Genomic DNA, 57,671 nt, shown 5'->3' with positions numbered 1-57,671 from the left:
TTTACCCGACCCCGAAAGACCGGTGATAACAACTAACTTATCTCTTGGAATGGTTACATTAATGTTTTTTAAATTGTGCGTGCGAGCGCCACGAATATCGATATCTTTGATTGACATAGATCTCTTCTTATGTGTGTTTTTCAAACAAAATGAATAGAAATTTAACTGTATATTATAACAGTAATAATCGATTAAATATACTACTATATAGGCAAATACACTATTTGATAATTTTTACACCAAAATATAAACTTCCCTAAGTTTTTTTGACAAAAATATCAACTGAAACACTTATTTCTAAATTAAAATAAAAAACGGTCATAAATGACCGTCTTTTACTGATATAAATTAATCGATTAATGTAGGAGTAGCATCAACAGGGATAATTGCACCACGATATTGTATCACCGTACCTGCAACTAAATGGCCTTGTGACGCTGACTGCGAAGGATTTCTTCCACTTAAACGCGCACCAAGATAGCCCGCACTAAACGAATCTCCCGCAGCGGTAGTATCAATCACTTTATCTTTTGGGATCTTATTCGCTGGAACGTCAAAACGACCTTCAGCTGAATCAATAATGCAACTATCGCTACCACGTTTAATAACAATTTCAGTCACACCAAACTTCCTCGTACGCTCAATAACTTGCTCATAAGGCAATTTACCCCATAACAAATCTTCGTCATCTAGCGTCAAAAATGCAATATCGGTAACGCTAAGAATATCGGCATAAACACTACGAGCCAAATCAAGGCTACGCCATAAACGTGGACGAAAGTTATTATCAAAAATAACTTTACCACCATTGGCCTTAACACGTTTTAAAAGATCTAATAATTTAAGAATACTTTCAGCATCCAAAATAGCAATACTAATACCACTCAAATACACATAATCACACTGTGCAATTTGCTGCGTTATTTTATCTGTTTCGGCTGTTTGCAACCAAAATTTAGCTGCAGCGTCATTACGCCAATAATAAAAAGAGCGCTCGCCCAGCTCGTCGGTCACAATAGAATAAAGACCAGGCATCTTATCTGACATTCTTTGCACTAAATCAGTTTGAATATTTTCTTTTTGCCAATTATCTAACATCTCTTGACTAAAAGGATCAGTGCCAAGCCCTGTCACATAATGAATCGAAAAATTATTGCCTTTTAATAAACGAGATAAATAAACAGATGTATTGAGCGTATCACCGCCAAAGCTACGCGTAGTCGAATCTTGTTTCATCGACAATTCAATCATACATTCGCCGATCACAGCGATATTTGTCGTCATATTATACCTATATCCTTAATCTAATTATAAATAATCCAGTGCTATTTTCACCACAACTTTGCGAACTGTTTCAATTTTATTACCAACAGAACAAAGCGGCTTATGTACCTCATTGGGTAAAAATACAATAAAATCATTTTGTTGTAATATTAACATGGTTTCTTCTTTTGGTGTTTCGACAAAAGCAATATCGTTTTCTGCCAATTTATTGTCTAACATTTTGGTATAGGGTGGTAACATGCTCACAGCCATTCCCTCTTGCCCTTCCAGAACAATCTGAACATCGATATATTTTTCATGATATTCCGGCTTAGCATCATAAATATGACGCGTTTGACTATCAGACACCATAAAGAACATCTTATCGCCATCAATATCATAACGCCCTATAGGCGTATTAATATTAACGTTGTCTTTAATATATTCAATAGATTGTTTTATTTTGGCAGGTAAATAAGGAACTAACCTTAAATGATTAATATTACCTAAAATCATACTAAAAGATCCTTAAAATATTGATGAAAATAAATACCGACAACTAAATTACTCACAACTAACATACCCCATGATAATCTAATTTAATTGATAAAGAGTATATACTTAAGTAATCTGTTTTTGTAGATCATTTGTTAATAAGTTTTTATTGGTATGTTACAATTTGGAGATCATTATAAAAAAGGTAAACAAATGAAGATTTTTATAATAAATTTAGAAAAAGAATCAAAAAAAAGAGAACACATCAAAAAAGAATGCGAGAAATTAAAACTAGACTTTGAAATTTACAATGCTATTGATGGCAATACTTTATCCGATTCATTTATTCAAAATACAGTCTACGATTATCCAAATAACCTTTTAACAAAGGGTGAAATAGGCTGTGCACTCAGTCACTTAAATATATACAAAAAAATTATTCAAAACAATTTACCTTATGCCTTAATTCTCGAAGACGATGCCGTATTAGATAGAAAATTACCCGATTTCTTAAATAGCTTTAAAGCTAAAAATACTAAAAAAGGTATTTTTTTGTTAACTGCCGATTTTCACTATCTTGTTAACAAAAAATTTAACTTAGATAGTTTTGAGGTTTTTGAAGTAACAAGAGCAGTGAGAGCCAATGGATATATCATCACTCATGATACCGCAAAAAAGTTAATTAAATTTTTATTTCCTATTCGCTATGAAGCTGATATGTTCAGAATAATGAAATTATGTACTGGTATCAAAATATATGCAACATTACCCAGTCTGATAACAACTAATGATAAGAATTTATTAAATTCATCAATACATACTGATAGAGCACCACTCATCAAGCAACGTTCTGAGTATAGAAAAAAGCTATTTAAAAAAGATAAGAAAAAAAGAATGATAGCATTATGGCTTAGAAAACAATTCATTAGTAGGTTTGAAAAAACAAAATACTATATAGATTAGACATTCGATCAATAAATCTATTTTAAAGAGCCTTGGCATAATTAAAAAAACAATATTTTCCCAAACTATTTTGGGGGTGAATATTAAATTTGGGAGAAAACCTAATTACTTAATAAATTATTCTCAACTGAATTTTTATCTGCAGCCCCCTATATTCACACCTTAGATATCACCACCCTCGACAGCTATCACTGTACCTAAGCCACTCCTGACTGGGGTTCTGTTCACAGTTCAAGCCATCTTTGCTAACAAAGAAAAGACACAAAAACACCACAAAAAACTTAAATAAAATCAATACCTTTCCTGACCAATTTTTTGTAAGTAAAAAATAGTAACTTAATGTGTTTTTTTATGTTTTGAAGAGAAGGAGATATACCACAATAAGCAATGCAACAAGTAGGCTTTATTTACTACAATAGAGCATAAAAAATAATAATGCCTAAAGTGATGCTAAGTAAAAATTAATTATAAAATTTAGTGACAGTATTAACTGCCACTTTTTACTGGTAAATATACAAAATTTAGGATAGGGATAGAATCATTTTTTATTTCCAAATATTTTCTTGGTTATCTAAATATTGTTTCCAATTAAAATATAACCGCTTTTCATTTTCCTCTTGAGTATGCTTAGAAGGATCATAATCATTAGATACAGGCATGTATCTCACGAAAGACTCTATTTCTTCAGGATAATCAAAATTTTCATAAATTGCTTCTACTTCACCTAATGGATCTTTAATGTCATTACGAATATTATATAATTGTAGTAACAAAATATATAACCATTTTGCGTTACTATAATTCTCTAAAGACCCAGCAATTTTATTCAATAAATCATCTAACTTAAAAATATTAGAGGAATTAACCATTGATAGTTCAAATACATCTTGATTACTACTACCATTAATAATCATATCATTTGCATAATTGATGACATCTTTCCAGCCAATAATATGATTCCGATATCCCCATGAAATATCTTTCCAATTTAGATAAATTTTATTTTTATTTAAATTAAAATTCATGATTATTTAACCTTCTGATTAGGTTTACCATTTATTTTACCACCTGAAATAAACCGTTGATGTGTAATATTTTGAGTTTTAGGATCTATAATATATTCAAATATACCACTTTTACCATTAAAAGAACCTTCTGTTTGTAATAAGGTTCGCTTAACACCATCACCGCCTGTTATTGTAAATACCTTACCTTTTTTAAGTTGTTCTTTGGTAATGAAGCTTGCTGCTCTATGCGATGGATCAGCTTTTAAGCTACTACCAGATCTATTATAAGCAATAATTTTATCAGCTACTCCAGATAAGGTTTTTAATTGGGCTACCTTTTGAACAACTTTTGAAGCAGCATTTCCCAACACAAATCCACCAGTAATTTCACTCCCAATTCTTCCTTGGGCATATCCAATCATATAACCCGCTGATTCAGGATCATGTTCTAAAGCATATTCATAAAGTTCTTGCCATTCAGTTGCCGAAACCTTTATATTATCATAAACTTTATCTAAATTCGTGACCACTTCATACATACCTACAGCTGTATCTATAGGATGTATAATAGTATCTATAATACCTGATACTGTATTAGCAGTTCCGTCTAAAACTCCGTCAAGCTGTCCTCTCCCTTCACCTTGAACATATGCACTGACTTTTTCACCATCTCCATCAAATAATTCTAGAAGCTGTAGTTGTTCATTGAGTCTTGTTTCATTCTCCCATGCTAGCATTGCTGCAGAATTATTCTCAACCGCATTTTTCCCCGCAGCAACGCCAGTATTGATATCTTGGATATCACCACCGGCAGCAGCTATCGCAAGGCCAGTCGCTAGTTGTGATAGGGCGCTGATTTTTTGTCTTTCTTCTTGGCTTAGGTCTTTGATGTCTTTATCAGGGTAAAGGATCCCCGCAATAACTTCAGTACCCCGCTCACCCATTGCTGCACCCATGCCACCCACAAGTGCAGAGTTGCCTTGCAGCTCAGCAACCACCGCACCGAGTATGGCATGGCTGACGGTGTTGGCAACGGTGTTTCCTTCGGTCTGTTGTTTGATAATTGTAGCAATTTTTGGTGCTAATGCCCCTGCGGCTGCCCCTGTCATATCACCACTGATTAAGCCGTTGATAAGGCTAACGGCCATATCGATGCCTTGACGGGTGCTACTGCCCATCGCCGACATCCCTTGGTTCATTGCTTCTTTGTAAGCTTCTTCGTAGATTTTTTGTTGTTCTTCTTCTGTTAGTCCCTTGTTTTTATTTTTTTCTTTTTCCTTTTCAACCGCTTTTTTCGCTTCTGATTCTGCTCGCATACGGTCTATATGGTTGAGCATCGTTAACGTTTCACCACCTATCTCACTCACTAACTGTGTTTGCTCGATGATGTCTTGCTCTTTCTCTTTGTTAAAGATATGGTTGAGCTCGTTATTGGCCTGCTCCGTATCCCGACTTAACTCGTTGATATCTTGTTTTTGTTCGTCTTTGTTGCGGATAATTATCGTCCCTTCCGATACCGCTGAATGCGTGGTCGAACGTTCACTTTCGCTTTTGTTGCGACTGGTTGGCATCGATGGCATACCGCTCGAGCTAACGCTTGCACTGCTGCTACTCACTTTGTAGTCCGCTTTGTTTTCAATATCACTAAAGCTGATTGTGCCCGTGTCTAGACGGTTTTGGCTCTTGTCTTCCGCTTCTGACGATATCACCGCCACGGCTAACACAAAAAACAACAACAAAAAATTTAAATAAAATCAACACCTTTCCTGACCAATTTTTTGTAAATAAAAATAGTGAGTTAATGTATTTTTTATGTTTTGAATAGAGGGATATATGCCACAATAAGAAATGCAACAAGTAGGATTTATTTACTACAATGGCGCATACAAATAATAATGGCTAAAATGTATGCTAAGCCAAAATTAGTAATTAAAAAATTAATTATCGAATTTAGTGACAGTATTAACTGTCACTTTTTTTAATAACGAATACAATAATATACGTTAGAATTGTCAGGTTAAGATACATTCCAAGCTCAAATCAACCACAGACAAAGCACCGGCGGCACAATCCAACAAGCGATTTTACACCGTGGGGTACGTACCACAATGTATGAAGCCAGCCCCATCCTCTTCCCAACACTCACTATTAAGGTTGGATAAAATAGGTTAATTCTTGTACTTGCTATTCAATACTTGTAACTTAAAAACAAACTTTCTACTGGTTAACTAGAAATTATTAATCTATAAAGTGGAAGTTATTTCATTGCTAATTACCTTAATCCACACTTCTCCAGACTCCATTATTAAAGTTTTTGATTCTATTTTCACGAGTGCGATATAAGAACCAAATAACTCTTCACCATCAAGCATATTTTTACATTCAAATTCCTTCACATTTTTACAATGAATTTTTCGTAAAGAATGCCCATCACAAGTACTCCATATGTCAAAAATCAGATCACATCCCAAATTACTAAACTCAATAGTTCCTAAACATATATCTTCATATTTCATAATTTATTCCATAAAATGCCCCGTAGAATATGATTGATCATCAGTTTGAGTTACTACAAATTATCACTGCTTGGATATTTAATAGAACATATTGAACTAGTTAAAGTCATATCTATCCATCCTTGCATCTTAAGATAATAATACCCTGTTTCAGGATTTTTTGAGATTTCAAGTTCACCTATATATGCAGGTAAAATATTATGTTCATCTATATTATTTTTATATTTTAGATCAATAATATTATTAATTAATATAGTACAAACTTCATCTCCATTATCCATGTTCAATATTTCCATAATAATAAAGTTTTTATCTAACTCTAAACTGAATAAAGATAGATTAATATCTATTAGCTTAAGAATGTAATCTTGCATTATTTATCCCTATTAATAAAATTGACCTGTAGAATGGTTTTGATCTTCTAAACGATTAAAATTATAATCAGTCCGTTCATTATATTTGCTTGTAATTGGCTGTCTACCGCCTCTGAATACCAGTAATCTTTATTGTCTTCATAATATTTATTAAAATCAATCCGTGCTTGCTCTTCCGCACTTAACTGATTATAGGCTTTCTCCGCTTCTTTTTTCGATAACGCTTCCTTGTTTTTATCTACCTCTTTTTGCGCCTGTAGGCGGTCATATTTGTTTATCACTCCTTTTGCCTGTTGAGCGATGTCTTTAACTAGCTCTACCGATTCTAATTTGTCTAGCTCTTTTTGTTTGTTAAATATCGGTTTGAGTGAGTTATTCGCATGCTCGGTATCTCGGCTTAGTTCGTTGATATCTTGTTTTTGGTCGTCTTTATTACGGATGATGAGTTGCCCATTTTCTACCGCTGAATGCGTTATGCTGGACTCTTTTCCACTGTTTTGATACGCCGTCGGGGCGCCCGGTCGCCGGTGCCTCCACTCACCGAGACATGGCTAACTTTAAAATCCGCTTTGTTTTTGATATCACTAAAGCTGATTGTGCCGGTATCAAGGCGGTTTTGGCTCTTGTCTTTCGCTTCTGAGACTATCACCGCCACGGCTAGCACAAAAAAACACCAAGAAAAACTTAAATAAAATCAATACCTTTTCTGACAGATTTTTTGTAAGTAAAAATAGCAACTTAATATGTTTTTCGTGTTTTGAATAGAGGGAGATATGGTGCATGAAAACAATGATTGATTACAAAAACGATAAAATGATAGAGGTGAGCACTATCTAATATTTTGGCGAAGTTCAGAATTTAGTCACAGAATTAACTACTATCTTTAAATAACAAATATACAAAATTTGGGAAATACCACTAGGCTGTTAATCGTATTACAGCAATAAAAAGTTACCTTATAATATTGATTAGGATAAATACCTAGAGACAATAAAAAGGAAACAGCTCAGATCAACTAAGATTTACTGCGATAGCAACGATTTTAATAAATGATTAATCAATGTGCCACTTTCGAAAATAAATTAATAATCACAACACCAAGCATGATAAATCCCATGCCAATTAATGCAGCTAGATCCAATGTTTGTTTTAAAAAAATCCATGCAATTAAACTTATTAACACAATTCCGATTCCAGACCAGATAGCATATGCAATACCAACAGGAATGGTTTTTAATGCTAACGAGAGCAGATAAAACGAAGCACTATAACCCAAAATAGTAATAATGGAATAAGTGATATTGGTAAACCCATCAGATAGTTTCAATGAAGAAGTTGCAATAACTTCACAAATAATTGCAAAAAAAAGTAATAAATATGAGTTCATATTAATGCCTATAATCGTCAAATAAAAAGCTGACTATCTAAAATTAAAGTTTTAGAGAAATCAATATCTAATTAACTGTTGAACGTTAATAGATAAAAACAATATTTTGTTGCCTTATTTTGATATCATTAATTATGATAGAAAGGTAAAGATAGATAGCTATTAACGCTTGAAAAGAAAGATCTTTAGATAGCTTAGGCTTCTATTTTAAAAATACTTATTGATTATCAATAAAATTAAAACAAAACCATATATCAAAACAGATCCGTTATTTCTATATAATAGTAATTATTATACCTAAAAATAAGGAACTTTGTAGTGCCTTTTTATTTTTAAAATGCGAGCCTGCACTTTTACTTCTAAAAACAAGATTAAATGACTTTTACCTGCTGTTTTTTTTATTTTATATGACTCCTTACATATTGATGTACCTATCCTTCTAGATAGAAAAATATCTAGTAGTTCTGTTGTCCTGATTAAATTATAGGTAATGCTTTCACTTCTAGTAATACTTTTATACCAATATAAGTTAATAGAATAAAAAACACCACTTAGTCGCTTTATTATACTTATCATCATAACTTATTACTTTTAAAAAAAATTTGAAAGATTACAACGATCAGTAAAGTTAATCATGATAGATAAAACCTATTATAATATAATATATTGATCTGTAAAACCGATCATAATATAATAATCAACCTCTTTAACTTAACCTTTACTTAAATTTAATAAATTTTTATGGAGACAAAATGGAACAACAAAAAAAAGCAACAAGTTATTTATCAATATCGTCAATGGTGTGCGGTATTATTTCAATAATACTTCCAATGGCTGGGTTTAACATAGTTGTCGGGATTATAGCAATAGTGCTGGGTGTAATAGGTAAAAATGATGTAATAAATAACCAAAAAGACGGCCTAGGGTTTGCTAAAGCAGGAATTATTTGCGGAATTATTGGTATTGCTATTTGGCTTTTATTTTTAATTATTGTTGGTAGTACATTGCTAACATTTATGCATTAATTAATAAATGTTATAAGGAATTAAGAATGAATAAATTACTTATTAGCATTGTGTTAGCCACAGGTTTTTTATTGTCTGGGTGTGGGGGTACAACTAAAGGAGGGCAGACAATTTTAAAAAACGAAACAAAAGAAACTATTAGAACGAAAATAAAAGAAGGAAAAACAACTCAAAATCAAATAAGAGATACATTTGGAGATCCATTAACAACATATTTTGATGGTGGTAAGGAAGTTTGGTCATATCATTATACTTATAGCAAACACGATCTTACATTAGCTGCTATTCCATATGTTTCAATTTTTTATAATAAAAGTGATTCTGATGCTCAATATAAACAATTAACAATTCTTTTTAATAATAATAGTACAAAAACAGTATATAGGTACTCTTTTTCAGACTCTAATTACAAAGTAAATCATACAACAGGAGTAGGACAATAAAATGAAAAAAATAATTAGTGTTATGTGTATTAGTGTTTTAAGTATAGTTTTGGTTGGTTGTGGTGATAAAAACACAATTACTTATGATTTAAAAACAGGTAAAGCAACAGCCAGCGGTTTTGATTCAAAAGCCCCTAATTTAAATGGTTTGGGTTATATGGGCATTATGAATGAGATTAGTAAAAATTGTAATCTCGATATTGCCACACTTGCTATGAATTTAAATATTGACGGTAAATACACAACAAAAGTTTGTAAAAACGGTATTACCTACAAATTAATTAATGCTAAGTAGAACGGGAATAAAACAATGAATAAAATTATTGGATTAAGTAGTATTACATTATTAAGTTTAGTTTTAATGGGCTGTGGAGATTCAAATACCGAGAAGTTTGAAGATTTTGCTAAAGATGCTGTAAAGGACAAAAAACAGCTAGTCGTATTTTATGATATCAAAAATAACAAGAATTATAATTATAGTTATTACCAATTTATTGGGGAAAGTACCTCTTCAAAAATCGATCAATTTTTAAGCTCGCCAATGATTAAAGATTGCTCAATCAGTAAAGAAAAAATGAATGAAGTAGCCCTATCTAATGATTCTATTACTTTTACTTGCGCGTATTCATATAAAGATGTATTAACAAATATGGACACACCACCAGATAAAAAAGTGAAAATAAAAATAGTAGGTGAAAAATCATCAGATAACCAAAGTATTCTTGACATGAACGATATAAATTTCTTATTAAACTTCAAGGATAACACAGTATATAACAAAAGTGTCGATGAAATAACAGGTAATGTTAAGAGCACTTTGATAGAAGGATTAAAACAAACATGTAAAATTTCTGATGACAAACAAGTATATGATGATTGCCTTTCCCCGCATTCAAGATTAAAAATAACAGGTTTATAAGTCTTTTATACAGAATTAGAGGGTTAGCCCTCTTTTTTTATAAGTTTTTTTAATCGATATTTTGTGAAGTTTTTATTTTGATTAGCGATTGGATAAACGTTAAAATTAAGGAATGGTGGGTTGTGAGGGGATCGAACCCGCGACCAATTGATTAAGAGTCAACTGCTCTACCGACTGAGCTAACAACCCACTGAAATATTAGTCTACATTGTATATAGGTTTAAGCAATAATGCAAATCACCAATCTCATTTTATTTAGTAAAATTTTGAGATAAACTTCAATATTGCTAGATTATTAAATAAGTCTATGTTTTACTATAGTGCGTTTTTTCAACATAATTAAATATTATATAATGAATTATAAATAAATTGGGAGAAAAGAAATGAAAATATCATCAGTTGCTATGCTTATCACAATGGGATTATCCAGCGCGGTAGCTTATGCACATACTGCAAATGAAATTATTGTTCGTGGTGGGCCAGTTTATGTTCACCCTCAAGATAAAAGTGATCATGTTAAAGTTGGCGGAGCCAAAAGTGATCTAAAAGCAAAAGCCGATAACGATACTCAACTTGGGTTAAATTTCCAATATATGGTGACGGATAATATTGGTGTCGAACTCTTAGCTGCAACACCTTTTAGCCACCAGGTTAAACTAGGTGGAGGCAATTCAACAGGGCTTGCTGGTGCTCATTTAGGTAAAATTAAACATCTACCACCAACATTAAGTGCTGTTTGGTATCCACTTGATTCACAATATGAGTTACAACCCTATGTTGGAATGGGTATCAACTATACCTTCTTTTTTGACGAAAAACTTAGTGGCGAAGCCAAAAAAGCGGGATTTCATGGTTTAGATCTCGATAGTTCTTGGGGCTGGGCTGCACAAGTCGGTGCTGATTATACTTTAAATGATAATTGGCTTTTGAATGCTCAAATACGTTATATCGATATTGAAACTAAAGCGACTACCCATTTAGGCAATACTAAAGTTACCGCTAATTATAAGCTTGACCCATGGGTTGCAATGATTGGTGTAGGTTATAAATTTTAAATGAGCAAACATAAAAAAACCTCTCAAACGAGAGGTTTTTTATTACAAAGATTAAAGATTTTTTATAGCGACATACTGCTCTTGCAGTTTGGCTTTATCATCAATATAACCTTGTTGTTTTTCTTTTTCTTTAGCAACTACTGCTGCTGGTGCTTTATCGACAAAGCTGGCATTAGACAGTTTATTTTCAATACGAGAAATTTCGCCATTGATGCGTTCAATTTCTTTTTCTAAACGCGCAAGTTCGTTTTCTTTATTGATTAATCCTGCCATTGGGATTAGCAACTCGGCGCCATCAACCAGTTTGGTAACCGACAATGGTCCTGTTTCACCATCATCAAGCAAAACAATTTCAGATAATCTTGCTAATGATTCGATAAAATTGATGTTATCAGCAATGATTCGATGCACTGTTGGTGAGCCTTTTCGAATTAATAACTGCAATGGTTTGCTTGGCGCAATATTCATTTCAGCACGAATGTTTCGTACGGCAATCACGACATCTTTTATCCAATTAATATCGGCTACTGCTTGATCATTTGAATGCTGTTCATCAAAAGCAGGCATTGGCTGTAACATAATGGTGTCAGCGCTTATATTCATTAAGCCTTTTACATTTTGCCAAATTGCTTCGGTTATAAATGGAATAATTGGATGTGCAAGGCGTAATAGAGCTTCTAATACCGTAATTAACGTATGGCGAGCTGCGCGTTGCTGTGATAGTTCGCCATTGGCTAAAATTGATTTGGTTAGCTCTAAATACCAATCACAGAATTGATTCCATGTAAACTCATATAAAATATTAGCTGCTAAATCAAAACGATAAGTATCAAATGCTTCTCGATAAGCTTTAATAGTTTGATTAAATTCGGCTAAAATCCATTTATCTGCTAAAGAATAATCTAAATCCCCACCTTTAAAGCCACAATCATGCCCTTCTGTATTCATCAACACATAACGGCTAGCATTCCAAAGTTTATTACAGAAATTACGATAACCTTCTAAACGTTTTAAATCCCAATTAATATCACGCCCTGTTGAGGCTAATGCTGCTAAAGTAAAGCGTAGTGCATCAGTCCCGTGCGCTTCAATACCATTAGGGAACTGTTTTTGAGTACGTTTAGCAATTTTTTCGGCTAATTGAGGCTGCATCATATTGCCAGTACGTTTTTCTAATAAAGCTGACAATGATATACCGTCAATCATATCTAAAGGATCAATAACGTTTCCTTTAGATTTAGACATTTTCTGTCCTTCTTCATCACGAATTAAACCTGTGACATACACCGTTTTAAAAGGAACTTGTGGTTTACCATGTTCATCTTTAATAAAGTGCATGGTCATCATGATCATTCTAGCTACCCAGAAGAAAATAATATCAAAACCAGTTACCAGCACATTAGTTGGATGGAATGTGGCTAAATCATCAGTATTATTCGGCCAACCTAACGTTGAAAATGTCCAAAGTGCAGATGAGAACCAAGTATCAAGCACATCGTCATCTTGTTTCAGTTCAATATCATTGGCAAGGTTATTTTCACGTCGCACTTCAGCTTCATCACGACCAACATAAACATTACCTTGTTTATCGTACCAAGCTGGAATACGATGTCCCCACCATAATTGACGTGAAATGCACCAATCTTGAATATCATTCATCCAAGAAAAATACATATTTTCATACTGTTTTGGTACAAATTGGATATCACCATTTTTTACTGCATCAATAGCAGGCTCGGCAAGCACTTTTGCACGCACATACCATTGATCGGTTAACATAGGTTCAATCACAACACCACCACGATCACCATATGGAACGGTCAAATCATGCGGTTCGATTTTTTCTAAAATACCCAATGACTCACATTCTGCAACAACAGCTTTACGCGCTGCAAAACGTTCTAGGTTCTGGAATTGAGCCGGAATGGTTGGTTCGTAAGCCGCACTTAGTTCACCATTAGTATCAAATACTTCAGCTTGCTGACGAATATCGCCATCAAACGTTAAAATGTTGATCATCGGTAATTGATGACGTCGCCCAACTTCGTAGTCATTAAAATCGTGTGCAGGAGTAATTTTTACGCACCCTGTTCCTTTGCTCATATCAGCATGTTCATCACCCACAATAGGAATACGGCGGTTAACAAATGGCAATATCACAAATTTACCAATCAGATCTTTATAGCGAGGATCTTCAGGATTCACCGCAACCCCTGTATCCCCAAATAAGGTTTCAGGACGAGTGGTTGCCACCACTAAGTAATCTTTGCCGTCGGCTGTTTTAGCACCATCAGCTAACGGATAACGTAAGTGCCACATTGAACCTTTAACTTCGCGGTTTTCAACTTCAAGATCCGAGATCGCTGTACGTAATTTAGGATCCCAATTGACTAAACGTTTACCACGATAGATAAGATTTTCTTGATATAATCGAACAAATACTTCTTTCACCGCATTTGATAGACCTTCATCCATAGTAAATCGTTCACGATCCCAATCAACTGAATCCCCTAAGCGACGCATTTGCTTAGTAATGCTACCGCCTGATTCGGCTTTCCATTGCCAAATTTTGTCAATAAAAGCATCACGCCCGTAATCATGGCATGTTTTATTTTCTTCTGCCGCAATTTTACGTTCAACCACCATTTGCGTTGCAATACCAGCGTGATCGGTTCCTGATTGCCAAAGGGTATTATTACCTTGCATGCGATGATAACGAATCAAAGCATCCATAATGGTTTGCTGAAAAGCATGGCCCATATGTAAACTACCTGTCACATTAGGTGGTGGAATGGCAATACAATAACTTGGTTGTGATTTATCACCACTGGGTTTAAAGTAACCGCTTTGTTCCCAATGCTTATAAATAGGTTGTTCAATTTCTTGTGGGTTATAAGTCGTGTTTTTCATAATTAATGCATCAATCCTGATTTAAGGCATAAAATGGTTGCTATTCTACAGTAAAATAGCCAAACAATAAATTAGCAGAACAATAAACTCATTGATTTAATCGAATTGTAAAAATTTTTATAATACGATGAATAGCACAAAAAAACCGCCTTATATTAAGCGGTTTTTTGATATCTATCATTGTAAATATAATTTGTAATTAGTGGTGTTGATAAATAAAATTATCAATTAATCGTGTTTTACCAATATAAACCGCTAGTGCACATAAACTATCTTGCTCAAGCCTATCAACCGATGTTAATGATGCTAGATCGACAAATTCAATATAGTCAATCTTGGCTAAAGGTTGATTGACAATAAGATTATGCATAGCTTTTGTTATAACAGTTACCGACTTTTCTCCCTGTTTTATCATTGCATTAGCGCATTCAATTGCTTGATAAAGGCACACGGCGGCGGATCGTTCACATTCCGACAAATAACTATTACGTGAACTTTTAGCTAGTCCATCTGCTTCACGCACAATAGGGCAACCAATAATTTCAATGTCGAAATTCAGATCACTGACCATACGTTTAATTACCGCTAGCTGCTGTGCATCTTTCTGTCCAAAATAGGCACGATCAGGTTGTGTGATATTGAATAATTTTGTAACAACCGTGCAAACACCTTTGAAATGCCCTGGACGCCTTTTTCCACATAAAGCATCTGTTAAACCATTAACATCAACATAGCTGTTAAAATTAGCATCATACATTTCACTGGCAGTTGGACAAAAAATCAAATCTACCCCCATCTTCTCACAAGCGATTTTATCCCGTTCTAAATCACGTGGATAACTAGCAAGATCTTCTGAAGGACCGAATTGTATAGGATTAACAAAGATCGTCACAATAACTTTTTGATTATCTTTTTTAGCCGCAGCCATTAAACTCTGATGACCTTCATGCAGATAGCCCATGGTTGGAACAAGCCCTATACTATAACCAGCCTGCCGCCAAGCTTTAACTTGCTCTCGTACTTGTCCAATTGTCGTTACAACATTCATTTAGTTATCCCTTATGATTGAAACTCAGATTTAAGTTTGCTCATTACCTCACTATCAATCGCAAATTCATGGATCGAAGTTGGAAATTGTTGCTGTTTTACCTCTTGGCAATAATCAGTAAACGCTTGTTTCATATAATGACCAATTGGGGCAAAAGATTTGACAAATTTTGATGCAACACCATCATACATAGACAGCATGTCTTGATAAACTAGCACTTGCCCATCACAATTTACACCTGCGCCAATACCAATAGTTGGAATACTTACTAGTTGTGAGATCAATTTTGCTAAATCAGCAGGTACACATTCAAGTACAATCGCAATCGCCCCCGCTTGTTCAACCGCTAATGCATCAAGAACAATATTTTTAGCATCTTGATAATCTTTACCTTGCACTTTGTATCCCCCTAATGCAAGAACAGATTGGGGCATGAGTCCAATATGCGCAACAACCGGAATGGAGGCTTGTGTAATCATTTTAATATGTTCACTAAATGCTTGCCCTCCTTCAAGTTTAACCGCTTGAGCCTGACCTTCTTTAATTAGACGACCGGCATTGAAAACTGCATCATACACAGATGTTTGATAAGACATAAAAGGTAAATCAGTGACAACAAATGCCGACTTAGCGGCTCTTGCAACTGCTTTGGAGTGATGGATCATATCTTCCATAGTAACCGATACGGTGCTATCGTAACCTAGCATCACCATACCTAAAGAATCCCCCACTAATAAACAATCTACACCACTTTCATCCATTAATTTGGCTGTAGTGTAATCATAAGCAGTTAGCATGGTAATTTTTTGTCGGTTTTGTTTACGTTCTTTTAAAGTGGCAATCGTATTTTTCAAGGTAACAGCTCCAGTTCTAATTGTCGATAGTCCTTGTTTGGATGCTTTGTTCGACTAATATTAAGTAAAATAGCAGATAATTGCTGATAAATAGGTTTTAATTCGGAGGGCATAGCCATTATATGTTGTTTGATAACTTCAATATCGCCACGTTCTATAGGTCCAGTTAAAGCATTAATCACCCCAACTTTACATATATTTTTAGCATTTCCTAAAAATAACGGATGCCAAGCTTGTTCACTAAACTCAGTATCTAACCCACATTGGTCAAGTAAATCAACACCAATTTGTACCAATGCAATAACTTGATTACTCAACATAACACAAGCCGCATGATAAAGAGGCTTTTTATTCGCAGGTAAAATGGCTAAAGGATTTTTTAGTGAAACAAAAAAGTTTTTTAATTGAGGGATAATACTTTCATTTGCCTCAAGCGTAAAAGAAACACCTGACATAGCGGTATAGCATTCAAATCTATCATAAATGGCATATAAAGGATGCAATGAAAACGCAAATGGATGAACAATTTTATGTTGGCTAAATATATGTGACGTCAACAGCCCACTGCAATGACCGATCCATTTATTGGCAATAGGTAATTGGCAAAGTTCTTGCCAAACAGTGGCTATTTGGCTATCTGATACAGTAACCAATAAACAATCACAATCATTAACTAAATCAGCTAACGATGCATAAGCTTGACTATGAGTAAAATCACTTGCCTCTTTTGCATGTTCATAAGATCGGCTATAAAACCCAGCAATCGACATTCCACATAAAGAAAAATACTTAGCTAAGGTGCAACCTACTTTACCCGCACCAATAAAACCGATAATCATTGTAACTGTAAATTATTAAATAATTGTCGCATTATAGCTTAATCGACTTGATATTCAATTATAATTAATAATGGTAGCAAATAAAATTATTTGTGGCATATTGCTTATTATTGACATAAAAATCTCTATTTTTATTGGTTAATTATAAATTTCACAATAATCAAAATTTTCTAGAAATGGTTATCATATGTTATTTGTACAAAATGTTAAAAATTTTTGACCATAAATTCATCTATTGCATCTAAAAACAAACTACCATACTTTTCTAACTTAATTTTACCTACACCAGTAATGTTAATTAATTGCTTTTTACTTGCTGGTTTGGTTTGAACCATTTCAAGTAATGTCGCATCACTAAAAACAATATAAGGTGGAATATCTTCAACATCAGCAATATCTTTACGTAATCGCCTAAGATTGTTAAATAGAATTCGTTCTTCGTACGATAAAACCGCAGTTAAATTAATTGATCTTGCATATCGATTTATGCGGTTCTTTTTCACGATTTCTAAACGCGGTTTAGCTAAAGATAAAGGGGTTTCGCCCCTAAGAATTGACCGCGCCTTTTCTGTTAATTGAAGAGTGGTATAATTCGATATATCTTGATTTAAATACCCCAAATAAATCAACTGCCTAATAACACTAAGCCAATAGTTCGATGAATTTTGCTTACCGATACCATAAACCGATAATTTGTGATGACCAACTTCTTTAATGTGAGCCCGCGCAGAGCCTCTTAAAATATCAACGATATATTGTGCTCCATAACGCTGTTTAACACGATAAACACAAGATAAAACCTTCTGCGCATCAATTAAACCATCATACATCTCAGGGGGATACAAACAAATATCACAGTTATTACAAGGTTCGGCTCGCTCTTCGCCAAAATAACTCAGCAACACAATACGCCGACAAGTCAAACCTTGCGCAAAAGCCTCCATCGCATTGATCTTTTGCAGCTCCACATCTTTATGCTTACCATCTATTTTCTCAACAGTTTTTTGATGATACCACTTCAGATCTTTACTATTAAATAGCAGCATCGCCTCGGCTGGTACGCCATCACGCCCTGCTCGACCTGTTTCTTGATAATAAGCCTCAATCGTTCGTGGACAATCCGCATGTAAAACAAAACGCACATTGGGTTTATTAATCCCCATACCAAACGCAACGGTAGCGACAATAATTTGCACATCATCTTTTAAAAAAGCATCTTGTGCTTGTTGGCGTTCATTGTTAGACAACCCTGCATGATACGCCATAACCGAAAACCCAAGAGCAGCAAGTTTAGTGGTCATATCTTCAACTCGAGAACGGCTTGAGCAATAAATAATACCGGGGTTGCCTTTTTGCGTTTCAACAAACGAAACAACCTGCTCCATCTGATTAAATTTGTCAACGACGGTATAACGAATATTCGGCCGATCAAAACTCCTTACCACAACTAACGGATCAACCAAATTAAGTTGATTTATGATATCAGATTGCGTCATCTTATCGGCAGTGGCGGTCAAAGCAACAATCGGCACCTCAGGAAAACGAGTAGAAAACTGACCTAATTGACGATAATCAGGTCTAAAATCATGCCCCCATTGAGAAATACAATGCGCTTCATCAATAGCAATTAATGAAGGTGGATATTCATTAATTAAAGTAGAAAAAGCGTACACTCCCAAACGTTCAGGTGAAACATATAACAACTTTATTGAATGATTTAAATATTTTGCGATGACTTCTTGTTGTTCTATCGCAGATTGAGAAGCATTAAGATATGCAGCAGGAATACCGTTAGCTAATAACTGATCGACCTGATCCTTCATCAAAGAAATTAAAGGCGAAATAACAATAGCAGTCCCCGGCAATAAAACCGCAGGGATTTGATAACATAAAGATTTACCGCCGCCAGTAGGAATAATGGTTAAAGTATCACGTCCATCGATAATAGATTCAATAATTTCTCTTTGTTGATTTCTAAATGACTTGTAACCAAAAACATTTTGCAGAACATCTTCTATCTGATCTTTTATCGACATACAAACCTAAATATGTAGCGCCTAACGAAATGCGCCGAGTATAGCGAAATTAAATTAAACAAACCACCATGAACTTACAGAAACTTACAATTCATTCCAAAAATAAGAAAATTTTTGGAAACAGCTTGCATTGAACCACCATGTTATGACTTTTTTTTTAAACCGAAAAGAAATAACGTTCATTATGCAGCCAATTTTGTTCAACAGACTAAAAAAACAGCTATTTTTCATTTTTTTACTTGATACAAATCGATTTGCCCGTTAATATTTACGTGTTTCAAATATACGCCCGTAGCTCAGTTGGTTAGAGCATCACCTTGACATGGTGGGGGTCAGTGGTTCGAGTCCACCCGGGCGTACCATTCTAAAGCCTTATCTAGCAAGCCTTTAAAGTGATTGTTTTAAAATCAGATTTTATTCGTAGGGTAAAACTGGGGTAGTACTTCACTAACATAATAATTATATTAAGATTAGCCATAAAAATAATTAATGAATAGAACAATCGATATTGAAACAAGTATAACGAACAAAGTTGTTAGTATGGTTTTTGATAATAACTATTATCCTACACAAGCATGGCGTGAGTATTTAAAATTATTCGAAGTTGAAGTTGCGAATAAAATAGGTATTAGCCAATCAGCTTATTCTCAATATGAAAAAAGCCAAAAGTTAAGAAAAGCAACAGGAATTAAAATTGCCGAAGCACTACAAATCAAGCCTGAACTGATAAATTTTTAATAAAAAACTCTCTTAGAGAATTTAATAAAATAGCACTAAATAAAAATAATTTCTTTCCGGTTTTATAGTTATTGTATTCTGGTACAGTGCATTGATATTTTACTTTTTTCATTGTTTTCTTTCTTATCTTGCGTTATTGCTAACTCAGAAATCATCTTAAACTCATTGTCTGATATATACTCAAACCTGTTGAAACCAGACAACCTCATACCATTTAAAGTGCTGTTATAACTTCTATTCAATTTCTTAAAATCTTCCTTTACCATTTCATTACTACCCGGCCATTTTACAAAAAAATCATCGTTTTCTTTTAAATAGGTAACAACTGATTTTCCATGGTCAATTGATGTAGAATAGTCCTGAAACATCCCTTTCTCCCATTTTGCTCTTTGTTCGATTGAGCTACATTCCCAATTCCCGATAAGCATTTCCTCAGTTACTTTCTTTTTACCACAACCTAATAAAGCAAACCCAATTAAACCAACTAACAAAATTTTTTTCATATTATCACCTTCCTTTTTGGTAATAGTATGAAATTTATTAACTAATAGCAATAAAAAATCACCTTTCTACTTTCTTCACTCCACCGAGTTTAAAATTGCACTTCATGTTTTAATCCAAGTTCACATTATCAACTTCAAAAAGCAATTTATAGATTTCTTTCATAAATTTGAATCGCTCTTTAGTCCAATACTAGCTATTATGTTATTGCTGTCGATTTGATATTGAGTAGATTACTCAAAATTTGAACATAAAAAAAACCGACTTTCGTCGGCTTCATTTTTTATTTTCTTCATCTGTGGATTTAGTGTTTTTGTCCAAATTAGTTTTATTTTGACTTAATTTCTTTTTACGTTTTGATTTTTTATTCTCTTTTAATTTATCATTAGCTATACTTAAAAGGATAAAACTCCCACCCAGAAAATATGTAATATCAATTAACTTAATTATATAAGGATTTGAACCTCGATACGAATTGTTGTGAGATACCACTACCGCATCTACAATTTGCGACCAAAAAACAATTAAAAATAATACGATTAACTTTTTCATTGTGTACACCGCCCAGTAACAAACTTATTATCATTACCCTGCACTTTTGCTATATGCACATTACGCTTGCATTCCCAATTTTCAGGTGCATACATTTTATTCCACGCCATCATCAGCTTCTTTTCTTGATTTGATAAATTGATTTTATATTTATCAGACATATAAAGATAGGTGCGTGCTATCATTCCACGGATTTCGTTACGTGGCTGGAATACGCGAGCTTTAAAATCCACAGCACTTTTACACTGCCCATACTGATTAAATTCTTTAGTGAATTGCGAATAACGATAATTAGACCTATCGCCATTCACTTCACCAATAGCCGGTTGCAAGTTATGCATATCCCCTTCTATTTGATTGAAGGTAGCATCTTTTTTGCACGCTTTACGCCCGCCTTCTTGCCAGCATGTTAGGTGTCTACCAAAATTTTCGGCAGGCATAACATGTTCCCACTCAATGCGTTCAGCTCTAATTTGATTTTTTCTTGGCTGATACCCACACTTGCTAAAATCAACAACGCTTTTTTTACCTACCCACGAAAATTCGCATCCGCAATAAAATGTCGTTTGATTAGGGTTTAATTTATATAATTTAGTTAAATGTGTTTTAGCTGAATTAAAGTTCTGTGCTGAATAAACAAATAACGGAGTAAATAAAAGTAAGATAGCTATTTTTTCCATAAAATCCATTTAAAATAAATCCAAAAACTATAAAAATTTAATATGTTATATAAAACATCAACTTTTATAGTAAAGCATCCTGCAATAACAACTATCAAGTAAAAGACTTAATAAAACAAACCCTCGTTTTTTGATTAGGGCTTAAAAAAGGAAAAGAACGAGCAAACGCTTAATTCTCTTGTTTATAATATTGGTATTGTTTCCAGTCTATTAACCAATCAAAGGTCGGGCCCCCCGACTGTGGCTTTAAATATATCAACAGATATTAAATAATATCAAGATGATATTATAGCAAAATCAATAACTGAAATTCAAACCAAAAACAACTAAACGAGAAGCAAAGTAGAAGGTTTAAAACAACGCGTGGACAATATTGCATTAATTGAACAAGTAAGTAAAAGTTAGGATATACCACAAGTTTAACTCATTGTTGATGTAGAATGATTTTTAATAAAGAATTGAATCATTTTTTGAGAATAAAAAGTAGTTATTGCTTTGGTTGTTTGGAGCTTATGTTGTTGTAGTAATTAACCACAACAGCACAAGCCTAATTTCACTGGTCCGCCTCCAACTACGCGGGGACGATGTTCTTTGCTATATTATTCTCTATCTACACCATAACTGGCCCCGCGGTCCAAGAATTAAGGACTAAGATATAAAATCTAAGGTGTAGTACAAACAGCGTAGCGGGGATTGCCAACGCTACCATGGATAGAGTATCCTCTTGGGAAAACACCGAAGGCACTGTTACCTACCGCATCATTCGTCCAGTAGCGGTAGTTTTGATCGGTGAAGCCCGCATCAGCGTAGAAGGTCATGAAACCCCACTCCGTGAAAAAACCTGCACCTATGTGACGCATGTAATAATTACCAGATGAATTAGGTGTGGCGCCTGAAATAGGATGATCACTATCTATACGCACCGCGTTAGTCAAATCCTTGACCCGTGGCAAATGATACCCCAAACTTCTACACCAAGATGTTTGGTTAGGCCAACTACTCGCTTTCCCCCCTCGATTTACGAACCACTGCTTTAACACAAATCCATATTTAACCTCTACATTATCGCCACTATCCCTACCCACCAATTCAAATGTCTGCGGCAAAGATGGTATACTTAAAGGACTAGGATTATTTGAATTTATCTGAGTACTATCAGCCCTTGGACCTCTTAACGTTACCCGTGTTACATAACTAGATTTATCAGTAATCCATTGATCAGCTTGTATGGTTCTTCCTACTGGGTCTGTGAATGTATCAGAACGCGGCCTTGTCCAACTCACCGTTGCACTTATACTACCAGTTGTGTTAACTGTCCAACTCAACTCACTTCCATCTACTCCAACAGGCATCTCTAAGTCAAAGTACAATCCATCAGCACCCGTTGTAGGGAAATTTCGGTCGTAAGATGATGAGCTCGTTGACTTTGTTAAAAAACCCTTCGTAGGACTCCATATGTTAGATGGACCGGCATATTGAGGTTTATCACTACGATCAATGCCAGTAGTACCACCCAACAACAAATTCGGCCTTGCCGACTGTGCAAACAAACAACGAGGATATGGACTTAAGTAATAATACTCCCTGTCATTAGTGGTTGAAAATACACGACGATTTGGCACGCCATACTGTGTAGTTAAACTAGCACCATCGGGGTTTAAGCCTATTGTTACCCTATAAGGCCCCTTACATGCATCTAATGTATCATTAAGACGTACAGTATTTCCATATTTATCATCTAATGAAAGCCATAAAGTCCCTGTTGCCGTTACACCATCAGTACCCTGTCCATCTCCATCATCATCTCCCCAAGAATGATAACGATTGATTAAATCATTTAAACGCAAAAAAGTAGTCGATGGTGGAAAAATAGTCTTTATATCACCCAAAGTACTCCCATCTGGAAACATTATTGGATTTATCCTACTTGATGTATTCGTTGACGGCGTGACCTTTCTACCATTAGGCAAAGTAATGGTGAACAACGATTCAAGGTCTGTTACCTTGGTTAGGCCTCCATCAGATGTTAAATACGGCCCACTACCCTCAATAACCCTTGAGGTTTGCGCTGTTAAGGCCTGTGCACCAAATGAACACAACCAAAACAATAACGCCGCAATGCATAACGAAGACCTTAATAAGAACGATAAAAGATTGAATCTCTGCTTCGACAACAACCCTACCGATAAACTCGGCGAGTTCACTAAGCTAGATGATTTCGGTGATAAAAATAAGAATGGAGTCTGATTTTGACTACGATGATATTGAAAAAGATTTAGGGCGTAGGTTTGGCAGGCCAGATGCCAGATGCCAGATGCCGATTATGATAGCGCATTTCGATTATCCTGTCAAGTAAATTTTTGTTTTATTTGAATTTTTTATAATTGACCGCTCAACTAATGAGCATTTCCTTGCTTTAAAAGCGCTTAAATTATAGTCGGTTGAGTAATAATGCGCTAGTTTTTTTGTTAAAAAATTGTAAAGTTTTGTTAAAGCCTGAGTCAACCTACGTTGATGTACTGCTGGAAACGGGTTTTGGATGGTGTTTTTTGGCTAAAAACCACAGGGTAAAAAACTTCAATAAAATCAATACCTTTTCTGACCGATTTTTCGCATAAATTAATAGATTATTTATAAAAAAGGCAGCTATATTAAAGCTGCCTTAGAATAATAAACTAAACCGAAATATTGGTTAATTAGAAATTAATTTCGGTACCGACAAAATAGCGTCGACCTTCTAATGTTTTACCAAAATCTTCGTTAGAGACATCTTTATCAAATAAGTTATAAACACCAGCATAGATCTTAGCTTGTTTATGTACTTGATAAGATGCACCGACGTCCCAGAAAGTGTAGCCAGGGTATTCAATTTTTGTGCCATTACGGTTGTTTGATGATTCCATGCCATAATAAGCCATTTTAGCCCATAAATCCCATTGCTGGGTAGCATACCAATCGAGTTGGGTATTGAATTTTTGTTTAGGTGTTCGGTTTAAAGCTCGTCCTTTATATTGACCGCTTTTTTGTTCTGTTTTTGTCCAAGAATAGTTAGAACTTAATAAGAAATCAGTAAATAAAGGTGTTTTAAATGAAAGCTCAAGACCTTTAAGATCGGCTTTACCCACATTTTCACGACCTTGGACAAAATCGAATCTTTCTTGATATCCATCTATTTTACATAAGCCTCTTCTTGCTGGACCTTGGCATATATAGTAGCTTTGGATTTTGTCTTTATACTTGGTATAAAACGCCGTAGCCGATGCATCAACACCATAGTCATTGGTGTAACCAACGCCAATTTCGAAGTTATTCGATTTTTCAGGTTTTAAATCTGGGTTACCCATGATCATACCTTTATTACCCGTACCAGCTCCGCCTGTCACTTGTCCCCAATCAGAAACAACTTGACGTAATTGTGGCGTTGCAAAACCTGTTGAATAACCACCTTTTAAGGTAAAATTATCATCAATATTCCAAACGCTGTACACTCTTGGATTCCAGTTACTACCATAATTTTCATCTTTATTGTAGCGTAATCCTAATGTTAAGCTCCAACTTTCTAGCAATCTTAATTCATCTTCAGCAAACAGCGCATAATTCCAACGATCAATTTTAGTGATCGATTTATTTAGCTGATTTCCTTTATCATGTAGCTCTTGGTAATTATACTTTCCACCAATAGTAAGCATGTTGATGCTAAAAGGAAGAGTTGCACGGGTATCGACATCGGTATTACGAATTTTCATCTTTCTTTCTGGGTTATTGTTGCCTTCATACGCAACAAATGAGGTTGTCGATATATCGTCAAATAAACCGTTATGTGTTACCGCAAAGGAATTGCGACGGTTATCACGAAGAAAATCACCTCTAGACAGAGGCCTTGTTTTACCTCCTGTAGATTTACTATTTTGTAATGCACGTCCAAAATCAAGATCAAATTTTTGTGTATCGGTTGCATTTAGCGATACTTTACCATTTATACTGCGTAATTTTTGCTCTGCATGACCATTTAAGAATTTATCTTCATTACGTTTAGAATATTGACCATAAAGTTGGATACCTAAGATATCATCAATCAATGGTCCTAAAGTTGAAAAGCTACCTGTATAGGTATTTTTTTCTGCTGATCGGTATGGAATAACGGATTCTAAACGCACACCACCATGCCATTTGTCAGAGACTTTTTTGGTAATAATATTGATAACACCACCCATTGCATCAGAACCATATAAAGATGACATTGGTCCACGTACAACTTCGATACGTTCAATAGCAGTTAGTGGTGGTAACCATCCTTGTTCAAAACCTGAGTTATCGCTATTTGGTCTTGTTTCACGTGTACTTACTTTTTTACCGTCAATGAGAATCATAGTATATTTGGCATCCATACCACGAATACTGATATCTGTTGAGTCCCCTCCGCCTGTAACTGTAACGCCAGGGATATCTTTTAGCGCGTCAGTAACATCGCGATAAGGTTTATTTTCGATCTCTTTAGGTGTAATAACCGAAATGGTTGCTGGCGCTTCTTTCACTTGCTGAGAAAACCCCGATGCAGTAACAACCATGGTGTCAGTATCTGTATTGCTAGCCGCTATAGCGGCGCTTGATAATGACAACAAAATGCCCGTATTAATGGCATGAGTTGCCAATTTAAACTTCTTTTTTGCTTTCATTTCTTATAACCCCATTATTTATAATGATAATTACCGTTTAATTTGCCCTAGGCACACTACACTATATGAGAATGATTATCAATATCTTTATAAAAAATTATTTAGTTGTAGACAATTCACTTTTATTAAATAATAATTATTATCATTTACAATGACGTGAGAAAATTGATATGAACAAGAAAAAAAAGTTACTTTTGAGTAGTATTGCAGTAATGATGTTAAGTTTAACTGGCTGCCAATCATCGACAACAATGAATGTCACTACTGATAATCAAACAGTGGTCGTCCCTAAAGCGCCTAAAAAAGTGGTAGTGATGAACTATGGCGCATTAGATACGTTAGATGCGTTAGGTAAAGGCTCAATAGTTGCAGCCACCCCACGGTCAGTTATCCCATCTTACTTGCAACAATATAATAACGCCTCGATTACCGATACGGGCAATATGAAAGAACCCAATATTGAAGCTATCAAGCAAGTTAAGCCTGATTTGATCGTTATTGATGGACGTCAGGCAAGTAAAGCCGAAGATTTATCTAAAATTGCCCCGGTTATTAATTTAAGTGTTGATGCTAAAAATTACGTTGAATCAACCAAAGATCATATCCAAGTGCTAGCAAAAATTACAGGAACAGAAAGCAAAGCGGATAGTATCATCCAATCATTAGATAAAAAAATTCAAAGCACACAAGCTTTAGCTCAAGCCAGTGCTAAAAAAGCTATTGTTGCTATTCATAATGATGGGAAAATGATTCTTATCAATTTAAGCTCAAGTGCGGCACTGATTCATGACGTACTAAATGTTAAACGAGCAGTACCACTCACCGTTATGCCTACAAATAACGCAATAGGCAAACCAAAACCAACTTTTGTTGATGATAAATACATTAAATCGGTAAAACCTGATATTGTTTTTGTAGTTGATCGTAGTAAAGCAATTGGCAACCAAGGTATGGCTGAACACTATTTTTCTCAGCAAGTACTAAACAAAAGTAAAACACATGTGGTTTATTTAACACCAGATCTATGGTATTTGTCTGGTGGTGGCGCAGAAAGCATAAATCGTCAAATAGACGAAGTCATTAATGCATTAAAATAGTAACAGTTTAATTGGTAAGTTTATCTTCCTATTTCTAAAAGCCTTTATTGCAAATAAAGGCTTTATTTTATATTGTTCGATAGCACTTAACCAATAATCCTTTTATTCAAACAAACTAGTAACGTTCCAAGCCATAACTACTAGTATCTAATGAATAAATCAAAGCGTCGTTAACATAGCATTCAAATTAGAAAATCAGTGTATCAACTATGATGAAATATGATAAAATGCCGGCTTCATTTTAATTTGCAAATGATAATTAACAAATATAGTTTATTAATTCTCAAACAATACCTCTTTAAACATAAAACACTATTATTATAAATACTATGAATATGTCACCCCCTACAATTGGATTTGTAAGCCTTGGCTGTCCTAAAAACTTAGTTGACTCTGAGCGAATTTTAACCGAGCTACGCACGCAAGGTTATCAAGTGGTACCTAGCTATGACAATGCAGATCTAGTCATTGTTAACACTTGTGGATTTATTGACAGTGCAGTACAAGAATCGCTTGAAGCAATTGGCGAAGCACTAAACGAAAATGGAAAAGTCATTGTAACTGGATGCCTTGGAGCCAAAGAAGATCAAATTCGAACAGTACATCCAAAAGTTCTTGAAATATCTGGCCCACATAGCTATGAAGCGGTTTTAAGTCATGTGAATAAATATGCCCCTAAACCCGAGTACAACCCTTTTACCAGTTTAATCCCGAGTCAAGGCGTTAAATTAACGCCAAAACATTACGCTTATCTTAAAATTTCTGAAGGCTGCAATCACCGCTGCACATTCTGTATTATTCCATCTTTGCGTGGAGATATGGTTAGCCGACCAATTGAAAATGTCTTGGATGAAGCAAAACGTTTAGCAGATAGTGGCGTTAAAGAGTTATTGGTCATTGCTCAAGATACTTCAGCTTACGGTATCGACATCAAAAATCGCACCAATTTCTGGAATGGAATGCCATTAAAAACTGATATTCAAACCCTGTGTGAACAACTGTCAAATTTAGGAATTTGGGTCAGATTGCATTATATGTATCCTTACCCAAGTGTTGATAATCTAATTCCATTAATGGCGGATGGTAAAATTTTGCCTTATTTAGATGTGCCATTACAACACGCAAGCCCAACTATTTTAAAATCAATGAAACGCCCCGGATCGATTGAAAGAACCTTAGAACGTATTCATAAGTGGCGCGAAATCTGCCCAGATATTACATTACGTTCAACGTTTATAGTTGGATATCCTGGCGAAACCGATCAGGATTTTGAACTACTGCTTGATTTTTTGTCACAAGCACAATTAGATCGAGTTGGCTGTTTCCCATACAGCCCAGTAGAGGGTGCTGTTGCGAATGAACTGGCAAACCAAATTCCAGAAACAATCAAACAAGAACGTTTTGATCGTTTTATGCAATTACAGCAAAGAATCTCAACACAAAAATTACAAGCCAAAATAGGCAAAACACTAGCTGTCATTATTGACGAAGTTGATGAGGAAGGCGCAATAGGTCGCAGCATGGCTGATGCCCCTGAAATCGACGGCGTTGTTTATTTAAACGAAGAAAACCAAGTCAATGTAGGTGATATTGTTCAAGTTAACATTGAACATTCCGATGAATACGACCTATGGGGAACAGTTAAAAGGTAATAAAAACCATGAAACAACATTATAAACACGAAATAAAAAATCTCGTTAAATTAGCGGTTCCTGTTCTTATTGCACAAATATCACAAACAGCAATCACATTTGTCGATACCATTATGGCAGGAAATTATAGCAAAACTGCCCTATCTGGTGTGGCTATTGCAGTGTCAATTTGGTTGCCCACGATTTTATTTGGACAAGGTTTGTTAACGGTATTAACACCAATTATTTCAAACTTAAATGGTGCTGCTAAACGTGATCAAGTTGCTAATCAAACGCGTCAAGGTGTAGTAATAGCACTCATATTATCAATATTAATGATGTTGTTTCTATACCATTCTGACAAAGTCATTAACTTAAGAAGCTCAGCAGATCACCCAATCGATCCCGAAATGGTTGACGTTGCCGTCTCATTTTTACGCGCCATAATGTGGGGTGTGCCAGCATTCTTGCTTTTTTTGGTCTACCGCAATCAATGTGAAGGACTATCAAACACAAAGCCAGCCATGGTGATCATATTCATTGCTCTTCTTGCCAACATTCCAATTAACTACGTTTTAATCTATGGAAAATTAGGCTTACCTGCTTTTGGCGGAGTCGGCTGTGGCATTACAGCGACAATTATTTTTTGGCTCATGTTTATATTAATACGCTTATATACACTCACTAGTGCAAGCCAACGCGATATTCGTCAAACGCCAATCACCAAACTAGTTGATTTTGGCATAATCAAAAAAATTGTTGTGCTTGGCACTCCTCTTGCATTAGCTTACTTTTTTGAAATGAGCTTATTTGCTGTGATTGCATTATTAATTGCCCCATTAGGTCAAATAACCGTTGCTGCACATCAAATTATATTCACCATCAGCAGTTTAACCTTCGCTATTCCATTATCTCTTGGTGTTGCAACCAGTATTCGTGTTGGTTATTTACTAGGTAATAAAAAACCTGCATTAGCCAAACAAACCGCCTATATTAGTTTAGCTATATCGCTTGCCATGGCAATAATTGTTGCGTTAATTTTAGTTATTTTTAAAGCACCAATTGTCGCTCTATTCACCAAAGAAACAGCCGTCATGGCCATCTGTATGCAACTCATCATATTATTAGCTATTTATCAAGCTTCAGATTATTTACAAGTAGTGGCAAGTAACGTGCTACGAGGTTATAAAGATACCCAAAGCATCTTTTTTATCACCCTACTTTCTTATTGGGTAGTTGGACTGCCCGTTGGCTATGTTTTAGGATTAACCAACCTAATCATTGAACCAATTGGCGCAGCTGGTTTTTGGATAGGTATCATATCAGGACTTGCTGTTGCGGCATTACTATTAATAGCTAGGATGATCTATATTCAAAAACAACCCGTTGATGTTATTTTAGAACGAGCATCAAAATAAAATTACCTATATAAGAATTTAATAATATAGAAAGGATTAACTACATTTTTATAATAACCAATTATTGAATTTTCAACAATTAAACAAAAAAACGCCATCAACACTTTTGCTGATGGCGTTTTTTAGTGTAATAAATTAACTATTTCAACAAGCTATTGGCTTGCGCAAGTACATTTTCAACAGTAAAGCCAAACTCTTTAAACAGTTGATCCGCTGGACCTGATTCGCCAAAGCTTGTCATTCCAACGACTTTACCATTAAGACCAACATATTTATACCAATAATCGCTAATACCCGCTTCAATAGCAAGGCGGGCTGTGACTGACGATGGCAATACTGACTCTTTATAAGCCTGATCTTGTTTATCAAACGCATCAGTTGATGGCATTGATACCACCCGCACTTTTTTACCTGCTTGTGTCAATTGTTGATAAGCTTCAACGGCAAGTTCAACTTCTGAACCCGTCGCAATAATAATTAAATCAGGTGTACCTATGCAATCATTTAAGATATAACCACCGCGATATACATCAGCTAATTGATGAGCAGTGCGATCTTGTTGTTTAAGATTTTGTCGTGAAAAAATCAGCGCTGTTGGACCGTCTTTACGTTCTATTGCATATTGCCACGCAATAGCTGACTCGACTTGATCGCATGGTCGCCAAGTACTCACATTAGGCGTCATACGTAAGCTTGCCATTTGCTCAACAGGTTGATGCGTTGGTCCATCTTCACCCAAGCCAATTGAATCATGAGTATAGACAAATAAAGCTCGAATCTTCATTAATGCCGCCATTCGAATGGCATTACGTGCATATTCCATAAACATTAAGAATGTCGCACCATAAGGAATAAATCCACCATGTAATGCAATACCATTCATAATAGCAGACATACCAAATTCACGCACACCATAATGGATATAATTACCATCCGCATTAGCTAAGATCTCTTTAGAGCCTGACCACATGGTTAAATTACTTGGTGCTAAATCAGCCGAACCACCTAAAAACTCGGGTAAAGCTGGGGCAAAAGCTTCAATAGCATTTTGTGATGCTTTACGGGTAGCAATTGTTGCTGGATTTGCTTGGAGTTTATTCACCACATCGTTAGCAATTTGTGACCAATTTACCGGCAAATCACCATTAACACGACGCTTAAATTCTTTGGCTAATTCAGGATAAGCCTTAGCATAAGCATCAAAACGAACATTCCATTCATCTTCGATCTGCTTACCTTTAGCTTTAGCATCCCAAGCATCATAGTAGTCTTTAGGAATTTCAAAAGCAGGATAATTCCAACCAAGCGCCTTACGTGTTGCTTCAATTTCGGCATCGCCTAATGGTGCACCATGGCTTTCATGGCTACCGGCTTTATTTGGCGAACCAAAACCAATCACCGTTTTACACATTAATAATGATGGTTTATCGGTTACCGCCTGCGCTTGCTCGATAGCTTCTTTTAACGCTTTAGCGTCATGACCATCAATACTACGGATAACATGCCAGCCGTAAGCTTCAAAACGTTTTGCGGTATCATCAGTAAACCAACCTTCAACTTCACCATCGATTGAAATGCCATTATCATCATAAAATGCAATAAGTTTACCTAATTTAAGAGTACCTGCTAACGAACACACTTCGTGAGAAATACCTTCCATCATACAACCATCACCCATAAACACATAAGTATGGTGATCAACAATAGTATGATCAGGTTTATTAAATTGTGCAGCTAAGGTTCTTTCGGCAATAGCCATACCTACAGCATTAGCAATACCTTGACCTAGAGGTCCAGTTGTTGTTTCAACACCTGGCACATAACCATATTCAGGGTGTCCTGCAGTTTTTGAATGCAACTGACGAAAGTTTTTTAGGTCATCAATGGTCACATCATAACCGGTTAAATGTAATAAACTATAAATCAACATAGAAGCATGACCATTTGATAATATAAAACGGTCGCGATCAGCCCATTTTGGGTTGTTTGGATTATGTTTTAAAAAGCCACGCCAAAGCACTTCAGCCATATCAGCCATACCCATAGGCGCACCAGGATGCCCTGATTTTGCTTTCTGTACGCCATCCATGCTCAATGCTCTTATCGCATTCGCCAGGTCGCGGTGGGATAGTGTGGTTGCATTCATATTATAATCTCCAAAAAAATTTTTTGAGTAAAAATTTGTTAATACCTGCAAGGTGGATATCACTTGCAAAATAGCTAGTTAAATTAACAAAAATTAGTATAAAAATGGGGAGCTAACTCCCCTATCATGTGCAAATGATTATAGCAGTGCGCCAATCATATCTTCTAATTTTCCTTGATCAACGGCAAATGCGCGAATGCCTTCGGCTAATTTTTCAACTGCCATGGCATCACTATTATGTTGCCACCTAAATTCAGCTTCGGTCATTGGTGCAGGGCGCTCAACCAAAGATTGATTTGGATTAAGTTTTTGCACAACAGGCGCATTTGATTGTTGCATTTCGGCAAGTAAATTAGGCGAAATTGTTAGCCTATCACAACCGGCTAATGCCAAGATCTGATCGACTTTACGGAAGCTTGCGCCCATCACAACTGTTTTATAACCATGTTGTTTATAATAATTAAAAATATTACGCACAGAAACAACGCCCGGGTCTTCATCAGCCACATAAGGATCGATTGGTTTTTTAGCTTGATACCAATCATAAATACGCCCTACAAATGGCGAAATTAAAAAGGCATTGACTTCAGCACACGCACGCGCTTGCGCGAACGAAAATAATAATGTTAAATTACAGTTAATACCTTCTTTTTCAAGTACTTCAGCCGCTTTAATACCTTCCCACGTTGACGCAATCTTAATTAAAATACGAGACTTATCAATGCCCTTTTCTTGATAAAGTGCAATGATTTTACGCGCTTTTTCAATACAACCTTGTTTATCGAAAGACAAACGCGCATCCACTTCGGTCGAAATTCGTCCTGGAACAGTTTTTAAAATCTCGGCACCAATATTCACCGCAACTTGATCACACGCATTAACTAACTGCTGTTCTTTACTGCCACCTAATTTTTTAGCGGTTTGCACTGCAGAATCAATTAAATTGCGATATTGAGGAAGTTGTGCTGCTTTCAAAACAAGAGAGGGATTTGTTGTTGCATCTTCGGGGGAAAACTGCTTAATCGAATCGATATCACCCGTATCAGCTACCACCACAGTTAATTTTTTAAATTCATCTAATTGACTCATACTTTTTATCCTCATACAGCGTGTTATTATAATGTAAAGTATAATAACATTTATTCCATAATAAAACGACTTTGTCATTAGATGATGATTCATTTTGGTTGTGCTCAAAAAAACACAGTGAAATGCAAACAAAGAAGGCGAAATCAGGCTTTACCGTAACATTATCACTCATTAATATTAGTTATGTTTGCTATTTTTAGCGTACAAATAAATTCAATTATGTGAATTAAATCACAAAATCAAATTAGGATTAATTTGCATTAATCGATCTTTAAATCGACAAAATGCTTAACAAAAAAATTTGCAGATTTAAAAATTCGCTAAATTATAATTTAATTGCTTAAGCCCAAACATATTCAAGTTGACTGGTTAAACCACAACTTGTACAAGAACGGCACTGATTAGCTTGGCAAGGCAATGGCTGATCTTGCGCTATCAATTTTATCACGCCTTTTTTGATCCAAAAACATAACATCTGCTCAGTTGCGCTTTCAGGTAATTGAAAGTGTCTGGCAATATCTTGCAATGGTGCACGACCTTTTAATTGTACATAATCACGAATTGATGTTATTAACATAGCCATAATCAAAGTTGCAGGGCGATCCCTGCATACTTTTCCTCTATTTATATTTTACAAATTAGCCAGCCATTTATTTACTGACAACATGATGATTTTTTACAATGGGATATATTTGGCACTGTTGGTTGATTAAAAGGCAAATATTGCCCTAAAATACGCATAAACAGTACCACTACCACAATAAATGCACTGCACCCCATTAGCCACCAAACGGCGGCAGGCGAATGCCCAAGTAACGTACATTGATAATAAATAGTTGCCGTAAGCCACGCAACGGTAAAAGTCCAAATTGCCACAAACATCATCCACTTAAAACCAGCTTCGCGATAAACTGCGCCCAACGCTGCAGCACAAGGAGTATAAAGTAAAATAAAAATTAAATAACTCATCGCAGCTGAAGGGAAACCAAACTCATTTTTAATTTGTGAAATTGTTGTCGAATCCACCGCTAAATCAGTCTGTAGTGAATCCATATCTTGTGAAGCTGTGTTAAATCCTAACGGATCTAAAACTGCGTTCGACAAACTCGCCAAATTTTTCGGAATGGTTGCTAGCGCCTCTAAAATTCCTTGCGACAAACTAAATGGCTCGGCTTGCTCGTTATCATCATCGATAGCATAAAGCGAATTGAGTGTTGCAATTACCGACTCTTTAGCAAAAATACCCGTAAAAATGCCTACTGTTGCTGGCCAGTTATCATGGTTAATTCCCATCGGTGCAAATGCAGGCGTGATTTTTTGGCTAACAACAGAAAGCATAGAGTTTTGCGAACTTTCTTGCCTAAACAAACCATCGCTTCCCCATGAATTAAGCACACTTAACACAGTTACCATCAACACAATAGCTTTACCTGCTCTAAAAATAAACGACGTTAAGCGCTGCCAAGTCAAACTAATTAGACTACTTAAAGTCGGAATACGATACACAGGCATTTCCATAATAAATGGTGTGAGTGAACCTTTTAATAAAGTGAATTTGAGCACAAATCCCGTCACCATTGCCACCACTATGCCTAGCAAATATAAAGCAAACACCACTATAGAGGAATTTTTAGGAAAGAATATTACCGCAAATAATGCATAGACCGGCAACCTTGCCCCACAGGACATAAAAGGGATCATACAAATCGACATAATGCGATCACGTGTGCTTTCTAGCGTTCGCGTGCCCATAATGGCTGGCACACCACAGCCAAACCCCACAAGCATTGGCACAAATGCTTTACCCGGCAAACCAATACTGCGCATTAACCGATCGATTACCATTGCTGCACGCGCCAAATAGCCAGAATCTTCTAAAAACGACAAACAAAAAAACATCGCCCCAATAACAGGAATAAACGTTGAAACAGTTTGAATGCCACGACCAATACCATTGGCTAAAATAGCTGTAATCCAATTTGGAGCATTGATAGCGTGAAGTAGCTCGGTTGTGCCATTAACAAAAATAGTACCACAAAGCACATCAAAAAAATCAATAAACACCGCACCAAAATTAATCGCCACCATAAACATGGCATACATAGCTAACAAAAAGAACGGAATCCCAGTAATACGCCCTAACGTAATATTATCTAACCTATCAGAAAAATGACGGCTAAGCTCACGCGGTTTCTCAATGACTTTTTTACAAATTACATCAATCGTGTCATAACGAGCGCTAGCAAGTGCCACATCGATTTCATTATCACACCATTTTGCAAGCGACAATCGGCAGTTCGCTAACATTTTGGTTTCACGTTGTGATAAGCGATAGCGCGAATCATCTAATAAGGCATCTATCAATTGCCAGCGATTAAATTGGCGCACAACGCTATCTTCAGGCAGATCGCAAAGATAACGATGAATCACCGCTTGCTGATCATTGCCAAGCAGATCAATCGATGGCTGTGCAGTATATGGACGCATTATCATGTTTTCGATTTGTTGATAAAAGCCCTGCAAACCCATTTTTTGACGAGATGATATTGCCACCACAGGACAACCGAGCAAAGTTGACAACAAATCAACATTAATCTGTTCACCCATGGCTTTAACAGCATCGATCATATTTAACACAACAATCATTGGCACTTGCAAATCAATCAACTGGCAAGTTAAATACAAACTGCGTTGCAAATTAGTTGCATCAATAATATTAATAATCAGGCTGTCACTTTCGGACAGCACGAATTGGCGCGCAATAAGTTCATCTTGCGAAACACTAAGCGGATCTGGCTCAATCGAATACGTACCGGGCAAATCGATAACTTCATATTGCGTATGATGATAAGTGAATATACCAGTTTTACGCTCAACGGTCACACCCGGCCAGTTCCCTACTCGCTGTTTTGAGCCCGTTAGTACATTAAATAACGTTGTCTTACCGCAATTAGGGTTACCAATTAATGCTAACTTCACGCACTTACCTCCATCACTTCAATGGCTTGCGCTTCTTTACGACGTAAACAAAGTGCAAATCCACGCATTTTAATTTCAATTGGATCACCAAGTGGCGCAACGCGCACAGCCAAAACCTTACAACCCGGCGTAATGCCCATTGCAAGCAACTTTCGACGAAAGGGTAACGATTCAGGTAATAATCGAGTAATTACCGCCTCGCGCCCTAAAGGTAACTGGTTAAGGGTAAAAGATGACATTATGCTTCCTAAAAATAACGATAGTATTAATAAAAGTAATCGTTTAAATTAAAGATGCATATTTTAAAAAAAATCAGAGTTATTTTTAGTGTAAAAATGCGAATTATTCTCAATAACAATAAATAACAAGTAAAAAAAACGAAAAAATAGCTAAACCATAGAAAACTCAAATTAAAACTCATTCGGTTTTGCGCTTTTATACCTGTCAAATAAATCTTAACAATAGCTTTCAGATGTTCTAAAAGCGCTATTGTTTTTATAAAAACTGCTCAGGCATCGTATTTATTTTTTAATAAAATTAAGTGGTTAACTGTGTTTTCTTGTGAAAAATGGCAAGGAAAAAATTTAATAAAATCAATACCTTTTCTGACCGATTTTTGGGTAGTGCGTAAATTTAACCGCTAAGAAATAGTTGAGTAGAATTTCGACCCCAGCAGGAATCGAACCTGCAACTAGCCCTTAGGAGGGGCTTGTTATATCCATTTAACTATGAGGTCATTGGAATACGTATTCTAATAAATTTGAAAAGATAATGCCATTTAAATAACGAAAAATTTTCTATTTTTAGTAATCATGATACAATCGCATCATCTTTAACCTCATTACTTTTAATCAAAGATACTATGAAAAAACGAATAGTTGGTACGATGTTTTCTATAATGGCTCTCACAGGTTGTGCCACTTATCAGTCCGAAAACAATTCCTATAGTGATCCGTTATCTGGGTTTAACAAAACCATGTTTAATGTTAACTACTATGCGCTTGATCCTTATATTTTGCGCCCTACGGCAGTCGCTTGGAAAGATTACGTCCCTTCCCCTGTTCGTACAGGTGTGGTTAACTTTTCCTCTAACCTTTCTGAACCCGCTTCAATGGTGAACAACTTATTACAAGGTGATGTTCATAAAGCTGGCACGCATTTAGCTCGATTCTTTTTAAATACCGTTTTCGGTTTTGCGGGTTTGATGGATGTTGCTAGTATGTCAGATCCACAATTACAAAAAGGTGGCAAACGGAGTTTTGGTGATGTACTAGGCCATTACGATGTACCTTATGGCCCTTATGTTGTGTTACCGTTTTATGGATCAGCAACGTTAAGAAACGAAGGTGGTAGCGTAGTTGACTCCCTTTATCCACCACTGGTTTGGTTAGATTGGCAATGGGCGTTAGTGCGTGGTGCGTTTGACGGTATTGAAGCACGTGCGGTCGCGATCGAGTATGAAGATTTAATTAAAAATAGCGATGATCCTTATAACTTTATGCGTAATGCTTACTTCCAACGTAATGACTTTGTGGCATCGGGTGGTAAAGTGGACGAAAGCAAGCAAAAACAACGTGAAGAATCGATTAATGATGTTATTAATGATATCGATTCACAATAGCTTTAATTAAATTATGTCGTTGTATTAAATCAAGCTAATAAATAAACCGCCATTAATTGGCGGTTTTTTTATGTTCCTTTATTTGTCCATTTATTTCGATATTGGTTTCATTTCTGGTAGATAATGCCAAAATCGGCTTGGCATTTGTTGACGTTGTAATTTAGGATTGATGCGTTCTTTGATGGTTAACGCATTGCAATAGCGTTGCCACATAGTTTGAAATAGCGCTTCGTCTTTGGTTAGATACTGCTGATTAACTTGGCTATTGATAATCAGATCATCTTTATCAATAAGCGAAACAGGTTCAATTCCATGTAAATTATAGATATAACCATATTCACGCTTTTCGTCATATATTGCCCATTTTTGATCAGCAAAGCGCTCTTTAAAAAATTTAAGCACCAACGGCAAAACATTATAAATAGGTGCTATGATCGAAAAATAGATCTTATCATCCCTATCGTTAGGCTCAACAACATCTTTAAGTGGATTATTGATGGCATTAAAGCGTACAAATTGCATCACTCGATGCCGCTCCCTGCTCACTTTTTTAGCAATATCATGCACAGTTAGCACATCTTGATCGGCAAAATCAGTTTCGATTGATTTAGATGATTTAAATACCTTACAAATGTAACGAAACACAATCAAATCACTTTCAGGCAATTCCGACAGCCAAACATACATCAAATGACGAAGCGCAACTTTGCTAATCTTGTTAATTAATGCTACTCGTACTCGTTCATATTTTGCATCACAGAATTCAACATGATGCCTATCAGACACTAACAACGGTTCGATCTGTCCTGTGGTTAATAAGCATTCAGGCATTTTTTTGAGTTTAAAAGCATCAAACACAGCACAAAGCAAGCTTTCAAAGCTCTTATCATAATAAAACACCAACATGTTTTACCAACCCATTACTAATTGCTGTGGAGTATTTATCTGTTTATCTTCTAGCAAAGGCGGATCTTGCAACGTAAGTCGGATATATTCGGCCGATGAATTGAGTAATTTGAATTTTCTCATTTCGTGACAAATAACAAAAAATTGTGCACGTTTTAAAACAACGCCAATGCGTTTAAGTGCATCAAGAGTAAGCTTTCGATGACGCCTTGCCATCACAATTAACTTGGCTGACTTAACACCAATGCCTGGCACTCGTAATATTTTTTGATAACTATCACGATTCACATCAACCGGAAAAAACTGCGGATTACGGATTGCCCAAGCCAGTTTGGGATCGACCGTTAAATCCAGATCGGGATATTGATCGTTAACGATTTCATCGACATTAAAATCATAAAAACGCAATAACCAATCGGCTTGGTATAAACGGTTTTCGCGCACTCTTGGTACTTCTTGCACAACAGGCAGCCGTTTGTCGTAACCATTTACCGGAATAAATCCCGAATAATAAACTCGTTTCATACTTGGTCGTTTATAAAGTTTGGCGGTTAATTGCAAAATTTGCTTATCCGACTCATCTGTCGCACCAATAATAACTTGAGTACTTTGCCCTGCAGGTACAAATTTGGGTGTGGTTCGAAATTTTTTGCGATCCTCGATATTTTCTAAAACATTTTGATGAATTTGCCGCATAGGTTGATAGATGCTTTGATGATCTTTATCGGGCGCGAGTAATTTAAGATTTTCTTCCGTTGGAATTTCTAAATTAACACTCATCCTATCAACTAATAAGCCAGCTTGATTAATTAGATCATTACTCGCACCGGGGATCGCTTTCATATGTATATAGCCATTAAAGCCATGCTCATCACGCAAAATCTTTACCACTCTAATCATTCTTTCCATGGTATGATCTGGACTTCTAACAATCCCCGAACTGATAAATAAACCTTCTATATAATTACGGCGATAAAATTCAATGGTCAAATTGGCCAGTTCGCGTGGCGTAAAGCCCGCTCTAGGAATATCATTACTTTGCCGGTTAATACAATAAGCACAATCAAACATACAATAATTTGTCAGCATAATTTTAAGTAACGAAACACACCGACCATCAGCAGTAAAGCTATGGCAAATACCAGATTTATGTGCATTACCAATACCTTTAGCTTTATTACTTCTTGATGCGCCACTTGACGAGCAAGAAATATCATATTTTGCTGATTCGGCTAATATTTCAAGTTTGGTTATCATTTTCTCGGACATATTCAACCTATTAAAATACTGTCTATTTATACAGTATATAGCAATCCTATAAAGCTTGGCAAGCAAATATTGCGAGCTAAAATAGCTACTATTCGAGCTCTTTAGCGTCGCTTTATTCAGCTGTTTTATTTAGTTTAATTGCTTTATTTATTTAAATATCAAGGCGATATTAAGAGATACAAATAAAAAATACGGCAAGGTATTGTTCAGCTTACAAGTGTACGCTATAATCAACGCACTTTTTTATATGAAGCCAGATAACTTAGGAGCTAAATAGTAAATGAAACGTGTTGTAATTACAGGGTTAGGAATTCTTTCAAGTATTGGGAATAATACTAAAGAAGTTTTAGAATCACTAAAAATCGGTCGTAGTGGTATTACCTTTTCCCAAGAAATGAAAGATAGCGGAATGCGTAGCCATGTATGCGGGAATGTCAAACTCGACACGACAGGACTGATTGATCGCAAAGTTGTTCGCTTCATGAATGACGCTTCTATTTATGGTTATCTAGCTTTACAACAAGCCATTGAAGATGCAAAATTGACTCCGGAACAAGTCTCTAACCCTCGCACTGGTTTAATTGCTGGTTATGGTGGCTCAACCAAAACACAATACAATGTCGTTGCAGGCATGAAAGAAAAAGGCCTACGTGGTGTTGGTCCTTATGCTGTAACTAAATCAATGTCATCGGCAATTTCGGCTTGCTTAGCAACCCCATTTAAAATCAAAGGGATTAGCTACTCAATGACATCTGCTTGTGCAACATCAGTTCACTGTATTGGTCACGCAGCCGAACTGATTCAACTTGGCAAGCAAGATATCGTTTTTGCCGGTGGTGGTGAAGAACTGTGCTGGGAAATGTCATGCGAATTCGACGCCATGGGTGCTTTATCAACCAAATATAACGACAACCCAGAAAAAGCATCACGTGCTTATGATAAAAACCGTGATGGTTTTGTTATTGCAGGTGGTGCCGGCATGGTTGTTGTTGAAGAATTAGAACATGCCCTTGCGCGTGGTGCGCATATTTATGGTGAACTTGTTGGCTATGGTGCAACATCAGACGGGCATGATATGGTTGCCCCATCAGGCGAAGGTGCAATGCGCTGTATGCAACTTGCTATTCAAGATTTAGATGTTCCGGTTGATTACATCAACACCCACGGCACATCAACCCCAGTAGGTGATGTCAAAGAGTTATGGGCAATCAAACAAGTATTTGGTGATAACATTCCAGCGATTTCATCAACCAAATCAATGACAGGTCACTCATTAAGTGCAACTGGTGCACAAGAGCTTATTTATTCATTATTAATGTTAGAACATGGCTTTATTACACCAAGCATTAATATTGATGAACTTGATGAAGCAGCAATTGGTATGAACATTATTACCGAACCAACCGAGCGTGAACTTACCACAGTCATGTCAAATAGCTTTGGTTTTGGTGGTACAAATGCCTCAATTGTCATGAAAAAATACAAGGGTTAATAAGCAAATTTAACTATATTCATAAAAAAACCGTTCTGTAATGAACGGTTTTTTTATTGCTAAAACAATACCACTGACTAACCAACTTACTGCTGACAAAAGGAACACCTAAAAACAGCAATAACTATATTAACAGTTATAGCACCTTACTCAAAAATAGCTTAGTACGTTCGTTTTGCGGATATTTAAAAATTTGCTCGGGCGAGCCCTGCTCTTGAATAATTCCCTGATCGATAAAAATCACACGGCTGGACATTTCCCGAGCAAACCCCATCTCATGGGTAACAACAATCATAGTCATGCCTTCTTGCGCTAATGACTTCATGACAGCAAGCACCTCACCAACGAGTTCAGGATCAAGCGCCGATGTAGGCTCATCAAATAACATCACTGTTGGTTCCATCATCAAAGCCCTAGCTATTGCCACGCGTTGCTGTTGACCTCCAGATAATTGACTTGGGTAAGCGTCGATCTTATCAATCAAACCGACTTTAACAAGCAAACTTTCAGCTTTAGCAATAGCATCAGTTTTCGCCATTTTTTTAACATCCATTGGCGCTAAAATTAAATTTTGCAATACCGTCATATGGGGGAACAGATTAAAACGCTGAAACACCATACCTACCGATTCACGCAGATGATTAATATTGGTTTTAGGGTCATGTACTTTAAAACCATTAACGACAATTTCGCCCGATGTGATATCTTCTAACGCATTAATACAACGCAAAAAAGTACTCTTACCCGAACCCGATGGCCCAATGATCGAAATGACCTCTTTTTCTTGAATATCACACGTAATACCACGCAATACATGGATATCACCAAACTGTTTTTGTAGATTTTTAATGTGAATCACTTTTGCCTAACCTTTTTTCCATATATTTCACAAGGAGTGATAATAAAAACGTCATAGACCAATAAACAATAGAAATAACAAAATAAGGTTCAGCATAAACCGCATTGGCGGCACCCGCAGTTCTAGCCGCATAAGCCAAATCAATAAGCCCAATAGCTGAACCTAATGATGAATCCTTTAAAATAGCAATCGCATTATTGCCCAAAGGCGGTAACATTCGGCGAAAGGCTTGTGGCAAAATAACTTTGCGCATTGTACTGCCATAACCCATACCCAGCGATCGGGCAGCTTCCATTTGTCCTTTATCGATGGATTGAATGCCGGCACGGAATATTTCAGAAATATAAGCACCAGCATTCAACGTAATTGCTAATATACACGAAATAAACGCGCCATATTGAACACGTAAATATCGGGCAACTTCTGGCGAAATCAAATAATCGGACACCAAAATACCGTTATTAGGATGTAACAAAAATGGCATAACAACAAAATAAGTCACCATAATTTGCACAAATAATGGGGTACCACGAAAGGCACTAACATAAATTTTCACCGGCCACTTAACCAACACACACAGCACATATTTATAAATACCATGCCGACATTGAGCAACCCGACCAATTCCTAATATTAAGCCCCAAAAAGTACCAAGCACTACACAAACAACAGTGCAAGTCACTGTCATTATTGCACCATCAATAAACAGCGGTAGATAATCTTGTATAATATCCCAGTTAAATCCCATCACTAAAACCTATTGGCCAAATTAATTAATTGGTAAAGTTGGTACGTTGTCATCAAACCATTTGCGATAAATTTTGCTATAAGTTCCATCAGCAACAATTTTTTTAAGTCCTGCATTGATTTTATCATTTAACTTTTGATTGCCTTTAGCAACAGCGATACCAAAATACTGAGGTTCAAAATTTGAATCAGAAATCAAATTAAAATCCTTACCGGGATGCATTTTGATATAAAACTTAACTACCCCAACATCACTAACAGCGGCATCAATACCTTGTTCATATAAATCTTGTAAAAGAAGCGGTGTATTATCAAAACGCTTAATAGCGCGGCTATTACGACCTAAAACTTTCGAGACAACAACATCAGCCGTACTACCATTAACAACCCCTACTGTTTTGGTGTTCAAATCAGTAAGCGCGGTAATATTTGACCCTTGTTGAGTCACAATAACTTGTTCTGCTGGAAAATAAGGTAACGAAAAATCAACTGAATTTTTACGTTTATCGGTAATTGTAATTCCAGAAATAATAATATCGCGCTCACCATTATTTAGACTTGCAAAAATACTGTCCCAAGGAGTATTAATTAGCTTAATATTAAAATGCTCAGCATCTGCAATTGCTTTAATCAGATCGATATCAAAGCCTTCTAACTCACGTTGGCTATTTTCGAATTCAAATGGACGATAAGTCCCACCTGCACCAACCACATAAGTTGGCTCATCAGCATAAGAAAAAGCACTAAAAACAAGCATACTACTAGCAAAGATTAACGAAAAAAAAGACTTCATCATGACTTCCTAATTGTAAATAAATGGAAAAAACATGATAACTTTTGAACAAAATATTGCAACTTAATATTTAAATAAGGTGCATTAATGATGGTGTTTTTGGTTTTAGGGAAAGGAAAAGATAGTTTTAGATAAAATCCACAAAAAAACAAAACAAAACCAATATCTTTTCTGACTGATTTTTGAGTGATGATCTGTTTGTTGTAAAAATAATTCCATAAGATACGTCATATCCATAATATACAGTGGCAAAATCACAACAAAATGAGTACTTTCTTTACTCTGTATTGCTTTTTTATCTTCATCTTGCAAAATTCACTCATCTAGTTTACTTTACTTATACACGGAAAATTAAATAACTAGAGCGTAAACATGACGATATCATTTAAAGAGCAGCAGCAACGAATCAGCTTTGTTAAGCAGTTTTTTGCCAACCAACTTGCCGAACGTTTGTCACTAATCGAAGTGCAAGCTCCGTTACTAAGTAAAGTTGGCGATGGTATTCAAGATAATTTATCTGGTACAGAACATGCCGTGCAAGTTAAAGTGAAGGCGATCCCTAATACGCAATATGAAGTGGTACATTCACTGGCTAAATGGAAGCGTAAAATTTTAAGTGATCACCATTTTGAAGCTGGCGAAGGAATTTATACCAATATGAAGGCATTGCGCCCAGATGAAGATAAGCTTTCGCCAATTCATTCGGTTTATGTCGATCAATGGGATTGGGAAAAGGTGATTCGCCCTGAAGATCGCAATTTAACTTATCTAAAACAGACTGTTGACAATATTTATGCCGCCATTAAGGCAACTGAAAAGGCAGTATCACAACAATATCATATTTCGCGATTTTTACCTGAATCGATCACCTTTATCGATAGTGAACAATTATTAAAACGTTACCCAAATTTATCCCCTAAAGAGCGCGAAAATGCAATAACCAAAGAACTTGGTGCAGTGTTTTTAATTGGTATTGGCGGTAAGTTATCGAATAATGAAAAACACGACGTCCGTGCTCCCGACTATGATGACTGGAGCAGTGTAAATGATTTAGGATCTAAAGGCTTAAATGGTGATATTTTAGTCTGGAATCCGATTTTAAATAGTGCATTTGAAATTTCATCAATGGGAATTCGTGTCAATGCTGAAACGCTAAAACATCAATTAAAACTAACTAATGATGAAGATCGCTTACAACTTGATTGGCATAAAGCGTTAATCAATGGCGATTTGTTGCAAACAGTTGGTGGTGGCATTGGCCAATCGCGTTTAACAATGTTACTTCTGCAACAAAAGCACATAGGTCAAGTACAAGCAAGTGTATGGGACGATGATGTTAAAGCAAATTACAGTAATTTATTATAACCAATCACCAAAAAAAAATAGGGCCTAGCGCCCTATTTTTTTGCTTAAAAAATTTAAATTAATTTGTCACTGGCTCATCACTTTGTACTGGAGCTGATTCAGTATTTTTTGGCGTAGATTGTGATGGATGATTTTCAGTTGCAACACCATCTAAACGAACGTAAACAATATGTTGCTGACCACGATCACACGATCCTACAATTTTACCTTCAATTTGTTCCCCTGATTTGTCAGCAGGTTCGAGTTTAAGCTGAAAATGGGATGGATCAACACCATTATTTTTAATTTTTTCGGCAATATTGGCGCTAATTTCGTCACAATTGGATGCCGCAGCTAACATAGGTAAACTAAGTAAAAACACACCGATTAATTTTTTCATTTTCTTTCCCTTTTATATGTGATTTGATTATTGAATGCATTGTAAAACTATTGATTACACTGTCTATCAACTTTTAATGGCGATTAAAAACAGCCTACAAATATAATTACACATCCAACAAGATTATTATTCTGTTGGGTAATATTAAAACAAACCGATGACTTCAATTTATTCACTATACAATTTGATAAGTGATTAATAAACCTGTTAATAACTCAATAATATTATGATTAATAACTTGTTTTTTTAAAGGTTAAATATTAAGCGACTTTATTTTCGATCTTATTTTGATAAAAATAGCCACTCTTTTTTTTAGTTTTACTAAAATTATCCCATGTTGATTAGTAGGTAAAAAAACAGCCACTAAACAAAATTGATTAGCGCCCATTCAATCGCTTTACGCAAATTATAAAGCAGTTAAAAAAGCAATTAACCCAAAAAAGACACCTGGGCAATTGGCAATAGCAAGTGGCCAGTCTTTCTTTTCTCTCAATAACCCATAACTAACCCAAAGCGCACAGTTAACGGCTGCGGCTAGTGGTTGAGTTGGATTGGATTTTAATCCATGCAAATTATCGATGATTTGCGGAATATAAGAAACATACATTCCTAATGATGCTATCGTGGCGATAATACCCAAAATACGAAAAGCCTTCGGTGAAAGATGCAAAATAGCCTCCTAATAGCATTTATGATTTATCATCTTGTGTCTTCAATTATAGCTAGTTAGACAACTATCAGCAATCCACCTTCTAAAGCTTAATCCTGTAAATTGTATTAAAATAAGACAAGCAATTCACTCACCTAGCATTACTGGCTAAGATTTATAAAAAAATTCACTATTAATCAATAAAATAAAACAACAATCAATAATTAATTTTGGCACGTGATAACAAATAACAAGGCATAACTAATTTCAATAATTGGTTAAACGATTTAATATTTTTTAACATTTTTTTGATTATTTGAATACAGTTTGCTTTGTACAATAATAGTCAATTGATAATTTTAGCTATAGAGTCAATATACTAAAAGAACCGAAATTTTTTATTCACTGTATAACTTAATAAGTATTGAATAATCCTGTTGATAACTCTTTAAAGCCATGATTAATTTATAAATTTATTTAAGATCAAATATTAAGCAATCATAACAATAATTTTATTTTAGTTATAATTCAAAATGTCCATAACTTAATCTAATTGCACCAAGACCATCGCCAAAACTGGCACCTTGTGACACAATCACACCATCTAATAACAGCTTATTAAGCAAAGCAGATTCTTGCGCAACCGTGTTCACTGGTAAATAAGCATACAAGTGAAAGCCACCCAATGGAGCTTGATAAGTAATATCACTGCCAAAATAACTATCTAACCACAGCATTAACTGTTCAGCTTTGATTTGCAACGCTTGGCATAGCTGCTGTTGATGGCTTACGTAGTGATGTTGCAAATACTCTTGCGCCAATAATTGTGGCAAAATGCTTAACCCTGAGTCGATATGTTGTCGAATTTTTGCTAGATTTTCGATAATATCACGTGGGGCAACCATCCACCCGACGCGAATATTTCGCCCTATATATTTTGATAGCGAACCCAGATAAATAACTTGGTTATGCTGTTCAAATTTTTTAATTGGTGATACGGCCAAATCACGTCTAAATGCTAAACTACTATAAGCATCATCTTCAACAATCCCAATACATTGAGATCGACAAAATACCAATATTTCTTTCTTACGCTCATGGCTCATAACAAAACCCATCGGATTTTGGAAGACAGGATTTAAAAACAGCCATTTTATGTGATGTTGTTGCACACAGCTAGCAAGACTTTCAAGCGTAATACCATCATTATCACACTCAATACCATACAAACGTAATCCTGCAGCTTGAAACAGTGGTAAAGAATAAAAATAAGACGGCGACTCAATTCCCACCGAATCCCCGGGTTTAAGCAACCCCTGCGTAATCAAAAACAACGATTGCTGTGTGCCCGATGTAATTAAAATCTCTTCAGGATCAACTTGCATCGCAAACTGCTTTTGCATATAAATAGCAATTTGCATCTTTAGTGATGGCAACCCCAATTGTAATGTATCACTATTTTTTTCGTGCATAATCAATTCATCTAATGAGACATTGGGTAACTGAAGTTTGGGGATCAAATGCGTTGGTAAATCACCATTAGCCAGATCACAAATGGATAATTGCGTACGCATTTGTGCCGATTTTTGTTGATAAACCGATTGCTTATTTTGATAAAAATGCGCAGGTAAACGCCAATGAATAGATGAATAGGTTTGCATTCCCCATTTTTGATTATTGACATAAGTACCGCTTCCTTGCCGACGGATCAGCACACCACGTTCCGTTAACAAATCTAAGGCATGGACAACCGTTGAACGATTAACAGACAATTTTTTTGCCAATTCGCGTTCTGAAGGCAACCTTTCGCCGGCTATCAACATACCTTGATCAATATAATCTTCAATAAGTTGTGTCACTTTCTTAAAAAGTGCACCTGACAAGGGTGCTAGTTTTTGCTGATCCCACATGATTATTTCACTTTAACAGGTTTCATGGCTTGCTTGGGCAGGTTTATTACCGCAAACACTGCAAAATTGGATGGTACTATTATAGGCCAATTGGCTGTTTTTTGTGGTGTTTTATTTTTGAATAATAAAAAGCATTAAATACAGTTAGACAATATCGTCATTATTGATTGAATCAGGAGCAAAAAAATGAACCCAATTACAGGCACACAAACCGTTAAACGAGGCATGGCACAAATGCAAAAAGGTGGCGTTATTATGGACGTGGTTAACGCAGAACAAGCCCAAATAGCGGAACAAGCTGGCGCAGTTGCCGTAATGGCTTTAGAGCGAGTGCCCTCAGATATCCGCGCAGCGGGTGGAGTTGCTCGAATGGCTGATCCAACTATTATTGAACAAGTCATGAAAGCGGTCACTATACCTGTGATGGCTAAAGCACGCATTGGTCACATTGTTGAAGCTCGTATTTTAGAATCAATGGGCGTTGACTATATTGACGAAAGCGAAGTGCTCACCCCTGCCGATGAACAGTATTACTTACTCAAAGAAGAATTCACCGTACCATTTGTTTGTGGTTGTCGTGATCTGGGCGAAGCGCTACGCCGAATTGGCGAAGGTGCATCTATGCTACGCACCAAAGGTGAACCCGGCACCGGCAACATTGTTGAAGCTGTGCGCCATATGCGTAAAGTCAACGAACAAATTCGCCAAGTTGCTAACAAATCGAAAGATGAATTAATGACTTTTGCCAAAGAGATAGGCGCACCTTATGAGCTAGTATTGCAAATCAAACAGTTAAAAAAACTACCTGTTGTTAACTTTGCCGCTGGCGGCATAGCAACCCCTGCCGATGCGGCACTTATGATGCAATTGGGTGCTGACGGTGTTTTTGTTGGATCTGGCATATTCAAATCCCAAAATCCTGAAAAGTTTGCTAAAGCCATTGTACAAGCAACCACTTATTTTGACGACTATCCACGTTTAGCCGAGCTTTCAAAAGGCTTGGGTAACGCAATGAAAGGAATTGAAATCAGTACACTTGCTCAATCAGAAAGAATGCAAGATCGAGGTTGGTAATGACAACTTCAGCTCATAACAACGTTAAACACATTGGAGTGCTCAATTTGCAAGGTGCAGTCAGTGAGCATATAACAATGCTTAATAGCATCAACAATGTACAAACAACTCTAGTTAAACGTCCTGAACAATTAACCAAGCTAGACGGATTAATCATTCCCGGTGGCGAATCGACCACCATTAGCCGTTTAATTAAACAAAATGGACTTGTCGAACCAATAAAACAATTTGCCAAACAAGGCAAAGGCATATTAGGCACCTGCGCGGGACTGGTGCTTTGCGGTAATAGCACAACTCATAACGAAGTCGAATTGTTGGGCTTAATGGATATTTGTGTTGAACGCAACGGCTTTGGACGGCAAATTAACAGCTTTGAAACAACCTTAGAGATACCAACGATTGGCAAGCAAATACCAGCAATATTTATTCGCGCACCTTATATTGCCAAAGCAGGACAAACTGTTGAACAACTCGCATTCGTTGGAAAGCGTTGCATTATGGCACAACAAGGTAATATTTTGGTATGTGCTTTTCATCCTGAATTAAGCAAAGATAATCGAATTATGTGTTATTTTGTTGATAGGTGTTAAAGGGGTGATACTGTAAAAACCACCAAATAAAAACTTTAATAAAATCAATATCTTTCCTGACCGATTTTTTGGCTGAAAATCGGGCCTTTTTTTGTTTTGGTGAATAGGATAGATTGGGTGTGGTGGTTTCGGACGTTTTAACCTGGGCTGAACAAAATTGCTATCGTGCCCACGTCCGAGCTAAGGGAATTAGAGCGAATTCCCTTAGCAATCCCGCGCTTGGCTGCAGAATGTGGCCTGCGGCACTACTCGTATCGTCCTGATACTCGCCTCTGCGAGGCCACCTTCGCTATGCTCAGGTGTTCAAATTTGTTCCAGACAAATTTGTCAGACGCACCACAAACTCGCCAAACATCCCTGTTTGGCGTGCTAATCTCGCTGACGCCGGAATAAAACAAACAGCATGACTATCTTTTTTGATAAAAAGATTTATTTTGATATTTTTATTAAAATAAATAATAGTTTTATTGAGTTCTTTATCAAATTTGATACAATTATTAAAAATGACAAAACGGATTAATTAAATGTTCACAATAAAAACGCATGATGATGCGAAATCTGAAATTCTGGGGTTGCCGGCAGAATTAAGGGGTCGAACAATTAAATTGATTGAAAAACTGGAACTATTCGGACAAATGCAAATGCCACATAGTAAAGCGTTGGGCGGTGGGTTGTTTGAATTGAGAGCGTTGGAGCGCAATAATATAGCTAGAACTATTTATGTATATCAAAAAGAAAAAACAATTTTTATTCTACATGCATTTGTTAAAAAAACACAAAAAACGTCATCTGGCGCACTACAAATAGCACGAACAAGATTATTGGAGATGATTGAAAATGAGTAAAAAACACAGCACAACATTTAGTGAAATCAAAGAGATTGCGCTTGCTGACCCTGTCGCGAGGGCTGCATATGATGAAGCCGAGGACGAATGGAAATTGCGTGAATTGTTGTTAACAGCAAGAGAAACTGCAAAATTATCTCAAACTGAGCTTGCAAAACGTTTAGATGTTGCACCATCTAACATAAACAGAATTGAGAGAGCACCATTAAACACAAATATAAAAACGATTTTAAAATATTTAAACGCATGCAATGCAAAAATAAACATGAATTTATCTACATTATAAATTTATAGTGCAGTTAACTCCAAACGAATAAAATGCTCAATTTTATTCGTTTGGAGTTATCATGTCTTTTTTATTCTCATTACTTAAATCTCGTAATCGTAAAACAGTCGGTTCATTCTGACGCCGGAATAAGACAAATAACATAACTATCGTTTTTGGAAAGATTGTTGTGTTTTTATAATTATATCATTGATTTTATTTAATTTAATTTTAAATTATCATTAAAAAAGGGTTTGGAGTGGTTAAATTGCTGTTATTAGAGTGTTATTCGTGGTTTTGTGGATTTGTTGTGTGTCAGCGCTTTGCTTAGGTTGTTTAAGTGATTGATTTAGCTTAAAAATAGCAAAATAAAAACCTCAATAAAATCAATACCTTTCCTGACCACTTTTGGGATGCAATTTCATTGCTTTTAACACAAAAGTAACTCATCAAAAAACACCTAAGATTATGTTGTTTGTCTTGCTCCGGCGTCAGAATGTGCCGACAACAGAGCGAGGTTAGCACGCCAAACAGGGATGTTTGGCGAGTTTGTGGTGCGTCTGGAACGCGTCCACAAACGGTGCGTTAAGACCGAGCGGCAGCGGCGGACAAATTTGTCTGGAACAAATTTGAACATCTGAGCAAAGCGAAGATGGCCTCGCAGAGGCGAGTATCAGGATGATACGAGTAGTGTCGCAGGCCACATTCTGTAGCCAAAGCGTGGGATTGCAAAGGGAATTCGTTTTAATTCCCTTTGCTCGGACGTGGTCACTGTAGCTATTTTGTTCACCCAAGGTCAAAACGTCCGAAACCTTGCCGTACTATAAATAGACTACGAATTTAAACCGCCACAGCGTAATCCACTAGGATTGCCAACCACGCTTTCAGCATTGGCGGGGGGGCGGCGCGATTGTGGCTTTGCCGCAACAGCGTAACCCTAAGGGAAAATGTCCCAACAGACGCGGGGCTTTATTCTTTGTTAGATTATCCTCTATTTGACCATAACCGCCCCCGCGGCCCAAGAGGATTAAGCAATAAAAACTAAGGTGTGACACAAAGACCTCTGTTGCCGTGGCTGGCAATCCAGCGAGCAACGGCGCCGTCGGGTGTGCGGACATAGAAGCCATCGCTACCTGCTGCGTCGCTTGTCCAGTAGGTGCCGGCTAAGCCCGCATCAGCGTAGCGGCCCACGTCGCCCCATTCTGTGAAAAAACCAGCACCTATGTAACGCTTGTAATGCACAGTACCTGAGGACGGCGTGGCACCATCTATGCCATTTACACATGGGAACCAAGAACCCATAGCACCACACTTCGCGTTAGTTACATCCCTAACCCTAGGAAGGTGATAACCTAAACTTCTACACCAAGTGGATTGGTTAGACTGTGTATCCCGATCATCCCGATGGACAAACCACTGCTTTAACACAAATCCATACTTCACCTCATTACCTCGACTATCCCTACCGACTAATTCAAAAGTCTGTGGCAAAGATGGACGTAGCTGCCTAGGATTGATTAACGCTACCCGTGTTACATATTTTGATGTATCACTAATCCAATCATCAGTACTGTATGGCCTTGTCCATCTGACTATAGCTGTTATACTACCATTTGTGACAACTGACCACGTCAACTGACTTCCATCCACTCCAGTAGGCATCTCTAAGTCAAAATACAACCCATCAGCACCCGTTGTAGGAAAATTTCGGCCATAAGATGATGAACTCGTTGACTGAGTTACAAAACCCCTTGTACGAGACCATATGTTAGATGGGCCGGCATACTCATAGACATCATCAGATAAGATACCAGTACCACCATATAACAAACTCGGCCTTACGTAACGCACAAAGCGTGATACACAAGCACCACCATACGGATTGATATAATATGTCACCGTCTTACCACTAAAATTGGTTCTATTAGGAACCCCGTACTGTGTTTGTAAATATCCCCCTGTACTACTTAAAGTTACCCTATAAGGAGCCTTACATGCACTTAATGCTTCGTTAAAACTAACGTCATTGCCATCCTTATCTGTAAAGGATGCCGATATACTCCCTGATATACCATTTGCTGCCGGCTCATCTCCATCATCATCTCGCCAATAATTATACCTTGTGGCTAAATCACTTAAACTCACTGAACTAGCTGTTGTTCGTGGAAATATCATTCCTATATCTCCCAATCTACTTCCTGCATAAGGTAAGCTTATTGGATTTGATACGCTTGATGTATTAGTAGATGGCGTGATAACCCGACCATCCTCCAACCTTATAGACAACAAACTGTCTGTATCTGTTGCCTTTGTTCGACCACCGTTGAATGTTAAATACGGCGCACTACCCTCTATTACCCTTGAAGTACACGCCATGAATGGCTGTGAACAAGGCGTTAATGCCACAGAACTCTGTGTATATAACAACAAGAACAATGCCACGAAGAACAACGCGGATTTTGATAATAACGAGAATTTAGATAACAATTTGGAAATCGGCAATAACCCTGCCGATTTCGCTACGCGAAATGACTTCGGTGATAAAAATAAGAATGGAGTCTGATTTTGACTACGATGATATTGAAAAAGATTTAGGGCGTAGGTTTGGCAGGCCAGATGCCAGATGCCAGATGCCGATTATGATAGCGCATTTCGATTGTCCTGTCAAATAATTTTTTGTTTTATTTACATTTTTTATAATTATCCGCTCAACTAATGAGCGTTTCCTTGCTTTGAAAGCGCTTAAATTATAACCGGTTGATTAATAATGCGCTAGTTTTTTGTTAAAAATTTTAAAGTTTTGTTAAGGCTTGAGTCAGCTTATGTTGGTGTGTTTTGGGGAAGGGTTTGGGCGGTGTTTTTTGGCTAAAAACCACCAAATAAAAACTTTAATAAAATCAATACCTTTCCTGACCGATTTTTAATGAAAAATTGGATTGTTTTTTAAGAATTAAAAGCGATTATTGGTTTGGTTGTTTGGGACTTATGGTGTTGTAGTAATTAACCACAACAGCACAAGCCCCCAACTTTACTACCCCAAAAAAACTTCTCAGGGATGGTTGTTCTTTGATAGATTGCCTTTATTTATACCATAAACACCCGTAGTCTAAGAATTAAGGACTAAACAATAAAAGCTAAGGTGTGGTACAAACATTGTAGTAACAGCAGGGCGCGTCACTCCAAACGGAACCGTTCCTCACCTCAACATGACGAGAATTTGTTGAGTCACTCCAGTAGCGGTAGAAGGCAAAATCCGCACCGGCGTAAAGAAACACTGAGCCCCACTCAGTGAAAAAGCCAGCACCAATTCGACGTTGGAAATGATTACCACCTGAAGACGGATTAGCCCCCTCAATATTGCTATTGGTTAAATCTTTTACCTGCACAAGACGATAACCCAAGCGATTACACCAAGATGATTGAGCATCCTGAAAGCCAGTTTGCTTCCCTCGATTGACGAACCACTGCTTTAACACAAATCCATACCTCACCTCATTACCTTGACGATCCCTACCCACTAACTCAAAGGTCTGCGGTAAAGATGGCGTTCTTAAACGGCTTGGATTCCATGAATCTATTTGAGTATCACTTGCTCTAGGACCATTTAACGTTACCCGTGTTACATAACTAGATTTATCACTAATCCACGCATCGGCTATTATGTTATTTCCTCGTGGCTCTCTAAATGCACCCGAACGTGGCCTTGTCCGACTCACTGTTGCACTTATACTACCATTCGTGGCAACAGACCAAGTCAACTGACTTGCATCAATACCAACTATATCTAAATCAAAATATAAACCATCAGAACCCGTTGTCGGAAAATTAAGTCCATAAGATGACGGAGTTGTTGACTGGGTTAAAAAACCCTTAACAGGACTCCATATGTTAGATGGACCGGCGTTCTCGGATCCATCATTGACATCATCAATAACAAAACCAGTGCCACCATACCACAAACTCGGCCTTGCGTAACAAACACCAACATTAATATTTGGATTGATATAATACACAACAGAGCTACCACTAAAAGTACTGCTATTCGGTACGCCATATCGGGTTACTAAACTACCGCTTGTACTCCTTAATGTTACCCTATAAGGAGCACTACATACACTTAATGTATCACTACGACTTACTCTACGACCATTCTTATCAGTAATACTTACTGATAAACTACCTGTCGCCGTTACATCATTAGTACCTTGACCATCCCCATCATCATCCCCCCAATTACCTTGTGTAATTAAGTCATTTAAACGGACTGTATTTGCCCCCGTCGGCACTAGCATGTGTATATCATTAAAAGTACTTCCATTAACTAACCTTATCGGATTTGTCGAACTTGATGTGTTAGTTGACGGCGTGATGGTTCTACCATCTGGCAACTCAATAGCTAATAATGTGTCAGTCGTTGTTGCTTTAGTTCGTCCCCCATCAAACGTTAAATACGGCGCACTACCCTGAATCACTTTTGAGGTATAAGCCGTTAATGCCAAAGAACTTTGCGAATACGGCAATAACAACAACGTAGCAAAAACCAATAAAGACCTTGATAAGAAGGATAAAATTTTAGGCCTTGGTGATAAGCTTGCTGATAAACTCAGCGAGTTTGCTAAGTTTGATGATTTCGATAACTTTGGTGATAAAAATAAGAATGGAGTCTGATTTTGACTACGATGATATTGAAAAAGATTTAGAACATAGGTTTGGCAGGCCAGATGCCAGATGCCAGATGCCGATTATGATAGCGCATTTCGATTATCCTGTCAAGTAAATTTTTGTTTTATTTCAATTTTATATAATTAACCACCCAACTAGCGAGCATTTCCTTGCTTTGAAAGCGGTTAAATTATAACCGGTTGATTAATAATGCGCTAGTTTTTTGTTAAAAATTTTAAAGTTTTGTTAAGGCTTGAGTCAGCTTATGTTGGTGTGCTTTGGGGGGAGGGTGTTGGGTGGTGGTTTTTGGCTAAAAACCAATAAATAAAAAAATTTAATAAAATCAATACCTTTCCTGACCGATTTTTAATGAAAAATTGGATTGTTTTTTAAGAATTAAAAGCGATTATTGGTTTGGTTGTTTGGGGCTTATGGTATTGTAGTAATTAACCACAACAGCACAAGCCCTAACTACACGGGAGTGAGGTTCCTTGTTAGATTGTCACACCATAATCACACCCATGACCTAAGGACTAAGGTACGGTACAAAGACCATAATGATGGCGAAAAACATCGTAGCCACCGACATCGCCGCTGGCCGGGTAAACAGTGAAGCCAAGGTTAAGTATATGGTCACCAGTCCAGAAGCTATCGGCAAGAAACCCCGTGGAGGCGTAATGGGGAATATAGCCCCACTCAGTGAAAAAACCTGCACCTATTCGACGCTGGTAACCAGCAAAACCTGAGGAAGGCATGGCTCCTTGCCAATAACCTCCGCTCGCATTGGTTAAATCCTTGACCTGTGATGTACGATACCCCAAACCACTACACCACGATGATTGCTCATACAAAGTACCCTCTTTATCACCTCGATGGACAAACCACTGCTTCAATACAAAACCATACCTTACCTCATTACCGCTTCTATCGCTACCCACCAACACAAATGTCTGTGGCAAAGATGGCACGATTAGTGGACTAGGATTACTTGATTGTATTCGAGTGCTATCTGCCCTAGGACCATTTAACGTTACCCGAGTTACATTCTTCGATTTATCACTAATCCAACTATCATGTTGCACAGTTCCCCATATTGGGTCTCGGTGTGAATCTGAACGTGGCCTTGTCCAACTGACTGTTGCTCTTATAGCTCCACGCGTGACAACAGACCAAGTCAACTGACTTGCATCGACTCCACTTATATCCAAATCAAAATACAACCCATCAGCACCTGTTGTTGGAAAATTAAGCCTATAAGATGACCAATTTGTCGATTGAACTAAAAACCCCTTATCAGGATCCCATATGTCAGCAGGACCAACATAAGTGAAATGGTCAATGTCATTAACAAACCTATTACCAGTGTTGCCACCAAGATACCTATTCGGCCTTGCGTAACAAACTCCAGGCTGTTGTGAATTCGGATTAATATAATACACCACTGAACTACCACTAAAAGTACTACTATTCGGCACACCATACAGTGTAGTTAAACTTCCTCCTGTACTACTTAATGTTACCCTATAAGGAGCACTACATACACTTAATGTATCACTACGACTTACTCTACGACCATTCTTATCAGTAATACTTACTGATAAACT

At 36.5% G+C, this 57,671-nt stretch carries 52 protein-coding genes and 3 tRNA genes (1 of these 55 running past the window's edge); 18 read left to right on the top strand and 37 right to left on the bottom strand.

Annotation, left to right across the window (positions count from 1 at the left end; translation table 11 throughout):
- From uvrA to GA0061081_RS02290, 3 genes are all read right to left on the bottom strand, one after another.
- Positions 1–111, bottom strand: partial view of an excinuclease ABC subunit UvrA gene (uvrA, locus tag GA0061081_RS02300; protein WP_091347239.1) — the 5' portion only. 2,718 nt of this gene lie to the left of the window's left edge; only the first 111 of its 2,829 coding nucleotides appear in the window; the start codon lies at positions 109–111; its stop codon lies beyond the left edge, outside the window.
- A gap of 237 nt (positions 112–348) precedes the next feature.
- The gene (gene kdgK / locus GA0061081_RS02295) at positions 349–1,284 is read right to left on the bottom strand and encodes a 2-dehydro-3-deoxygluconokinase (RefSeq protein ID WP_091346726.1); all 936 of its coding nucleotides are present in this window, start codon (positions 1,282–1,284) and stop codon (positions 349–351) included.
- Positions 1,285–1,308: 24 nt separating this feature from the next.
- Positions 1,309–1,779 carry a NanQ anomerase/TabA/YiaL family protein gene (locus GA0061081_RS02290; protein WP_091346724.1) on the bottom strand — a complete coding sequence of 157 codons (471 nt, stop codon included), beginning with the start codon at positions 1,777–1,779 and terminating at the stop codon, positions 1,309–1,311.
- A 153-nt stretch (positions 1,780–1,932) separates the two neighbouring features.
- Here GA0061081_RS02290 and GA0061081_RS02285 point away from each other — a divergent pair, with 153 nt between their 5' ends.
- Positions 1,933–2,721 carry a glycosyltransferase family 25 protein gene (locus GA0061081_RS02285; RefSeq protein ID WP_091346722.1) on the top strand — a complete coding sequence of 263 codons (789 nt, stop codon included), beginning with the start codon at positions 1,933–1,935 and terminating at the stop codon, positions 2,719–2,721.
- Positions 2,722–3,266: 545 nt separating this feature from the next.
- Here GA0061081_RS02285 and GA0061081_RS02280 read toward each other — a convergent pair.
- The 6 genes from GA0061081_RS02280 to GA0061081_RS02250 all read right to left on the bottom strand — a co-directional run bounded on the left by GA0061081_RS02280 (position 3,267) and on the right by GA0061081_RS02250 (position 8,005).
- Positions 3,267–3,746 carry a DUF2247 family protein gene (locus GA0061081_RS02280; protein WP_091346720.1) on the bottom strand — a complete coding sequence of 160 codons (480 nt, stop codon included), beginning with the start codon at positions 3,744–3,746 and terminating at the stop codon, positions 3,267–3,269.
- A gap of 2 nt (positions 3,747–3,748) precedes the next feature.
- A complete protein-coding gene (locus GA0061081_RS02275; protein ID WP_141683319.1) occupies positions 3,749–5,437 on the bottom strand; it encodes a VENN motif pre-toxin domain-containing protein in 1,689 nt (562 codons plus the stop codon).
- Positions 5,438–5,971: 534 nt separating this feature from the next.
- On the bottom strand, positions 5,972–6,244 hold the full coding sequence (locus GA0061081_RS02270; protein ID WP_091346716.1) for a hypothetical protein: 273 nt from the start codon (positions 6,242–6,244) through the stop codon (positions 5,972–5,974).
- Positions 6,245–6,297: 53 nt separating this feature from the next.
- Positions 6,298–6,618, bottom strand: a complete 321-nt coding sequence (locus GA0061081_RS02265) for a hypothetical protein (protein ID WP_091346714.1) — start codon at positions 6,616–6,618, stop codon at positions 6,298–6,300.
- Positions 6,619–6,665: 47 nt separating this feature from the next.
- A complete protein-coding gene (locus GA0061081_RS02260; RefSeq protein WP_091346712.1) occupies positions 6,666–6,899 on the bottom strand; it encodes a hypothetical protein in 234 nt (77 codons plus the stop codon).
- A gap of 776 nt (positions 6,900–7,675) precedes the next feature.
- Positions 7,676–8,005, bottom strand: coding sequence for a DMT family transporter (locus GA0061081_RS02250; RefSeq protein WP_091346708.1), 330 nt, complete (start codon positions 8,003–8,005; stop codon positions 7,676–7,678).
- A gap of 752 nt (positions 8,006–8,757) precedes the next feature.
- Here GA0061081_RS02250 and GA0061081_RS02245 point away from each other — a divergent pair.
- The 4 genes from GA0061081_RS02245 to GA0061081_RS02230 are packed head-to-tail and all read left to right on the top strand — an operon-like array spanning position 8,758 to position 10,392.
- Positions 8,758–9,030 carry a DUF4190 domain-containing protein gene (locus GA0061081_RS02245; protein ID WP_091346706.1) on the top strand — a complete coding sequence of 91 codons (273 nt, stop codon included), beginning with the start codon at positions 8,758–8,760 and terminating at the stop codon, positions 9,028–9,030.
- A gap of 26 nt (positions 9,031–9,056) precedes the next feature.
- Entirely contained in the window at positions 9,057–9,473 is a 417-nt protein-coding gene (gene bamE, locus GA0061081_RS02240) for an outer membrane protein assembly factor BamE domain-containing protein (protein WP_091346704.1), read from the top strand.
- 1 nt (position 9,474) lies between these two features.
- On the top strand, positions 9,475–9,768 hold the full coding sequence (locus GA0061081_RS02235; RefSeq protein WP_091346702.1) for a hypothetical protein: 294 nt from the start codon (positions 9,475–9,477) through the stop codon (positions 9,766–9,768).
- 15 nt (positions 9,769–9,783) lie between these two features.
- Positions 9,784–10,392 carry a hypothetical protein gene (locus GA0061081_RS02230; protein ID WP_091346701.1) on the top strand — a complete coding sequence of 203 codons (609 nt, stop codon included), beginning with the start codon at positions 9,784–9,786 and terminating at the stop codon, positions 10,390–10,392.
- 113 nt (positions 10,393–10,505) lie between these two features.
- Here GA0061081_RS02230 and GA0061081_RS02225 read toward each other — a convergent pair.
- Positions 10,506–10,581: transfer RNA gene (locus GA0061081_RS02225), tRNA-Lys, on the bottom strand.
- A 194-nt stretch (positions 10,582–10,775) separates the two neighbouring features.
- Between GA0061081_RS02225 and GA0061081_RS02220 the strand changes: the two genes are divergently transcribed.
- Complete coding sequence (locus GA0061081_RS02220) at positions 10,776–11,447, top strand: OmpW family outer membrane protein (RefSeq protein ID WP_091346699.1); 672 nt, start codon at positions 10,776–10,778, stop codon at positions 11,445–11,447.
- A 51-nt stretch (positions 11,448–11,498) separates the two neighbouring features.
- On the opposite strand, the gene GA0061081_RS02215 is transcribed toward GA0061081_RS02220, so the two are convergent.
- The 5 genes from GA0061081_RS02215 to recQ form a co-directional block, all read right to left on the bottom strand.
- Complete coding sequence (locus tag GA0061081_RS02215; RefSeq protein WP_091346697.1) at positions 11,499–14,357, bottom strand: valine--tRNA ligase; 2,859 nt, start codon at positions 14,355–14,357, stop codon at positions 11,499–11,501.
- A gap of 199 nt (positions 14,358–14,556) precedes the next feature.
- Positions 14,557–15,405 (bottom strand): pantoate--beta-alanine ligase, encoded by an 849-nt coding sequence (panC, locus tag GA0061081_RS02210; protein ID WP_091346695.1) that lies wholly within the window; start codon positions 15,403–15,405, stop codon positions 14,557–14,559.
- 11 nt (positions 15,406–15,416) lie between these two features.
- Positions 15,417–16,259 carry a 3-methyl-2-oxobutanoate hydroxymethyltransferase gene (gene panB / locus GA0061081_RS02205; protein ID WP_091346693.1) on the bottom strand — a complete coding sequence of 281 codons (843 nt, stop codon included), beginning with the start codon at positions 16,257–16,259 and terminating at the stop codon, positions 15,417–15,419.
- The gene (locus GA0061081_RS02200; RefSeq protein WP_091346692.1) at positions 16,256–17,098 is read right to left on the bottom strand and encodes a Rossmann-like and DUF2520 domain-containing protein; all 843 of its coding nucleotides are present in this window, start codon (positions 17,096–17,098) and stop codon (positions 16,256–16,258) included. The genes panB and GA0061081_RS02200 overlap by 4 nt, the downstream gene beginning before the upstream one ends.
- A gap of 206 nt (positions 17,099–17,304) precedes the next feature.
- Positions 17,305–19,134, bottom strand: coding sequence for a DNA helicase RecQ (gene recQ, locus GA0061081_RS02195; protein ID WP_091346690.1), 1,830 nt, complete (start codon positions 19,132–19,134; stop codon positions 17,305–17,307).
- A gap of 285 nt (positions 19,135–19,419) precedes the next feature.
- On the opposite strand from recQ, the gene GA0061081_RS02190 reads away from it, so the two are divergent.
- Positions 19,420–19,496: transfer RNA gene (locus GA0061081_RS02190), tRNA-Val, on the top strand.
- Between the two features lie 127 nt (positions 19,497–19,623).
- A complete protein-coding gene (locus GA0061081_RS02185) occupies positions 19,624–19,872 on the top strand; it encodes a helix-turn-helix domain-containing protein (protein WP_091346689.1) in 249 nt (82 codons plus the stop codon).
- Positions 19,873–19,940: 68 nt separating this feature from the next.
- On the opposite strand, the gene GA0061081_RS02180 is transcribed toward GA0061081_RS02185, so the two are convergent.
- From GA0061081_RS02180 to GA0061081_RS02155, 5 genes are all read right to left on the bottom strand, one after another.
- Complete coding sequence (locus GA0061081_RS02180; RefSeq protein ID WP_141683318.1) at positions 19,941–20,375, bottom strand: hypothetical protein; 435 nt, start codon at positions 20,373–20,375, stop codon at positions 19,941–19,943.
- A gap of 274 nt (positions 20,376–20,649) precedes the next feature.
- Positions 20,650–20,925, bottom strand: coding sequence for a hypothetical protein (locus GA0061081_RS02175; RefSeq protein ID WP_091346686.1), 276 nt, complete (start codon positions 20,923–20,925; stop codon positions 20,650–20,652).
- Positions 20,922–21,614 carry an endonuclease gene (locus GA0061081_RS02170; protein ID WP_091346684.1) on the bottom strand — a complete coding sequence of 231 codons (693 nt, stop codon included), beginning with the start codon at positions 21,612–21,614 and terminating at the stop codon, positions 20,922–20,924. The genes GA0061081_RS02175 and GA0061081_RS02170 overlap by 4 nt, the downstream gene beginning before the upstream one ends.
- A gap of 653 nt (positions 21,615–22,267) precedes the next feature.
- A complete protein-coding gene (locus tag GA0061081_RS02165) occupies positions 22,268–23,713 on the bottom strand; it encodes a hypothetical protein (protein WP_141683317.1) in 1,446 nt (481 codons plus the stop codon).
- A 588-nt stretch (positions 23,714–24,301) separates the two neighbouring features.
- Positions 24,302–26,281, bottom strand: a complete 1,980-nt coding sequence (locus GA0061081_RS02155) for a TonB-dependent receptor domain-containing protein (protein WP_091346679.1) — start codon at positions 26,279–26,281, stop codon at positions 24,302–24,304.
- 170 nt (positions 26,282–26,451) lie between these two features.
- Here GA0061081_RS02155 and GA0061081_RS02150 point away from each other — a divergent pair, with 170 nt between their 5' ends.
- The 3 genes from GA0061081_RS02150 to GA0061081_RS02140 all read left to right on the top strand — a co-directional run bounded on the left by GA0061081_RS02150 (position 26,452) and on the right by GA0061081_RS02140 (position 30,427).
- Positions 26,452–27,378: a siderophore ABC transporter substrate-binding protein gene (locus tag GA0061081_RS02150; protein WP_091346677.1), complete on the top strand. Its 927-nt coding sequence runs from the start codon at positions 26,452–26,454 to the stop codon at positions 27,376–27,378.
- A 335-nt stretch (positions 27,379–27,713) separates the two neighbouring features.
- Positions 27,714–29,030: a 30S ribosomal protein S12 methylthiotransferase RimO gene (rimO, locus tag GA0061081_RS02145; RefSeq protein WP_091346675.1), complete on the top strand. Its 1,317-nt coding sequence runs from the start codon at positions 27,714–27,716 to the stop codon at positions 29,028–29,030.
- 8 nt (positions 29,031–29,038) lie between these two features.
- Entirely contained in the window at positions 29,039–30,427 is a 1,389-nt protein-coding gene (locus GA0061081_RS02140) for an MATE family efflux transporter (RefSeq protein ID WP_091346673.1), read from the top strand.
- 139 nt (positions 30,428–30,566) lie between these two features.
- Here GA0061081_RS02140 and tkt read toward each other — a convergent pair whose 3' ends face one another.
- From tkt to GA0061081_RS02110, 6 genes are all read right to left on the bottom strand, one after another.
- Entirely contained in the window at positions 30,567–32,573 is a 2,007-nt protein-coding gene (tkt, locus tag GA0061081_RS02135) for a transketolase (protein ID WP_091346671.1), read from the bottom strand.
- Positions 32,574–32,711: 138 nt separating this feature from the next.
- Complete coding sequence (gene tal, locus GA0061081_RS02130) at positions 32,712–33,662, bottom strand: transaldolase (protein WP_091346670.1); 951 nt, start codon at positions 33,660–33,662, stop codon at positions 32,712–32,714.
- Between the two features lie 340 nt (positions 33,663–34,002).
- Complete coding sequence (locus GA0061081_RS02125; RefSeq protein ID WP_091346668.1) at positions 34,003–34,245, bottom strand: FeoC-like transcriptional regulator; 243 nt, start codon at positions 34,243–34,245, stop codon at positions 34,003–34,005.
- A gap of 71 nt (positions 34,246–34,316) precedes the next feature.
- Positions 34,317–36,641 carry a Fe(2+) transporter permease subunit FeoB gene (gene feoB / locus GA0061081_RS02120; RefSeq protein ID WP_091346666.1) on the bottom strand — a complete coding sequence of 775 codons (2,325 nt, stop codon included), beginning with the start codon at positions 36,639–36,641 and terminating at the stop codon, positions 34,317–34,319.
- Positions 36,638–36,880: a FeoA family protein gene (locus tag GA0061081_RS02115; RefSeq protein ID WP_085248100.1), complete on the bottom strand. Its 243-nt coding sequence runs from the start codon at positions 36,878–36,880 to the stop codon at positions 36,638–36,640. The genes feoB and GA0061081_RS02115 overlap by 4 nt, the downstream gene beginning before the upstream one ends.
- A gap of 425 nt (positions 36,881–37,305) precedes the next feature.
- Positions 37,306–37,377: transfer RNA gene (locus tag GA0061081_RS02110), tRNA-Arg, on the bottom strand.
- A gap of 126 nt (positions 37,378–37,503) precedes the next feature.
- On the opposite strand from GA0061081_RS02110, the gene GA0061081_RS02105 reads away from it, so the two are divergent.
- Positions 37,504–38,262, top strand: a complete 759-nt coding sequence (locus GA0061081_RS02105) for an MlaA family lipoprotein (RefSeq protein WP_091346664.1) — start codon at positions 37,504–37,506, stop codon at positions 38,260–38,262.
- A 90-nt stretch (positions 38,263–38,352) separates the two neighbouring features.
- Here the strand turns inward: GA0061081_RS02105 and GA0061081_RS02100 are convergent, their stop codons facing one another.
- Both GA0061081_RS02100 and GA0061081_RS02095 read right to left on the bottom strand, forming a co-directional pair.
- A complete protein-coding gene (locus GA0061081_RS02100) occupies positions 38,353–39,168 on the bottom strand; it encodes a TIGR03915 family putative DNA repair protein (RefSeq protein WP_091346662.1) in 816 nt (271 codons plus the stop codon).
- Positions 39,169–39,171: 3 nt separating this feature from the next.
- On the bottom strand, positions 39,172–40,437 hold the full coding sequence (locus GA0061081_RS02095; protein ID WP_091346660.1) for a putative DNA modification/repair radical SAM protein: 1,266 nt from the start codon (positions 40,435–40,437) through the stop codon (positions 39,172–39,174).
- A gap of 280 nt (positions 40,438–40,717) precedes the next feature.
- On the opposite strand from GA0061081_RS02095, the gene fabB reads away from it, so the two are divergent.
- Positions 40,718–41,929, top strand: a complete 1,212-nt coding sequence (fabB, locus tag GA0061081_RS02090) for a beta-ketoacyl-ACP synthase I (protein ID WP_091346658.1) — start codon at positions 40,718–40,720, stop codon at positions 41,927–41,929.
- 136 nt (positions 41,930–42,065) lie between these two features.
- Here fabB and GA0061081_RS02085 read toward each other — a convergent pair whose 3' ends face one another.
- From GA0061081_RS02085 to GA0061081_RS02075, 3 genes are read right to left on the bottom strand one after another with little or no spacing between them, the layout of a single operon-like run.
- Positions 42,066–42,788 (bottom strand): amino acid ABC transporter ATP-binding protein, encoded by a 723-nt coding sequence (locus GA0061081_RS02085; protein ID WP_091346656.1) that lies wholly within the window; start codon positions 42,786–42,788, stop codon positions 42,066–42,068.
- Positions 42,775–43,539, bottom strand: coding sequence for an amino acid ABC transporter permease (locus tag GA0061081_RS02080; protein ID WP_091346654.1), 765 nt, complete (start codon positions 43,537–43,539; stop codon positions 42,775–42,777). Before GA0061081_RS02080 ends, GA0061081_RS02085 begins: the two co-directional genes overlap by 14 nt.
- 18 nt (positions 43,540–43,557) lie before the next feature.
- Entirely contained in the window at positions 43,558–44,292 is a 735-nt protein-coding gene (locus GA0061081_RS02075; RefSeq protein WP_425337776.1) for a basic amino acid ABC transporter substrate-binding protein, read from the bottom strand.
- Positions 44,293–44,700: 408 nt separating this feature from the next.
- On the opposite strand from GA0061081_RS02075, the gene asnA reads away from it, so the two are divergent.
- Entirely contained in the window at positions 44,701–45,693 is a 993-nt protein-coding gene (gene asnA, locus GA0061081_RS02065) for an aspartate--ammonia ligase (protein ID WP_091346648.1), read from the top strand.
- A gap of 58 nt (positions 45,694–45,751) precedes the next feature.
- Here asnA and GA0061081_RS02060 read toward each other — a convergent pair whose 3' ends face one another.
- From GA0061081_RS02060 to GA0061081_RS02050, 3 genes are all read right to left on the bottom strand, one after another.
- Positions 45,752–46,072: a DUF1161 domain-containing protein gene (locus tag GA0061081_RS02060; RefSeq protein ID WP_091346646.1), complete on the bottom strand. Its 321-nt coding sequence runs from the start codon at positions 46,070–46,072 to the stop codon at positions 45,752–45,754.
- A gap of 406 nt (positions 46,073–46,478) precedes the next feature.
- Positions 46,479–46,742: a SemiSWEET family transporter gene (locus tag GA0061081_RS02055; RefSeq protein WP_091346644.1), complete on the bottom strand. Its 264-nt coding sequence runs from the start codon at positions 46,740–46,742 to the stop codon at positions 46,479–46,481.
- A 500-nt stretch (positions 46,743–47,242) separates the two neighbouring features.
- On the bottom strand, positions 47,243–48,631 hold the full coding sequence (locus GA0061081_RS02050) for an aminotransferase-like domain-containing protein (protein ID WP_091346643.1): 1,389 nt from the start codon (positions 48,629–48,631) through the stop codon (positions 47,243–47,245).
- Positions 48,632–48,817: 186 nt separating this feature from the next.
- On the opposite strand from GA0061081_RS02050, the gene pdxS reads away from it, so the two are divergent.
- The 4 genes from pdxS to GA0061081_RS02030 all read left to right on the top strand — a co-directional run bounded on the left by pdxS (position 48,818) and on the right by GA0061081_RS02030 (position 51,426).
- Positions 48,818–49,705 carry a pyridoxal 5'-phosphate synthase lyase subunit PdxS gene (gene pdxS / locus GA0061081_RS02045; protein WP_091346641.1) on the top strand — a complete coding sequence of 296 codons (888 nt, stop codon included), beginning with the start codon at positions 48,818–48,820 and terminating at the stop codon, positions 49,703–49,705.
- Entirely contained in the window at positions 49,705–50,295 is a 591-nt protein-coding gene (pdxT, locus tag GA0061081_RS02040; protein ID WP_091346639.1) for a pyridoxal 5'-phosphate synthase glutaminase subunit PdxT, read from the top strand. Before pdxS ends, pdxT begins: the two co-directional genes overlap by 1 nt.
- Positions 50,296–50,819: 524 nt before the next feature.
- Positions 50,820–51,140 (top strand): type II toxin-antitoxin system RelE/ParE family toxin, encoded by a 321-nt coding sequence (locus tag GA0061081_RS02035; protein ID WP_091346637.1) that lies wholly within the window; start codon positions 50,820–50,822, stop codon positions 51,138–51,140.
- Positions 51,133–51,426, top strand: a complete 294-nt coding sequence (locus tag GA0061081_RS02030) for a helix-turn-helix domain-containing protein (RefSeq protein WP_091346636.1) — start codon at positions 51,133–51,135, stop codon at positions 51,424–51,426. Before GA0061081_RS02035 ends, GA0061081_RS02030 begins: the two co-directional genes overlap by 8 nt.
- Positions 51,427–52,446: 1,020 nt before the next feature.
- On the opposite strand, the gene GA0061081_RS02025 is transcribed toward GA0061081_RS02030, so the two are convergent.
- From GA0061081_RS02025 to GA0061081_RS11040, 3 genes are all read right to left on the bottom strand, one after another.
- Positions 52,447–53,835: a hypothetical protein gene (locus GA0061081_RS02025; protein ID WP_141683316.1), complete on the bottom strand. Its 1,389-nt coding sequence runs from the start codon at positions 53,833–53,835 to the stop codon at positions 52,447–52,449.
- A 704-nt stretch (positions 53,836–54,539) separates the two neighbouring features.
- Positions 54,540–55,949: a hypothetical protein gene (locus tag GA0061081_RS02015; RefSeq protein WP_091346629.1), complete on the bottom strand. Its 1,410-nt coding sequence runs from the start codon at positions 55,947–55,949 to the stop codon at positions 54,540–54,542.
- Positions 55,950–56,600: 651 nt separating this feature from the next.
- On the bottom strand, positions 56,601–57,671 hold a 1,071-nt coding region (locus GA0061081_RS11040; RefSeq protein WP_167349276.1), incomplete at its 5' end, for a hypothetical protein.

This window comes from Gilliamella bombicola (assembly GCF_900094945.1).
Taxonomy (GTDB): domain Bacteria; phylum Pseudomonadota; class Gammaproteobacteria; order Enterobacterales; family Orbaceae; genus Gilliamella; species Gilliamella bombicola.
This window is presented reverse-complemented; position numbering and strand designations above follow the sequence as displayed.

What these genes read in the sequence shown, in the direction of transcription:
- GA0061081_RS02050 (WP_091346643.1), bottom strand. Translation starts at nt 48,631, where the DNA reads ATGTGGGATCAGCAAAAACTAGCACCCTTGTCAGGTGCACTTTTTAAG.
- GA0061081_RS02230 (WP_091346701.1), top strand. Translation starts at nt 9,784, where the DNA reads ATGAATAAAATTATTGGATTAAGTAGTATTACATTATTAAGTTTAGTT.
- GA0061081_RS02175 (WP_091346686.1), bottom strand. Translation starts at nt 20,925, where the DNA reads ATGAAAAAGTTAATCGTATTATTTTTAATTGTTTTTTGGTCGCAAATT.
- GA0061081_RS02200 (WP_091346692.1), bottom strand. Translation starts at nt 17,098, where the DNA reads ATGATTATCGGTTTTATTGGTGCGGGTAAAGTAGGTTGCACCTTAGCT.
- pdxT (WP_091346639.1), top strand. Translation starts at nt 49,705, where the DNA reads ATGACAACTTCAGCTCATAACAACGTTAAACACATTGGAGTGCTCAAT.
- GA0061081_RS02215 (WP_091346697.1), bottom strand. Translation starts at nt 14,357, where the DNA reads ATGAAAAACACGACTTATAACCCACAAGAAATTGAACAACCTATTTAT.
- fabB (WP_091346658.1), top strand. Translation starts at nt 40,718, where the DNA reads ATGAAACGTGTTGTAATTACAGGGTTAGGAATTCTTTCAAGTATTGGG.
- GA0061081_RS02060 (WP_091346646.1), bottom strand. Translation starts at nt 46,072, where the DNA reads ATGAAAAAATTAATCGGTGTGTTTTTACTTAGTTTACCTATGTTAGCT.
- GA0061081_RS02105 (WP_091346664.1), top strand. Translation starts at nt 37,504, where the DNA reads ATGAAAAAACGAATAGTTGGTACGATGTTTTCTATAATGGCTCTCACA.
- kdgK (WP_091346726.1), bottom strand. Translation starts at nt 1,284, where the DNA reads ATGACGACAAATATCGCTGTGATCGGCGAATGTATGATTGAATTGTCG.
- tal (WP_091346670.1), bottom strand. Translation starts at nt 33,662, where the DNA reads ATGAGTCAATTAGATGAATTTAAAAAATTAACTGTGGTGGTAGCTGAT.
- panC (WP_091346695.1), bottom strand. Translation starts at nt 15,405, where the DNA reads ATGAATGTTGTAACGACAATTGGACAAGTACGAGAGCAAGTTAAAGCT.
- tkt (WP_091346671.1), bottom strand. Translation starts at nt 32,573, where the DNA reads ATGAATGCAACCACACTATCCCACCGCGACCTGGCGAATGCGATAAGA.
- GA0061081_RS02030 (WP_091346636.1), top strand. Translation starts at nt 51,133, where the DNA reads ATGAGTAAAAAACACAGCACAACATTTAGTGAAATCAAAGAGATTGCG.
- GA0061081_RS02115 (WP_085248100.1), bottom strand. Translation starts at nt 36,880, where the DNA reads ATGTCATCTTTTACCCTTAACCAGTTACCTTTAGGGCGCGAGGCGGTA.
- GA0061081_RS02150 (WP_091346677.1), top strand. Translation starts at nt 26,452, where the DNA reads ATGAACAAGAAAAAAAAGTTACTTTTGAGTAGTATTGCAGTAATGATG.
- GA0061081_RS02140 (WP_091346673.1), top strand. Translation starts at nt 29,039, where the DNA reads ATGAAACAACATTATAAACACGAAATAAAAAATCTCGTTAAATTAGCG.
- GA0061081_RS02270 (WP_091346716.1), bottom strand. Translation starts at nt 6,244, where the DNA reads ATGAAATATGAAGATATATGTTTAGGAACTATTGAGTTTAGTAATTTG.
- GA0061081_RS02250 (WP_091346708.1), bottom strand. Translation starts at nt 8,005, where the DNA reads ATGAACTCATATTTATTACTTTTTTTTGCAATTATTTGTGAAGTTATT.
- GA0061081_RS02235 (WP_091346702.1), top strand. Translation starts at nt 9,475, where the DNA reads ATGAAAAAAATAATTAGTGTTATGTGTATTAGTGTTTTAAGTATAGTT.
- GA0061081_RS02095 (WP_091346660.1), bottom strand. Translation starts at nt 40,437, where the DNA reads ATGTCCGAGAAAATGATAACCAAACTTGAAATATTAGCCGAATCAGCA.
- GA0061081_RS02220 (WP_091346699.1), top strand. Translation starts at nt 10,776, where the DNA reads ATGAAAATATCATCAGTTGCTATGCTTATCACAATGGGATTATCCAGC.
- GA0061081_RS02280 (WP_091346720.1), bottom strand. Translation starts at nt 3,746, where the DNA reads ATGAATTTTAATTTAAATAAAAATAAAATTTATCTAAATTGGAAAGAT.
- GA0061081_RS02170 (WP_091346684.1), bottom strand. Translation starts at nt 21,614, where the DNA reads ATGGATTTTATGGAAAAAATAGCTATCTTACTTTTATTTACTCCGTTA.
- GA0061081_RS02290 (WP_091346724.1), bottom strand. Translation starts at nt 1,779, where the DNA reads ATGATTTTAGGTAATATTAATCATTTAAGGTTAGTTCCTTATTTACCT.
- GA0061081_RS02075 (WP_425337776.1), bottom strand. Translation starts at nt 44,292, where the DNA reads ATGCTTGTTTTTAGTGCTTTTTCTTATGCTGATGAGCCAACTTATGTG.
- GA0061081_RS02180 (WP_141683318.1), bottom strand. Translation starts at nt 20,375, where the DNA reads ATGAAAAAAATTTTGTTAGTTGGTTTAATTGGGTTTGCTTTATTAGGT.
- GA0061081_RS02245 (WP_091346706.1), top strand. Translation starts at nt 8,758, where the DNA reads ATGGAACAACAAAAAAAAGCAACAAGTTATTTATCAATATCGTCAATG.
- GA0061081_RS02155 (WP_091346679.1), bottom strand. Translation starts at nt 26,281, where the DNA reads ATGAAAGCAAAAAAGAAGTTTAAATTGGCAACTCATGCCATTAATACG.
- GA0061081_RS02185 (WP_091346689.1), top strand. Translation starts at nt 19,624, where the DNA reads ATGAATAGAACAATCGATATTGAAACAAGTATAACGAACAAAGTTGTT.
- asnA (WP_091346648.1), top strand. Translation starts at nt 44,701, where the DNA reads ATGACGATATCATTTAAAGAGCAGCAGCAACGAATCAGCTTTGTTAAG.
- GA0061081_RS02265 (WP_091346714.1), bottom strand. Translation starts at nt 6,618, where the DNA reads ATGCAAGATTACATTCTTAAGCTAATAGATATTAATCTATCTTTATTC.
- pdxS (WP_091346641.1), top strand. Translation starts at nt 48,818, where the DNA reads ATGAACCCAATTACAGGCACACAAACCGTTAAACGAGGCATGGCACAA.
- rimO (WP_091346675.1), top strand. Translation starts at nt 27,714, where the DNA reads ATGTCACCCCCTACAATTGGATTTGTAAGCCTTGGCTGTCCTAAAAAC.
- recQ (WP_091346690.1), bottom strand. Translation starts at nt 19,134, where the DNA reads ATGTCGATAAAAGATCAGATAGAAGATGTTCTGCAAAATGTTTTTGGT.
- bamE (WP_091346704.1), top strand. Translation starts at nt 9,057, where the DNA reads ATGAATAAATTACTTATTAGCATTGTGTTAGCCACAGGTTTTTTATTG.
- GA0061081_RS02035 (WP_091346637.1), top strand. Translation starts at nt 50,820, where the DNA reads ATGTTCACAATAAAAACGCATGATGATGCGAAATCTGAAATTCTGGGG.
- GA0061081_RS02285 (WP_091346722.1), top strand. Translation starts at nt 1,933, where the DNA reads ATGTTACAATTTGGAGATCATTATAAAAAAGGTAAACAAATGAAGATT.
- GA0061081_RS02125 (WP_091346668.1), bottom strand. Translation starts at nt 34,245, where the DNA reads ATGGCTATGTTAATAACATCAATTCGTGATTATGTACAATTAAAAGGT.
- GA0061081_RS02100 (WP_091346662.1), bottom strand. Translation starts at nt 39,168, where the DNA reads ATGTTGGTGTTTTATTATGATAAGAGCTTTGAAAGCTTGCTTTGTGCT.